The sequence below is a fragment of the Ureibacillus sp. 179-F W5.1 NHS genome (assembly GCF_045369345.1).
GTDB lineage: Bacteria > Bacillota > Bacilli > Bacillales_A > Planococcaceae > Ureibacillus > Ureibacillus halotolerans.
Window position 1 is genome coordinate 1 of record NZ_JBIQFG010000015.1, and the last position, 57,671, is coordinate 57,671.

Sequence of the window (57,671 nt, forward strand, 5' to 3'; positions counted from 1 at the left end):
AGTGTCTTTGTTTTTCTTCTAAAACGAAAAAGGTAGAAGACTGAAAATTCAGTTAAAATTTATGCGACATTAGTGATGATTTTTGAATAAAATCAAGGTATACATTTATACTAAGTAGGATTTAAAATTCTCTGTTGTAAAAGAGAAAGAAGGGCAAATTATTATGGATACCTTTATTTACTTTTTGCTTTCTATTGCTTTCATCTTTTTATTTATAATAGGTATCTTTTTAGCTAAACAGAATGGCTGGATAGACGTAAGTAATGTTCTATTACTCGTTATCGTAGCTTTGCTCTATGATAACGGAATTCTAGTTTTAGGAAAATTTATAGGGGAAGGCGATTTACTGAAAGCTTTAAATGAACTACGTTATTGGTTGCATGCTTTTGTTACGCCTCTACTTGTACTTTTTGCATGGCATACATTAGTTAATGCCAATATTAAATGGGCATCGAAAAAAATAGTACAGTTTCCCACTCTATTTCTTACACTTTTTTTCATTATCTACGAACTACTCTCACTAGTACCTAACCTCTCTTTAGAGCCTACTTGGAAGAATGGGGTTTTAAGTTATACAAAGAATGAAGAAGGCATTCCTGTTATGATCATTGGCGTATCCACAACATTATTAATCACTTCTATTTTCATTTGGTGGAAACAAAGATGGCCATGGTACTTTGTAGGCATTCTTTCTATGGGAATTGTCCCTATTTTAAATTTCCTTTTGCAAATCGATGCTCCGCATAATATATCTGAATTTCTTTTAATAGTTGCCCTGATTGCAACAAAGGCTTACCAACAAAAAATAGCACTAATACATGAAAAACCCCACCTTTCTTAAAAGGTGGGATTTAAAAATTTATTACTTATTCATTTTATTAAGAAAATCTCCTAATAAACTGTCGAGATCATTTTCCATGTTCGTCCGCTCTTCTTCCACCGCTATCGATTGATGTTGTGTTGCTTTGTCCCAATCAAAGGAGTCCAAATCATCCATCATTTCTACGTGCCCGTCAGTGGATGTTCCTTTAATAGAGTGTATATCGTCATCACCATATGACGTTTCCGTAATGGGCGACTCTTCATATGTCCCTTCTTGTAAATACAAAGCTTCATCTATATCTAAGGAGTTACTATTTAAAGATGATAACAAAGCAGTGGCACGAACAGGATCCATTAAAAGTTGATAAAGTATCGTTCCTAATAGCGCCTCTGAATGCTCATGTTTTAGCCAATCTCGTTGGGATTTGCTTAAGCTATGGGGAAGAGGAATCGTAATCGTTTCCCGTTCCTTCGAAAAGGATTGACCAACCCCTCGCAGGACAAATTCGGCAATTTTACTTGAAAAATTTCGTCTTTCAACTTCCTTTAGCTTTTGTAAATGTTTCAGCAGATGGTCAGGTGTATCAGAAGGGATACGAAAGGAAATGGCTTGTCCCCTTTTTATCTCATTAGAATTTGAGCTTTTCATATGATCACCCTAATTAATTTTTCACAGGCTCTTGAGGTGATTTAGGCTTTTCCATCTTTCGAACAAAATCAGTAATTAGTTTATAATAAGCATTGGCCATCATCCAAATGCTCTCTTTTTCATCTTCAAAAAATTCAATATTATATCCATCTAAATTGTTATTTAAGGTTTTAATATATTCTTTTAATACATTAGCTCCTCCACCAACAAAATAGCAGATTTCTGTTTGAGAATTTTTTTGCCATACATTTCTTAATAAACGATATTGCTTTTTAGCTAGTTCGAGTAAAATTCGGTCTGTAATATCATGGACACTTGTCCGGCTTCCCTTCACCATAATATGGTTCCGATCATTTTTTCTCGTAATAATTTCCACTACATCGCGACGGCTATCTAATTCAATACCATGTTTTGAGCGAATTTCTTCTCTAATTGCCTCTAAAGATTCGGATACACCGAGATTAAACCCTTGTGCTTTATCATCATCCACGTTTCGGTTTTTAATAACAGCAATATCCGTTGATAATCCGCCAATATCTTGGATAATAATTCTTTTATCGATTAAATCTTTATTAATAATTTTTAGTTGATTGTCCATTACTAGATTAATGTAAGCGGCAAATCCTTCTGGGTATATCTTTACTTCATTGAATTTAATATTTACCTTGAATCCTTGATATTTTGGTGTGACAAGAAACTCTACTTGGTGGACAGAACCAACTAGTTTAGAGCGATATCCTGCATCCTTTCCTTCCTTCACTTCACGTAAAGGTAGACCAGTTCCTAGGGTATAGTTTGCATCAATTACATTTTTTGTACGAGGAAAATGGCTAGTATTTTTTTCATTAACTGCATCTAATGCTAACGTTGCAAAAAGCATGACTAATGTTTGATCCTCTTCAGATTTTGCACTTCCTGGATCTAATTCTGTAGCATTGCCACTTTTCGTTGCCAAATGACCAACACGATAGATCGCATTATTTTCTTTCAATGCAGGGGAATGCACTTTAATATGAATTCCTTCCAAAGGATTTTTATTATCTAATTCTTCAATTCCAATTACCGGACGATCTTCCGTGTCAATTGCCATAATATTAGGAATATTCAACTCATACTCTAGCTCTCCAAAAATAGCTTTAATGGAATCATTACCAACATCAACAGCTGCAATTCGAGTGTTCATCATTTAATCATTCCTTTTCATTAGTTTAGTAAAACCTTACTTCTAACTTAAAGGTTATAGGAGATTTCTAAATTCTGCAATTGGCATCACCTAAAAGATATATAACTGTAAACATCTTGTAAACTGTTGTGATTTGTACACATTTCGGTAATCTTTAGTAACAAATTTGTTTACATCCCGCTGTTATCACATGTATACGAGTTTGTTTACATGTATACATAATTGCATACAAATAGTTTACTATTTGTAAACTTGAAAACATTTTTGTAGACGAAACGAATATTGGTATTTTTTTCAAAATAAAAACAACTATCCTTAAGATCAAAAATAAAAACTCAACAATTAGTATCGACTAATTGTTGAGTTTGGCTATTAATTTTGTAAATACTATTTTAAAGGTACCGTAATAGGTTCCATCTTAAATGGTTCTCCTATACGTTCTAATTTGCCGCCATTGCCCGCTTTTTTATTCACATGGACTATTGGCGTAATTGTTATGGAAGTAGCTTGTTCATCAAAGACATTCGTTGTAATACGCGATTTGCTCCATAAAGAATCAAAGTCAGTATTATGACCACCACCTCTATAATGCACAAAGTTATAATTACGTCCCAAATCATCGGATATCACATAGTCGATAGATACACTACGCCATTCTTCCCTCTCTTTAGTAAACAATTCTTCATCAACTTTTTCAGCAAAATAAAGTGTGGTTGAAACCGATGTTTCCGTCAGCTTTGTCACTGAAACCTCTATACCTTCAGCTTCTGTTTTTAAATGCTCTTTTGCAAGATTGAAAGTCTCCCTTTCAAGAGTATTTAACTTAAAATGGAAAGACCAGTTACCTTTCACTGATTGACTTGTATTACTTAAATCAACAATTTCATCTGATTGAAGAGTTATATGCACTTCCTCTGGTCTTGGTCCACGAATCAATTCGTAAATAAATAAAACCGCATACTCATGATCATTTACTTTTTCAACTATATAATTTTCTGAGAACCCGCCATATTTATGCGCATTTTTAAACTCTTCAGCGATAAAATCCCCAAATAAAACAGGCCTTTCCCCTAAATTTTGATTACTCTTTAGCGTGTATGCTACCGTAATATTTTCTCCATCATAAACTGCATCTGTTAATGTAACTTCTACTCCATTACTTTCTTGAGTAATGCCTAATTTTGAAGAAAATTCATCATACTTTTCGAATATATATTCCTCGTCATCATAAAACAGCTCAAAAACGTTCCCGACGATTGGAATGTTTGATGCAAAAGTAGGAAATGAAAAGCCAATTGTAATACTTGAAGCAATTAAAAAGGTAGCTGCAGCGACAAAATTTCTTGTTAAATGCTTTTTTCTTTTTACTTTCAAAACACTCCGTTTAATTCTCTCTTTTTCCAATTCACTCACTTCCATCGGCTCAACATCTATTTCGAAATTTAAACGATTCAATTGCTTATAAAGCTTTTTCATGTCAAAATCCCCCTTAAATAAATCTGTTGTAATCGTTTTTTCCCACGATATAAACGATTATCTATAGCAGCTTTTGACAAACCATGATGTTGGGCTATTTCTTCGTTCTTCATATTTAGAAAATATTTCATCGTTAAAATATCTTGGTCTAACTGATCTAACTTACTAATCATTTTTAGTAATTCCTCAGAAGATGTTTTCATTAAAAATTCTTCTTCTGCTGATTTTACGGAATCGATTGTTTCATCTATCTCGTATAATCGCGGCACTTTATATAACTTTCTTTGTTTATCAATCGCTTTATATTTAGCGATAGTACAAATCCATTTTCTAAAATCCTCCTCATTCCCCTTAAATTGTTTCGCATTCTCAAAGGCCCCTAAAAACGTATCGCTTGTACATTCTTCGATTATTTGAGGATCGTTATAGGATTTTAAAGTGTTATAGATAACCGCTTTTACGATTCCTATATAATTGTCTATTACATAATCTAGTGCTTCTTCGCGCTTTTTCTTTAGATGTTTTATAAAGTTTTCACTTGTCACTTTCATACAAACACCCCTTCTTAAACTATAAGGCCCTACATTTAAAACATCGTTCAAAGCCAAATTTATTCTCAACAATTATTTAAAAGTTTAAAAGAACAGCATGAAAATCCATTAACTATGTATAAAAAGTTATTAAGTTCAAGTTTATATTAAAAAAGGGAATAAAAGTAAAAAAATAGGCTAAATCCTTATCGATTTAGCCTGCTAAATTATATTAAATTGCCGCGCACTACTTTAAATGTTCATTTAAAACATTCTCTTCTAGAACAGCAAATTTATCACCATATATTTTTGTTATATGATTTTCTCCCCAAGAACAAAGGGCATCCAAAATTCCCTTTAAACTCCACCCATACTCACTTAATTCATATTCTACTTTTGGTGGTACTTGATTATATACGATTCGATTAATAACACCATCTTCTTCTAATTCCCGCAATTGTTGTGTTAACATCTTTTGTGTTATGTTCGGCATGAGACGTTTTAATTCATTTGTACGTTTCTTTCCGTGGGTTAAATGACATAAAATAACGCATTTCCACTTCCCACCAATCACTTCTAAAGTAGCTTCTACAGATATATTGTACTTCTTTTGTTGCATACGAAATCCTCCTTATAGGTACTTTAAAGTACCTATAGTACTTTTTTGTTCCTATATCACTTTAAAGTACGTACTTCTCTTTTAAATCTTTTTATCCCATAATAGCATCTGCGGGTTGAAAAGAACATATTCACTTCAGCGCTAAGTGAATCGGGCAACCGTTTTATTAAAATAATTGGGAGGAAAAAATATGTCGTCTATAGATAATAAGCGAAGTACTTTCGCCTTATTAGCCCTTGCAGTAAGTGCATTCGCCATAGGCACTACAGAGTTTATTAGTGTCGGGTTATTGCCTTTAATTGCTGAGGATTTAAATATATCTGTTACTACAGCGGGTTTAACTGTTTCTTTATACGCATTAGGAGTAACATTTGGAGCACCTATTTTAACTTCGGTTACTTCTAGAGTGCCCCGTAAAACTTTATTAATTTGGATTATGATTATATTTATTTTAGGGAATAGTATCGCAGCAGTTGCGACTAACATCGGGGTATTACTAACAGCTCGAGTGATTTCTGCCTTTTCCCATGGAGTTTTCATGTCTATCGGCTCAACAATAGCAGCTGATTTAGTACCAGAAAATAAAAGAGCTAGTGCCATTTCCATTATGTTTACCGGACTGACAGTAGCAACTGTTACAGGAGTTCCTTTTGGGACATTTATCGGCCAACAAATGGGTTGGAGAATCGCCTTTCTCGTTATTGTAGCAATTGGAGTCATTGCCCTTATCGCGAATAGTATTCTCGTGCCATCTGATTTACGAAAAGGGAAGCTTACTAAAATGAAAGACCAATTGAAATTAATTACAAATGGTCGTTTATTACTCATCTTTATTATTACTGCTTTAGGTTATGGAGGAACTTTTGTAGTCTTTACTTATTTAGCTCCATTATTACAAAATGTCACTGGGTTAAAAGAAGATACCGTTGCCGTTATTTTACTTATTTATGGTATAGCCATTGCGATTGGGAATATGGTTGGAGGAAAACTGTCGAACCAAAATCCTATTAAAGCATTATTTTACATGTTTATAATCCAGTCCATTATTCTATTCATTTTGTATTTTACAATCCCTTATAAAGTAGTTGGATTAATTACAATTTTCCTTATGGGACTAATGGCTTTTATGAATGTACCCGGATTACAAGTATATGTCGTCATGCTGGCAGAACGATATGTTCCTTCAGCAGTAGATGTAGCATCAGCTATTAATATTGCTGCATTTAATGCCGGAATCGCACTTGGTTCCTTCTTAGGAGGCCTTGTGACGAACTCTATAGGAATCATTCATACGACTTGGATAGGAGCTCTTATGGTTTTAGCAGCTGTAATGTTAACAGGATATAGCCGTTCACTTGAAAAAAAGACTCCTGGCTGTAATTAAGGTAGCACTTTAAAGTAAAATAAGGAGGTGATATGTAATTCAATTTTATTACATGTTTCATTGAAAATAAAAAAATGGAGGTATATATCATGGTAAAAAATTTACAAGACACAACAACATTGCATAACGGGGTTAAAATGCCTTGGTTTGGACTTGGCGTTTTTAAAGTAGAAGAAGGACCTGAATTAGTAAATGCCGTTAAATACGCTATAAAACACGGTTATCGCAGCATTGATACTGCTGCAATTTATCAAAATGAAGCGGGAGTAGGACAAGCAATCCGTGAAGGAATAGAAGAAGCAGGTATCTCTAGAGAAGACTTATTTATTACTTCTAAAGTATGGAACTCTGATTTAGGATACGAATCTACCCTTGCAGCTTATGAAACAAGTTTAAACAAGCTGGGTCTTGATTATTTAGATTTATACTTAATTCATTGGCCAGTAGAAGGTAAATACAAAGATGCTTGGAGAGCGTTGGAAACTCTTTATAAAGAAGGAAAAGTAAGAGCAATCGGCGTTAGTAACTTCCAAGTGCATCACCTTGAAGATTTACTAAAAGATGCAGAAATTAAACCAATGATTAACCAAGTGGAATATCACCCACGTTTAACACAACTGGAAGTTAAAACGTTCTGCCAAGACAATGGCATTCAATTAGAAGCTTGGTCTCCATTAATGCAAGGTCAATTATTAGATCAACCAGTTTTAAAAGATATAGCGAATAAATATAATAAAACTGTGCCACAAGTCATCTTAAGATGGGACTTACAAAATGGAGTTGTGACAATTCCAAAATCCACAAAAGAGCACCGAATTGTGGAAAATGCTAACATTTTCGACTTTGAACTTACAAATGAGGATATGGAGCTTATTAATAGCTTAAATCAAAATTTACGAGTAGGTCCAGACCCTGATAATTTCGATTTTTAATTCAATTTTTCATTAAAAAAAATGCGCCCGGTTTAAAATACCGAGCGCATTTTTTAATTAGAAAAAATTATGCTATTGAAACAATATTCATTGTATAGACAAACAATCTAACGAATTCACCCTAGTTTTCTTCGAGGAATTTCTGCATATCCTCATCTAAATAAACCCAGCCTTTCCAACCTATATGAATCGTATCACGCATAAAATAAGGATCGTATTCATGGTCGGAATAATCAGCGTAAGTAAATCCGCTCTCACTAATCTGCTGTTTTATACGATTGTAGTAGTCTTGCCGTCCTTTTTGAGGGAAGCCTGTGTAATCATAATACGCTCCATTTACAGGGATAATCACAAAGAGCGGTTTAGCACCAGCTTCTTTAAGAATATCAAGCATTAACTGGAAATCATCGTACTCAAGTGATTCTGCATAGGAATGATCTTTATTCTTTCCTTCCATGCTCTTAATGTAGTGCTTCTTATGATTATACACTTTGTCATCAATATAAAATTCGGAATGTTGTGTCCGTTTCTCGCCATAAGCATCGGCTAGTGCCCTCAGTTCTTCCCATGTTTTGTCCTTTACTTGATCTGACTGATGGCGATTAGTCGGTTTATCTTTCAGAAGAGTGAAATACAAATCCTTTTTCTCAAGCATGGATATATAAGCCTTTGCAGGAACTGATAAAGTATTAAACATTGCTTTTTTATCATTTAAGTAAGCATCATAAAGTTTATAAAGTATCGGGTCGTTCTTAATTGCATTATACGTCATTAGGCGTTCCATTAACTTTCTTTTTACCTGCTCATCCACATCCTTATTGAAAGGAAGCTGGTACGCTTGCAGGGAAGAATAGTTTGGTGCAAAATGCTGTTCATCTGTACCATGCTTTACAAACCATTGCGGCGATACGATGATGACCATCTGCTTGTTCTCCAATTGATCCGCATGCGTTGCAAAGTTTAAATCATGGATAATTGAGGTCATTCCGCCTTTCCCTATTAAATAAGGTGTAAATGCAGCTTCATTCGTTTCAAAATAATTCGATGGATGGAACGGATCCCAACGCGACATTTCAGAAGAACCATAAATTGGAACATACTTTGAATTTTTAAGCATTTCACTTTGTAAATATGTCCCTTGGAACATATTTGGCTCCAAACTAATAGCCGATTCCTCCAAACGATCTGCTGGAATGATGTTAACCAGCCATGATACGGGTACAAATACGACCCCGGCAAACAGGACCAATGCAAGAATGATTGGTCCAAACAAGTACCTCTTCTTCATTATTTCAACTCATTTAAACGATCAACGATAGCATTTGGCGTATTCCATGTATCTCGATCGAACTCCGTAATTGGTACATTGATATTAAGTTGCTCTTGGAATTGAACAAGTAATTCTACTGTCGCAAATGAATCAATCAGTCCTGCTTCGAATATATCCAAATCATGATCTTCTTTCACAACATCATCTTCACAAACTTCTGCAATCACTTGTAGTACTTTCTCTTTAAAATTCATATGTAGATTCTCCTTTTATTGAAATGGTCTGCCAGAAAACAGATAAAAACCGAAACAAACGACATGAAAAGTAATCACAATAGATACTATTGTCATGGCTCTTCCTGTTGGCCAACGTTTATGTTTTTTATTCCAGGTTTCAAAGAAATTAAATCCAGTCATCATTAAAGCATGATATGCTCCATAAATAATGTACTGAATGGCTAATCCATGCCATACACCCATGAGCAAGAACAGCAGGATATAACCTAGATTCGAAACGAGCATTTTATTCTTTATCCATTTTTTCTTCTTCATTAGAAAGACGAAGCGCATGAACACATAATCACGGAACCAGAACGATAGTGACATATGCCATCGGTTCCAGAAATCCTTAATGTTGCGACTTAAAAATGGCTTATTAAAGTTCTCCGGTGACCGAATTCCCATGATATAACTAACTCCGACAGCAAACGCCGTATAGCCGGCAAAATCGAAGAATAGGTACAAGCTATAGCTGTACATATACAATAAATGATAGCTAAATTTACCATCTGCTATATGCTCTAGATTCATAATGAAGTATGAATTGATACTATAGCCGATTATAAATTTATACAAAAAACCTAGGAAAATCTTGTTGATTCCTTTATAAAGCAGTTCTTTGTATTCCTCAGGTGTCCATTGTTTTTCTTCATCCTTCTGGAATCGACGGAAGCGATCAATCGGACCTGATGAAATTGTTGGGTAAAACAACATAAAATGAACAAGCTGGAAAATCGAGAGCTGCTCTTTTATTAATCCATCTCTTGTTTCAATAATGATTTGAACAGCTCGGAATGTCAGGTAGGATATACCTAAAAAGCTCGCCCAGTTATCCACTGCCAAAATCGGCAACACTTTGGATAAAACCAAAGGCAGGATCGACAGTAAACTTACTATATAAAATACGAGGCTGCTATTTTTTGTCTGTCGATAAGAAATATAGCCTTTAATTAGTATTAGCTGAAGGATGGTGAAGGCTAGTAACGAGAAAAAGCCTGAGCCCCCTTCTGAAAATATAATAGCCAATACAACAATGGAGACAAACACATTGTAATACCGGAAGCGCTTGCCCATTGTGCCGAGAATCATCGTCGGCAGCAGTAAGATACCTAAAATGATAAAGAAGAGGAAAGAGCTATACGGAGTCATACAAATACCTCTTCCTTCATTTTCTTACGATCTGCTTTTCCATTGTTCGTCATAGGAAGAGCAGCATAATACATAAACTTACGAGGGATCATATATGCTGGCAATCGCATAGCAAGATCTTTTCGAATAGCAGCTGTTAACATATACTCCTTCTCAAAGTCATGATCCGCTGGTACCACTGCCGCAATTAAATATTCAATTTCCCCGTTTGGTGCATAAGGGATAATAATGGCAGCTTGAATATAATCTGATTGATTAAGGTGGAACTCAATTTCTTCCAGCTCCATTCGATAGCCATGCAGCTTAATTTGATAATCCAGTCTACCTTGGCAGTACACCAACCCGTCTTGAATAAAGCCGACGTCTCCAGTGCGATAGGCGTGCAATCCATCCATAATACCGAATGCTTTTTCTGTAAGTAGTGGCTCACCAAAATAACCTTTTGACACACTTGGCCCCGCAAGGATTAGCTCTCCCTTTTCACCTTCAGGAAGTGGATTTCCTAATTCGTCCACAACAGCAATCCGCATATCGGGTTTTGGATAACCAACCGGCAGTGCTTTCTCTTTTGCAAGCCATTCTTCCGTAATTTCAACAGACGTCACAGCAACAGTTGCTTCTGTAGGCCCATAAGTATTAAAAATCCTCGCTCTTGGGAAGCGTTCTTTCAGTTCTTTCGCTACAGCTAGCGGCAATACTTCTCCACAGAAAAGGAATATCTCAAGCTCAGGAAGCATCTTTTGATTAAAGTCCGGATTTGGAAAACACATTTGCACGAAGGATGGCGTCGATGTCCATATTTGCAAAGCAGAACGACTCAAGTTTTCAAACAAAAGCTTCGGTTTATTGATTACTTCTTTCTCCAAAGCATGAATGGAACCCCCGCTCTGCAGCGCTGGATACAAGTCCATTACAGACAAATCAAATGAAAAAGGTGCTTGATTTAAGAAAACCTTTCCTTGACCTAATGGAAAGTCACCTGTCATCCAATCTGTAAAAGATTGCAAATTTGCTGCAGTTATTTGAACACCCTTTGGATTTCCAGTACTGCCGGATGTATAAATGATATAAAAGACTTCATCAGGCTTGACCCAGTGCTCATTACTAATAAGCTCTTGTTGTTCCAAATCAAGTCCCGACATATGTAAAACAGTAACATTATCAAAATCTAGTTTATTATCTGTTGTATTAATAACCAATCCTGCACTAGATTTTTCTACGATTAGACGTACCCGTTCCATTGGAATGGATGTATCTACGGGTATATAAGGATGGCCAGCCTGTACACAGGCGAGGAACGATACAGGCATATCAATACCCATATGACCATATACAACAACTGGTTTCTGCCGCTCGAGCTGCATAGTATGTATTAAACTTGCTAGTCTGCTGGATCTATCCCAAAGCAGTCTATAATTCAGAACATGGTCCTCTGTACGAAATGCTGTCCGTTCCGGGTTTCTGGCCGCATGCTGTGCAATACGAGTTAAAAGTTTCATTGTATTATCTTCTCCATTTAAAAATCGTTATAAATATAGTTGCCTGTATTTGCCGTATGGAAGCCGTACATCAAGAACAAGGTAACAAGAATTGCTAAATAAAAAAACGTATGCAATGCAAAACGGACACCAGTGTTCGTATATATCTGTTTGATCTTATTCATCTTCTCTCTTCCTTTATTCAAATTTATAGCCGGTTCCAATCACAGTCCGGATATGATGCGATTCACAGCCTAATTTAGCTCTCAGCTTTTTAATATGTGTATCTACAACTCGAATATCACCATCGAAGTCCAAACCCCATACGTGATTTAAAATAGTTTCACGTGATAGGACGTTATTTTTATGCTGAAGCAGGAATACCAGCAATTCATATTCCTTTGGCGTCAATTCTACTTGTTGACCATCAAGCTGAAGCTGATGGGACTTCGTATTAACGATTGCTTCACCGAAGCTGATGATATGACCGGTCGGCAAGTAATGTTCCGTTGCTCGTTTCATTAAAGAATTAGCACGGGCAACTAATACTTTTGGACTGAATGGTTTAGTAACATAATCATCGGCTCCCAGTTCAAACCCATGAATTTTATCATCGTCACTAGATTTTGCTGTCAGCAGAATAATTGGTACACCAGACCCCATTCGAATCTGCTTAGTGACAGCGAATCCATCCATTTGTGGCATCATAATATCGAGAATGACTAAATCCGGAAAAATGGCGTCAAACCAGTCAATTGCACTGCTCCCATTATCCGTCTCATACACTTCCCAGCCGTCCTTTTTGAAATAATCGGCTACAACTTCTCGAATTCTCACTTCATCCTCGACAAGCAATACTTTCTTCCCCATCGTGAATCTTCCTTCCAATTTCTATATATTAACAAGGTTATATGTCTTTCATGTGTCCTTTTAGGCATTTAATCCTATTATTTGAAACGAAAATAGAACCGTACGCCATCCGGCATATTTTCCGCTCCGTAATGGAATCCATGCAAATCAAGAATTTGCTGGACAATTGCCAATCCCAATCCGGTACCGCCGGTCATTCTGCTTCGTGATGATTCAGTCCGATAGAAACGTTTCCAAATCTTATCCAACTGCTCTTCTGGTATTTGCATGCCTTTGTTTTCGATTATAAATACACTGTCACCTTTTTCCTGATCCAATTCGATGCGAATCGCAATAACAGAATTAGGCTCACTGTGCCGAACCGCATTGATAAGGAAATTTTTCATTACTCGTTCCATCCACTCATAATCCGCCAAAATAGGCTGCTCATTCTTCGGCATTATTTCAATGGAGACATTTTTCTCTTTCGCTATACAGAATAATTTATCTGCCAAACCCTCAATCATTTCACTGAGTAGAAAAGATACTTTTCTTAGTTTAATTGCACCGTTCTCCAACTTAGCTAAATCGAGCATATCTTTAATCAGCACTTCCATCTTGTCTGCTTCCTCAATGATTACTTCTATATAATGGTCTTGCTTATCCGGACTGACACCATCCTGAAGCCCTTCAGCGAAGCTTTTGACAATGCTAAGCGGTGTTTTCAATTCATGTGATGCATACTCGAAAAACTCTCGCTGCTCTTTTTCCATCTGCTCACGTTTTTCCATGTCCTCTTTTAGCTTTCCATTGGCTTGTTTCAAATCATTTAATGCAACATTCAAATTTTGCGCCATTATAAGCATATTGTTTGAAAGGCTTCCTAGCTCATCCTTCTGCTTAATCGGCTTCGCCGATGAGAAGTCTAAATGCACCATTTTTTTTGCCATTTCATTTAGCTTAATCAATGGTCTACTAACAAGACGGGAGTAGAATATTGACAGTAACAGAATAAGAAAGATGCCTGCTATTCCGATATAGATATAAAATATTCGTAGCGCTTCATTAGTATCTTTAATTTCCTGAAGAGATGTAACAGAGAACATATATTGAATTTCTCCGTCTTTCTTAAATGGTTCAATTAAAACTAAATTATGTTTTCCACTCCATGGCTCTACCCAGTCACGCTGCATACTTTCTCCATTAGAAAGCTGTTTTATTTGAGCTTCGTCAAGGGGGAACCATTCTAGCAGTGCATCATAGAGAAGTCCTAGTCCCCTATTCGTCACCCCATTCTTTGGTAGAGAAGTGCTTTTTACTTTTCCTTCGATTGTCACTTCATTCTCGCCCGAAGCTTCACCTATGCTAGACGTATCCTTCGTAATAACAGAGGGGTAAATGACCGAAGGAACCATAGCATCTGGCTCTCCTTGTACTATCAATGTATCTCCCTTTGTAATATTCAATGCACGTATCTGTTTTCCGTAATTGATGACGAGTAGGGAAAGCGATACTTCTACAACATTGCCATCTTCTTTTTCCAGCATGATGTTAAAGGGATCCTGGACCAATTGATAACCATCCGCGTCCACAATCGTTAACGGACTTTTAGTCTCTCTCATGTAAGAAAGTGTTTGTTTTGTCAATTCATCTTCGCTCCAGGAATTTTTCTCATACCCTTCTGCTAACTGATGGATGTGCTTTGCTACTTCTTTCGTTTTATAATGTTGATAAAAACGGTCAAAGAATAATAGCTGAAATATCATAATCATGGCATAAAACACCATAAAGAATAAAGCTGTTACAGCGAATAATTTAACCGTGATACCGCGTTTTCTCATGTTATACCCCTTTATTTCATACGAGAGTTTATTAATAACTTAAGCTATAAGTATGTTTTTTGTGTGTCCAAATCCAACCCTTCATATAGTAATCATTTTTTTCAAGTTGTGAAACCTTTTTTTGTACCTAAGCTAAGATTACCCCTGACCAAGAATACCTTGTGTTCAACACAACCAAAGCATTTTGCTAGATGTGTGTACACGAAAACAAAAAAAAGACCGTCTAATAAACGGCCTCCTTTAATATAAATTTAGTTTTAAAATCTTATACTTCCGTCACTATCCCTTAATAAGAAATTCATTCCCGTCCTCATCAACGAAAAGTGCATAACTTCCCCATTGCATTTCATTTAACTCTTCCTTAAATTCAACGCCATTTGCCTTTATTTTTTCATACGTATCCTTAACATTGTCGCAATCAAATACAATTGATGCTTGTTTATTTTCATATCCTTTCATCATGGACTTAGGATAAAGAACGAGGCGACTTTTTGTGTTAGGTGGAGCCACTTCAAGCCACGATGCTTTAGGTCCCATTGGATGTTCTGCAACGACTTCAAACCCTACCTTTTTCGTCCAAAATTCCTTTGCTCTTTCTTGGTCATCCACATATACTGCAACAGTTGCGATATTTGTTATCATTACTTTTCCTCCTTCATAATGTCCCTCTTTATTCTACTAGAAAAAAGCAATTATTCATCTTGTAAAAAATATCTACTGAACTTCTCTAAGCTACTGCTTTTCATTTCTACAAGTATAAAAACAGCACGATTATGTGCTGTTTTTATAGTAAATATATTTAATTCTTTTTTTCATATATCCATGTTTCTGCGAACTCTGGAAAATCAATAAATGGATTCCGGTTTCCTTGTAAATCATAAATAGCAAGGTTTCGGTGTTTTTCATATAAAGACACTGGAAATTTTTGATGCCACTCAAGTAAAACCTTCAGATTCACCAAATGATTGTTAATCGTTCCAGGGTAACGAGCCAAAAAATAGAAGGTAGCCCTTGCAACAATTCCCTTTCCATATTCAGGTTCGAATTTCCCTTCATCTGCCTTCCCGCAGCCTTCCTCAATACCTAATATATGCCCTTCCGGAACATAGTCTGGAAAATCATAATAAGGGCTGTTCCCACGACGGCTGTTACATGTGGGATCACAAGCAAATAAATGATGCAAATCCCCTCTCATTGGCTGACTCTTATCAAACCAAGATTGAGGTACTACATGTTCACAATTTAATGTCACCTCATCGGATAAATGAGTAATAGTCCCACCTGTAGCTTCTAAAATACGTATATCCGCCTCTATAACAGTGAGCGGATCCATCTCTTCCCCCGAATATACGCTTTTAAGTTTCCCATTCTCTTGAAGGTCTACCCATGGATAGACATAACGATGGGGGGAGTAACCTAACTTATTTTGATGTGTTTTTTCTAGTAATTCATGAATATTCTTCCTATCAAATGAGATATTTTTATAGTACGTTTGTTTAATCTCCTTATCCCTATCTTCCTCATAATAAGTCTGGTTATTGCTATACTCTAAATAGACTGCCTTTGCTATGTCCAGTTCTTGTGCCAACATTTCTTTGTTGCTAATTTTCGAATCCTGCGTCAATTCGTTTTCGTTAAACTGTTCTACTACTTGATATGGAATCAAATTCATTTTACGCTCCATTTTTCTCCCTCCCTATAGGATTAAATTGAAGCCAATTCATGATGTTATTAATAGTTTAACAATTCTGTATATTATTTCATAGTAACTTTTGGAGTGTTTCTATCTAGTAGAAAATAGCGATAAAAATAGACTACTAATTGGTTACATGAATATTAACAACCATCCATATAATTAAAGTTCCATTTATAAATTCAAAAAAACAGCACCTCTTCATCATTAAAGAGTGCTGTTATATTTCCATTACATTTGGTTTTAAAGAAGAGCGCTACACACCTCTTTTATTTCCCCAGATGAGTGTATGTAGCTGCGGTAGTACTTTTACGTTCTTTAATTCTTCATCCATCATTACTTGATTAATTAGCATTTGATATTTCTCTAATAAATGGCTAACTAATCGCGTATTGTCTATCGAGGTGATGTCATCATTTCCAACCTGAAGATAAAAAGGAATGGTCGGATATCGGCGATGAACTTCTTTAGCATAATCATAATCCTCTTGGTTAAATATAACGACTTTAAGTGATATATGTTGATTGCTATTTCTACCTCTTAGTCTCTCTAAAATAGTAGAGAGCATAGAGAAATCTGTCATCATTTTAGAACTAGGAGGCTTTGGTGAAATGGTTAGTTCATCGATATCATACAACCAATCTTGCCATTTACTTCCCTGTGTCTCCACGCCAATCTTTATATTATTCTCTTTTAAAAGGGCAATAAGTGCATCCAAATTACGAAGAAGCGCAGGATTTCCTCCTGAAATGGTGACGAATGAAAACCCATTTCCTCCAAGGCGTTTCAACTCAGCCCAAACTTCTTGCGCTGTCATTTGAACGATAAGATGCTTGCCAGTGCCATCCCATGTAAATGCTGAATCGCACCAAGAACAAGAATAATCACAGCCAGCAGTGCGTACAAACATCGTCTTCTGGCCAACTACCATCCCTTCACCTTGAATCGTGGGACCAAAAATCTCTATAATAGGTAATTTACTCAAACTCCATCCACTCCCTTCTTGCCTCAGCATAGCTTGTAGGAGTTTCATACAGCCTGATAAATTCCACACGTGCACCATGATATCGTTGTTCATCGAGCAAGGCTTCCTTCAACTTTTCGTAGATCCAAACGACGATATTCTCTGCAGTCGTATTCATCGGTGGCAATGTCTCGTTTAAATAGTGATGATCTAAATAAATTTCAATTTTTTGTTTCCAAATGTCCTTAATATCCCCAAAATCAATCATGAGACCACGTTCGTCAGTAAACCCACTTAATCCTAAAACAGCACGATACGTATGGCCATGTAAATTTTTACACTTTCCCTCATAATCATGTAAGTGATGTGCAGCATCGAAAGTAAACTCTTTGCATACAAGCACACGTTTCGAATGGTATTTTAATTGACTTCTTTGAATATCTTCATCCATTTTTTGTAGCTTATCAACAATTCTAAAATTAGGCATGTTTTCAAAATTCCCTCCCTGAAAATATTCCCGAAATTTTTCAAGAGAGGCGCTAACAATCTTTCTATTAAAACGTATGCATTCAACAAAAAAAGCCACGTCCTTTATGGACATGGCGAATTGTCATGTTTCCATAGTTTTTTATAGAGGGTATAAGCTATGAACCTCTCCCGTTCAAATCCGGGCATTCTTTTATGAATATAGTATATAAAATTGACAGTAATTTTCAAATAAAAATCCCATATATTTTTTGAACAGGACTTTTAAATTTATTTAGCAATAGAACCCGAACTTACTTGTGATACGGTTCCCCTTTAATTATTCTAAAGCTACGATAAATTTGTTCAACTAATACTAGTTTCATTAGTTGATGGGGAAGGGTCATTTTTCCAAAGCTTAATTTTTCATCCGCGCGTTGTAACACATCTTCATGTAAACCTAGGGAACCACCGATTACGAAGGCGACCTTACTTGTTCCGTATGTCATGAGAGCTTCTAAATCCTTTGCCATTTCTTCTGAAGATTTCATTTTCCCGTTAATCGCTAAGGCAATGACATGCATACCGTCATTGATTTTGGCCAAAATACGCTCGCCTTCTTTTCGTTTCACGATTTCCATTTCGGCGTCGCTTAATTGTTCTGGGGCCTTCTCGTCTGCCACTTCAACTAGTTCCACTTTGGCGTAAGCACCTAATCGTTTCACATATTCTTCAATACCCATCTTCAAATACTTTTCTTTTAACTTTCCGACCGAAATGATCGTGATATTCACAGCTTATCCACCTTTACAAAACATTCATAATCTTATTTCCCAACAATGAGCTTTTTAGTAACCCAGTTCCCTTTATTAGCATTAGACCAGAAAATAAGAGCATTTTCGCTTAAGCTATTATTAGAAAATTTAAATATAAACAATTTATCCACGTTAATATTTCATTTACAAACAACTTATCCACAAAAGTTATGCACATATCCACAAGCTCATTCTACATATTGTGTAAAGTTATTTACTTGATACAACATATGTTGCTTGCTCTTCACAGTAAGAACACTTTGTGGATAACTTTTCATCTTCTGAAAGTTGCTCCATAATCGGAAACTCTTTTGTCTCTGCTACAAGCATATCTAAAGCGTGATTTATATGGGTTTCACAGCTATATGTTTTCATTATTTCATGCCTCCTTAATTTCTGAAATTTCCACAAACTTATTCACAATTTGTTCTATGTTATCCACAAACCATTGTATCAAACAAAAAACGAGTAGGAAAGAAAAGGCTTTTCTTCCACTACTCGTTGTGTAAAACTTTTGTTTGTATTATTTAGTTATCCACAAGTTTTGTTATAAACGATTCAATATTATACACTTGTTCCTTCAGTTAACTTTAATTTTAAATCCACTAATTTTCCTTGACGATATACTTTTAATAATAATGTATCTCCAATGTCCGTTTCATTGTATAAGTGTTGACGAAGATCGATGGAGTTTTCAATTTTTTGACCGTCCATTTCAACGATAACATCATACTGTTCGATGCCTGCATTATCTGCAGCTGAACCTTGCACTACTTCTGAAACAACGACTCCTGTTGTTACTTCAGCAGGTAATTTTAATGTTTGTTGTTGATAGAATGCTGGTACATCTGTTAAATCTAATAAACCAATACCCATTGTAGGACGTTTTACTTCACCATTACGTTCTAATTCTTCAATAATTGGAATAACTGTATTAATTGGAATAGAGAAGCCTAGTCCCTCAACAGAGGATTCAGCAATTTTCATGGAGTTAATTCCAACTAGTTCTCCAGCTATATTAATTAAGGCACCACCACTGTTACCTGGATTAATCGCTGCATCCGTTTGTAAAACTTCTGTTTCCCAATCTTCATATCCATCTGAGTTTAAATCAACAGGAACGGAACGATCTTTACCAGAAATAACACCCGTTGTGACTGAACCATAAAAATCTAAACCTAATGGGTTCCCAATTGCAATAACAGTTTCCCCTTGTTTTAATACATCTGAGTCACCGAATTTAGCTACTGTTTTTACGTTTTTATTGGAAATTGAAACAACTGCTAAATCTGTCCAAATATCACTACCTACTAACGTTGCCTTCTCTTTTGTACCATCAGCTAACGTTACTTCAAGCTGTTTTGCTCCTTCTACTACGTGGTAATTCGTAATGACATATGCTTTATCACCTTCTGATTTATAGATGACACCCGAACCACTACCAGCTTCTTGTTCTGTCGCTTTTTGATTCCAGAAATCAGTTACTTCTTGAATATTTGTTATTCCTACAACTGCATCAGAAACAGATTCTACTGCCGATGTTATATCTGTTGTTACCTCTGTTGCAGTTTGAGTAACAGTTGATTCTGAAGTAGTTTGGTTGTTGTTTTCGTTCCCTGGAAGTTGATCTGCCATGGACGGCACAAGTAACCAAATAAGTAATGCACCGACGATAATCCCCGCCAGTCCGCTAATAAAATAACCTGCTTTGCTACCAGCCTTTTTATTTGCTCTTCTTCTATTTTCCTCTTCCTGTTCTCTTTTGAGTCGTTCTTGAAGGGGTGAGTAATTTAAATCATTTTGTTCTTGTTGATTTTTTTCTTCATCATTATTGTAGTTCATTCATTCTCAATCCTTTCGTTCTCTTGTTGTCATTATGATACAATTCAAACATTAAAATTACATGAAAATGAAATAAAACAAAATTAAAAAAGAAGATACGACTTTTTTGTCATACCTTCCTGATGAAAAAGATTATACAGTCACAAGCAATGTCGGTTCTTCTGCATCTGTATCATGTAAATGTACATATTCGCCAGCAATAATACCACACGATTGCAATGTTTGTGTAACGCTCATTCGCGCTAAATCTTTCATATTATTATCTTTACTTAAATGGGATAAATAAATTTGTGTCGGTTTTTCAAAAACGACTTCACTCATAGCAACGGCAGCATCTTCATTCGATACATGTCCAACATCGCTTAAAATTCGACGTTTTATAGACCAAGGATAACGTCCCATTTGAAGCATTCCAATGTCATGGTTACTTTCAAACACAAAGGAATCCGCCCCTCTTATAATCCCTTTCATCCGATCACTGACATAACCTGTATCTGTGATTAACACTAGTTTTCGATTATTTTCATGAAAAACATAAAACATCGGATCTGCAGCATCGTGGGAAACTGCAAAGGATTCTATATCGATTGAACCAAAGGATTTAACCGTTTCCATATCGAACACAAATCGTTGATCAAGTGGAATTGTACCTACATGCCCATCCATCGCTTGCCATGTTTTTTCATTAGCATAAATCGGTACGTTATATTTTCGAGCTACAACTCCTAAACCTTTAATATGGTCGCTGTGTTCATGTGTTACTAAAATACCCGATAAATTTTTCATATCACGATCAATTTTAGCAAACAGTTGCTCCATCTTTTTGCCACTTAAACCGGCATCGACTAAAAATGCATGTTCATCATTTTCAACATAAATTGCATTTCCAGTACTCCCACTTGCCAAAACACTAAACCGCATATGATAATTACTCCCTACTTTTTTCTATATCTGTTGTTTCATTTCCTAGCTTTGATTCATTTGTAACACCCTCGTCAATCGTATCTTCTACTTCTCCTACTTTTGAAGCGTCGAGCTTTACTTCGATGCCATCTACGGCATTAACAAAATATTTTTCTTCTTCATTATCGGAAGTTTGCACTCGAACTTCCCATGTCGGAACAAATACTTGCTTTTGAGTAAGGGGAACTAATGTAGAATATCCTAACCTCATTTCTGTAATAGTAGAATTAGCATTTATAAGACCTTGAGCGTAAAGGGTATAGATTGCTTGTATTGGTTTTAAAATTTTCTTTTCTTCATCATAAGCTTCTATTGTTTCTAATAAAGTTTGTTCATACATGATGACTTCATTATTTTCATTCCAATAAACCGTAACTAATCCACTCTCATTATAGATCGTTCGATTATTAACTTGTTGATAGAAGGTAGCCTTGTTATTCTCATAATCTATATCCCATAACCTATAGGAAGATCCTTCGTAAACATTCAATTTTAAAAAATCATTAAAAGCAACTTCATTTTCTAAATTTGAAATTTTAACTGGCTCTTTTAATGTTACTACGAGCTTGTTTTTATCTTCAAATGAAATGTTTTCAGCATTTTGAATATCAACATTATCTTCTTCAAAATCTTTTACTTTACCCGAAATATAACTAGCACTTTCAATGTTATTAGGCAATACCCTATATGTTATATTATCATCTTTTAGACGGGCTTCAATATCGTTCTCTACTAATCCTCCTAATGCTTCCATTTGTTGTTTTTCCGCATGTCGGTTTAAGTAAAGGGAATATAATAAGACATCTAAAATAAGAAATACGACGATGAATATAGATTTTGATTTACTCCAATCCATATTCAGCCCCTCCCATTGTTTCCATCGTTAAACGTGTCCAACTACCATCTTTGTTGATTGTAAACCAACTAGGTATAAGCGTATAGACAAAGTTATAGTTTTTCTCTTCCTGTGATAAATAGTAACCTAAAACAATTTCATTAATATCTTCTATACTTGGAAGTGCTTCTGCTACTTCCACTCCAGAAGGTAATTGTTGATTCGATATATCAAATGGCGTATCCAGTATAAAAGAAGGTCTTTTATACTGGAATATTTGATTATCTCCCCAAGTAGTTACAATTCGAGTGGAAGTTACTTGACTAAATACAGGAAGATCGTGGGCGAACAGCTGGTACTCTGTTACATGCTTTAGAACATTGCTATAAACATATCGGTAGTCCCCTGTTAAACCTCCATGGTCATTAACAAAATCAAAACTATTTTGGAATAAAACAGATGGTTTCATTTCACCAATACTTTCTGAAGCCGGATAAACGAAATTAATCGTTCTTGTGCTAGCATCAGAAGTCATAGCAGCCATACCGTCCGTATATTTAGTTGATGTGTTACTTTCTATATTTTTTTGAACAATGTTCGAGTCTTTAAATAATATATTTTTAAATTTATCAGGAGACACTTGATTGATAGAATAAGTAAATTTCGGTATTTCTACTTTTTCCGTTGGTACGTATAAAGAGAAATTATTCGTTCTTTCTATTTCCGAATATGGCTCCGTATAATTCACTACTTCCATAAAAGTATTCTCGAAATTATTCTTACTAAGTGCCACATCAGTTCTATAAAGCGTACGGTTTTCTTCACTTATAAATAAAAATTGAATTGAATTCGTTTGACTAAATTCACTCCAATCTATTATTAAATGACTGAAAGTAGTTTCAGGTAAATCATTTTGAGAAAACTCTAAAACGGAAAGAAATGTTTCCATTGGCACTTCATAAGAGAAGAAAAGGGTCATACGATTATCCGTATGAATTGCCGAATTAATCTCCTCTTCAGACAAATTACTTTGCATGAAAATTAAATTCGATGCACTTAAATCAGTCAACGTATTCATGATCCGATCGATTTGAGTAGACTGGATAGTACCGAGTAATTTCCCGTTATCATGAGCTAAAATACGATAAGGTTTAAGTACTTCATGAAGCTCCTTTTGTTGGCCTACAGTAATTTGCTCAACTTGTGAGTCTTTAATGGGTTGATAATCTGGTGTATACGTCCAAATGGAAAAGGTTAATATGAGACTTAAAATGACTAGGAGGAACAAGACAAATGATTTAATTTGTTCTATATGTTTCACTCCCAATCACCCTCCTCATCTAATTCAAATGGCAACGTGAAGAAAATCGTCGTACCTACGCCTTCCTCACTTTCTGCCCAAATTTTACCCCCATGGGCTTCAATCATTTCCTTGGCAATAGCTAATCCTAAACCAGTTCCCCCCATTGCACGGGATCGGGCCCGGTCTACTCGATAGAATCGTTCGAAAATTTTCGTTACATTTTCTTTCGGAATCCCCATACCATCATCCGAGATCATCACTTTTAACATATTTTCTTGGACGGTAAATCCGAATCGAATATTTCCACCATCTGGTGAATATTTCAATGCATTCGAAATAATATTATCAATTACTTGAGTTAATTTATCTGTGTCAATTTCAACAAAATAGGACGTTTCAGGAATGTAACGAAGGAACTTTACATTTTGGGATTTTGACATTTCAAAACGATCAATAATTCGATTGAAGAACTTATTAAATTCCACAAATTCTTTATTTAGTTTATAATCACGGCTATCCATTTTGGATAGATTTAGCAGATCATTTACTAAACGAATCATTCGTTCTGTTTCAGTTTGGGTTACGTTTAAGAAAGTAGGAGCAATATTTTCATCTCTCCATGCACCGTCAGCAAGTGCCTCTAAATAGCTTCGCATTGTCGTTAATGGCGTACGCAACTCGTGGGAAACGTTCGCAACAAACTCTCTTCGTTCCATTTCAATTTTCTCTTGCTCTGTATTATCATGGATAACTGTAATTAATCCGTTCACAAAGCCCGTTTCTTTTTGTATAACGGAGAAATTTGCTCTAAGAATAAATGGTTTTTCTTCCGTACTATAATCTAAATTAATCGATTCCTTCATATGAATTAAATCTTCAAAGCTATATTCTTGGTCGATACCAAGTACAGAAGCAATAGGACGATTTAAAGTTGTTTCACGTGTAACATTTAAAAATTTTAAGGCTGGTTCATTAATTAAAATAACCTTTCCTTTTCGATCTGTTGCAATAACACCATCCGTCATATTCGTTAAAACGGAGGCTAACTTTCTTCGCTCAGCTTCTGTTGTCGATTGGGCTTCTTGCAATCGATTCGTTAAATGGTTAAAGGCAATGGCAAGTTGCCCAATTTCATCGTCCCCATAGACACGAACTTTTCTTGAGTAATTTCCTCTAGACATGGCTAAAGCTTGTCTACGCATATCTAAAATTGGTTTCGTAATCGTTTTTGCGAAGAAAATACCTAATATGACAGTAATTACAAGGGACATGGCTGTACCGACAGCAAAAATTCGATTAATATCACTCATTTGTTCAAATACTTTTTCAATATTTGACTCAATATAAATGGCACCCATCACTTCGCCATCGGGACCAATTGTATTTAATATAGGAGTTGCTAAAACCCAAACCCTTTTTCTTGTCTCTTCATCAAGGGCAATTTCATCTAAATATGTCTCAGCAGAAATTGATTTTGTTACTGTATCCGCATTAAAGCGTTGCCCAACAATCGATTGATTATCAGCATCCGAAGTAGCAAGTACTTTATTACGATTGTCCATAATGATAATTTCGTTAATATCATTCGTTTTAAACTCTTGTAATATGGCATTGAGACTTTGTTCCTTTGTTAAAGTTGTATCATCCCGTTCCCTTAACAACTCTTCACGGATGCTGTATTGAACTAAATCAATTCTTTGTTTAATAGATTCTTGAAAATTCGTTTTCAAATTATCTTCCAATTCTGTTGAAAAATAAATTCCTATAATTTGTAATGCAATAATAATAAGTAATACGTAGATTAAAACGACTTTTACGTGAATCGACTTAAAAAAGCTTACTTTGTGCATCGTATTTACTCCTGCTCAGGATTTCGTAAATAATAACCTACACCACGTCGTGTAACGATCCAGTTTGGATGACTAGGGTTATCCTCTATCTTTTCACGTAAGCGACGTATTGTAACGTCAACAGTTCGAACATCTCCAAAATAATCATATCCCCATACAGTTTGAAGTAAATGTTCCCGTGTCATAACTTGACCGATATGTTTTGCTAAATAATGTAACAGTTCAAATTCACGATGGGTTAATTCGATTGCTTCTCCTCGTTTTAATACAAGGTAAGCATCTGGTTGGATAATTAAAGCACCGACAGTAATATCATTCGTTTCTTCTTTTGATTCCTCTACTTGAGAAGATACTTTTAAACGACGCATATTTGCTTTAACACGGGCAATTAATTCACGCGTACTAAAAGGTTTTGTTACATAATCGTCAGCACCCATTTCCAGACCTAACACTTTATCAATTTCAGAACCTTTTGCTGTTAACATAATAATGGGGAAATCATATTTTTTACGTACTTCTCGACAAACTTCCATTCCATCTCTTTTCGGAAGCATAATATCCAGTAACATTAAATCTGGTTGAGATTCTTCTATTTTCTCTAACGCCTCATCGCCATCGTAGGCGCAAATTACTTGGTATCCTTCTTTAACTAAATTAAATTGCAAAATATCCGCAATCGGTTTTTCATCATCAACAACTAAAATTGTCTTGGTCATTTCATTCTCTCCTTTTCATATATCTATCTATCGTTTTAGTAAATTAAGTTCAAATTTATATTGCATTTATCATCATAAAATTCCTACTAGTCATTACAAAATTAAAATGAAGGAATCGTTATAAGCCCACTTCATATTAACTCACTAGCCTTATGAAAGGTTTCACAACTAGTATAGGTTTTCGGTTTTCTTGTACAGTTTTCCCCGAATAATAAAAATTCAACTTTATATTATTTACTCTATCATGCATTCGTATCAAATGCATAAAGTTATTATACCAAATAAACTGTCATAACGAGTATTAGAAGTATAATTGCGATAAGAAGATATTCTTTAACTTTTAACATCTTTATTTTCCGGGAAATAATTTTCGACAAAATTTGCCTACTGTTTTAAAAAAAAAGACAGTCCTTATAAAGAGGACTGTCTAAAAATAAATGTTAGTTTAAATAATCAAGTGGGTTAACTAGAGATCCATTTTTGTGTACTTCAAAGTGTAAATGAGTACCTGTTGATCTACCTGTTGAACCCATAATTCCAATTACAGAACCTTGGGGAACAACTTGTCCTTCACTTACTTTAATTTCAGATAAGTGTGCATATATTGTTTCATAACCATTATTATGGTCAATGACAACTTTTTGACCGTACGTTCCATCCCAACCAGTAAATGTTACGACACCGTTATCCGATGCAAGGATATTATAGTTTGATGGTCGTGCAATATCGATTCCTCTATGGTAACTTCCCCAACGAGATCCCATCTTACTTGAAATATACCCACCTACTGCTGGCCATTTAAATTCACCTGTACCACGAGAAGAAACAACCTTTGTTCCTTTTATCGTAATACTATCAACAGGTTCAGATAAAACGGTTTCTTTCGTAACGGTTTCCTCCGTTACTTTTCCATTAAGGTGTTTGATTTGATAAGAAACTTCCTTCTCACCATTTTTTCCTTCTTGTTTTACTTCTGTTTCACCTTTAAACATGGATTTGTCTTCTTCAACGACTTCTTTAAACGGAATCTTTTCCACATTTAATTTTTCAATGGTAATTTGCACATTTACTAACGGCTTTTCAACAGTTACGTTAATTCCCTGTCCGATTTGTAATAATACATCCTCTGTTAGACCTGGGTTTAACTCTAGTAATTGAGCCGTTGTTAAATTATGCTTGTTAGCAATCGTACCGATTACGTCACCTTCTTGAACTTTATATACTTCTTTTTCTTTTGAACCAGTTTTTAAATATTCAACTGCTTTTTCAGGAGTTAAAATTTCTGCTGGGTTTACTTCCGTTGCTTCGCCAGAAAGATCTTCTGCTATCGTAATTTCTTTTACCCGTGTTTCATTTTGTTTTAATGCGGGTAATGTATCAAGAGCAGCATTTGCTTCATATTGTTTTAATTGCTCTTCTGTAATATATTCTAGTTTTAATAAGCGAAGAGTTTCTTCATAATCTGCTTGGTCTTTTAAATAAACGACTGGTTGGCCATTTACTTTAAGAGCATAACTCTCTGCTTCAACAATTTGTTCTTCGTTTAGTTTTGATAGAGTAGTAGAATCTTCCGTATCATATGAAAATACTTGTTCAGGTACTAGCGTAACATTAGAACTTATTTCTAAAACAGGATCTTTATAAAGTTCTTTTGCTTCTTGTTTCTTTGTTTCGATCACTTTTTGTACGGATTCTTCATTAGAAACTGCACCAATATATGTATCTCCTACATAAACGTGATAGATTTTTTTCAATGAATCATTATCATTAGCGAAAGCTATATTGAATGAAACGGCTGAAAATAACGCAGTAGCTACCACAACTTTTTTAAATAATTTATTTTTACTAGATTTAAGACTTAGTCTGTGTTGCTTTGTAAAGTCTCTTTTGATGTTCTTATTCGAACTCATAATTAAGCCCCTTCCAAAGACTCCCTCGAAAAAATAGGAGGGTTAATTTTCCACATTAAAATTTTGCACTTCCTTACGATAACATAATCTTTTTTTCGTTTGAACAATTTGAGCCTTTTGTAATGAAAATGTATTATTTGCTCAATTATTGTCATAAAATGAGAAAATTTAACTAATTTAAAAAATAATCATAATAGAACAATTGCATTTTCGTTATTTTTTCTCGAAAAATAATGGATTTTTCTATCTATTATTACTTTTTTCTGTAAACAAGAGACATTTTCCCTTAACCTACCCTAATGTAATTGATAGACAATTTCGAAGTTAATCTACTTATTTCGACATTTAATACTAGTCCATTTATAAAAAACATAGGCAAATATCCTCTTTTGTGTGAAGGTATTTTGTAACAAAAAAAGAACTATGAATGACATACAGCCATTCATAGTTCTTTTTAATTTTTCTATTTAGTCCCAAATAGGATTTACGACATTCGTTTGTTCACGAGCAGGTCCAACTGAAAACGTCATTAAGTTAATTCCTGTTAACTCCACAATACGTTCTACATATTTACGAGCGTTTTCTGGAAGTTCCTCTAACGTACGAACACCTGTAATATCTTCTGTCCAACCTGGAAGTTCTTCATAAACCGGTTCACAAGCTTCAATGACATGTAAACTTGCAGGATACTCAGTAATCACTTCACCGTTATATTTATAAGCAGTACAAATTTTTACCGTTTCTAATCCTGTTAATACATCGATAGAGTTTAATGCTAGATCCGTAATACCACTTACACGACGAGAATGGCGTACTACAACCGAGTCGAACCAACCTACACGGCGAGGTCGGCCAGTAGTTGTACCATATTCACGTCCAACTTCACGGATATGATGTCCCACTTCATCAAATAATTCAGTTGGGAATGGTCCGTCACCTACACGGGAAGTGTACGCTTTACTTACACCAACAACGCGAGAGATATGAGAAGGGCCAATACCAGTACCAGTCGTTACTCCCCCTGCAACAGGATTGGAAGACGTAACAAATGGATATGTTCCATGGTCAACGTCTAACATAACGCCTTGGGCACCTTCAAATAAAATACGGCCACCTTCATCGATTACGTCGTTTAAAACTTTTGAAGTATCTGTTACGTATTTCGCGATTTCTTGTCCGTAGCCATAATACTCTTCGAAAATTTCCTCGAATTTTAAACCTTCCACTTCGTAAAATTTTTCGAACAGACGGTTTTTTAATTCCAAGTTTTCTCTTAGTTTTTGTTCAAAAACTTCACGATCTAGTAAATCCGCGATACGGATCCCAATGCGGGCAATTTTGTCTTGATAACAAGGTCCAATCCCTTTACAAGTCGTTCCGATTTTGTTGTCACCACGAGACGCTTCATCCACTTTATCTTGATAAATGTGGTATGGAAGAATCACTTGAGCACGATTTGAAATACGTAAGTTTGATGTATCAATTCCGCGCTCTTCTAAACCTTTTAATTCAGTTACTAAAGATTTAGGGTTAATAACCATCCCGTTACCCATAACTGAAGTTTTTTCTTTATAAAAAATACCTGATGGAATTAAATGTAATTTATAAGTTTCATCGCCAATTTTGATTGTATGACCTGCGTTATCTCCACCCGAAAAACGAGCAATAATATCTGCTTTCTTAGATAGGAAGTCAGTAATTTTCCCTTTACCTTCATCTCCCCATTGAGTCCCTACAACTACAACTGATGTCATAACCAGCACCTCCGCTAGACGCGAGTGCGTCTTTTCTCCTCTTAACGTGGTTTATAAATATTTTACCCACTATTAAAAATTTCATTTTATCAAACAGAACCATTGTAACAGTGACAACTAGTAGAAGTCAATGGAGAATAAGAAAAAACACGAACAAATAGTAAATTAAATTTACTAATTGTTCGTGTTCTGAAATAGATTGATAGATTTTTGATTAAGCATTAACAGGCATAGGATGTTGGGACCAGTCAATGTTAATAAATTTATTAAACTCTTTTTTAAATGCAAGGGTAACAGTACCGGTAGGACCATTACGTTGTTTTGCAATAATAATTTCAATCATATTTTTGTTTTCGGATTCTTTATCATAATAATCATCACGATACAAGAATGCCACGATATCGGCATCTTGCTCAATACTTCCTGATTCACGAATATCACTCATCATTGGGCGTTTATCTTGACGTTGTTCAACACCACGTGATAACTGAGATAGGGCAATTACAGGAACTTTTAATTCACGAGCAAGAGCTTTTAATGAACGAGATATTTCGGAAACTTCTTGTTGACGGTTTTCGCCACTTCGGCCGCTCCCTTGGATTAATTGTAAGTAATCAATTAAGATCATTCCTAATCCATGTTCTTGAGCAAGTCGACGACATTTTGCACGGATTTCATTAATACGTAAACCAGGTGTATCATCAATATAAATACCAGAGTTCGATAAACTACCCATAGCCATCGTTAATTTGCTCCAGTCATCTGCAGTAAGAGCACCGGTACGTAAAGTTTGTGCATCAATATTTCCTTCTGCACAAAGCAAACGCATCACAAGCTGTTCGGCACCCATCTCCAGTGAGAAGATAGCTACGTTCTCACGGGCTTTGATGGCAACATTTTGAGCAATATTTAATGCAAAGGCTGTTTTACCAACGGATGGACGTGCAGCTACGATAATTAAATCATTTCGTTGGAATCCAGCTGTCATACGGTCTAAATCATTAAAGCCGGTAGGAATACCCGTTACATCTCCGTCACGGAATTGTAGCTGTTCGATATTGTCATAGGTTTGAACAAGCACGTCTTTTACATGCTTAAAGTCACCTGCATTTTTACGATTGGCTACTTCCATAACTTTCTTTTCAGCATCTGCTAAAAGGGCCTCTACTTCATCTTCCCGTGTATAACCATCTTCTACGATTTTTGTAGCAACACGAATTAATCGACGTAAGAGCGCCTTTTCTTCTACAATTTTTGCATAGTAGGCAATGTTTGCAGCAGTTGGAACGGCGTTAGCAAGCTCTGTTAAGTAAGAGAGCCCACCTACATCTTCCAGTTCCTTTTTTACTGAAAGTTCTTCTGTAACTGTAACAACATCTATCGCTTTTCCTTGATCACTTAAATCCAACATCGTTTGGAAGATTTTTTTATGGGCAATACGATAAAAATCATCCGGAATTAAAATTTCCGATGCGGTAATTAAGCTTTGTGGTTCAAGAAATATCGCACCGATAACCGATTGTTCAGCTTCATGGTTATGCGGTGGAACGCGGTCCAAAACGGAATCGTTCATAGACATCTCTCCTTATGCCTCTTCAACCACGTGCACTTTTAATGTTGCTTTTACTTCGTGATGTAGTTTAACTGGTACATTTGTATAACCTAATGAACGAATTCCTTCGCTCTCCATTTTACGTTTATCAATTTTAATACCGTGCGTTTTTTGAAGTGCTTCCGCAATTTGTTTTGTTGAAATGGAACCAAAAAGTCTTCCGCCTTCTCCAGCTTTTGCTTTAATTTCAACTTCCATTTTTTCTAGTTGTTCTTTTAAATTTTTTGCCGCTTCTAATTCAGCTGCAGCATTTTTTTCTTCTAGTTTCTTTTGTCCTTCCAATTGGCTCATTGCTTGTTTAGTCGCTTCTACAGCATAGCCATTTTTAATTAAGAAGTTGTGTGCATATCCATCTGCAACGTTTTTTACTTCCCCTTTTTTCCCTTTACCTTTAACGTCTTTTAGAAATACTACTTTCATTCTTCATTACTCCCTTCCAATGTCTCTATAATTGCATTCCTTAATAGCATGACTGCTTCATCGATCGTTTCTGCATCAATTTGACAAGCGGCATTTGTTAAATGACCGCCACCGCCGAGGTTTTCCATCACTAGCTGAACGTTAATATCGCCTAGCGAGCGCGCGCTAATGCCAATTAAACCATCTGAACGATGGGCAATAACAAAGGATGCCGATACATCTTTCATTGTTAATAAAATATCTGCCGTTTGCGCAATTAAAACCGAATCGTATTGTTTATTTCTTTCTCCGCATGCTACTGCAACACCTGGATGTATAAATTCTACTGTCTGTATAATTTTTGAACGTTCAATATACGTATCGATATCTTCTTTCAATAATTGTTGAACAAGAATCGTGTCTGCACCATATGTTCTTAAATAAGATGCTGCTTCAAAGGTACGAGCTCCTGTACGTAATGTGAAACTTTTTGTATCAACAATAATTCCTGACAAAAGGGAAGTAGCTTCAAGTTTTGTCAGTTTTTCGTCTTCAGGTTGGTACTCTAATAACTCGGTTACTAATTCAGCTGTAGAGGAAGCATATGGTTCCATATATACTAACGTTGGATTTTGAATAAATTCTTCCCCTCGTCTATGGTGATCGATGACAACAACTTTTTCCGAGTTATTTAATAAACGATCATCAATGACGAGACTCGGTTTATGAGTATCTACAACAATGACTAACGATTTCTCTGTCATGGTAGAAAGGGCTTCATCCGGTGTGATGAAATACTTATATAAATCAGAGTTTTCCTCGATTTCATCCATCAAACGGCTAACGCTCCCATTAAGCTCATCGAAATCAAGTACGACAAAACCATCTACTTTATTTTTTTGAGCCATTTTTCGAACACCGATTGCCGCTCCGATTGCATCCATATCAGGATTTTTATGTCCCATCACGAACACTTGATCACTTTCAATGATTAAGTCTTGTAACGCATGGGATATTACGCGTGCCCGCACTCTAGTTCGTTTCTCTACGGGGTTTGTTTTTCCGCCGTAAAATTTAAGTTTTCCGTTAGGATGTTTAATAGCAACTTGGTCACCACCACGACCTAACACTAAATCTAAACTGGATTGAGCTAATTCTCCAAGTTTAATAAGGGACGAGGAGCCAGCTCCAACCCCGATACTTAACGTAAGAGATAAGTTTTTCTGTGCTGTCTTTTCGCGAATGTCATCTAAAATAGAGAACTTTTTCTTCTCTAATTCACTTAAAATCGATTCATTTAAAACAGCTAAAAAACGGTCCGATGATATACGTCTTGCAAATATACCGTGTTCAAAAGCCCAATCATTAATAATCGATGTGACAACCGTATTCGTTAAACTACGTGATTGGTCATCCATTCCTTGCGTTATTTCATCATAATTATCTATAAAAAGAATCGCGATTACTGTGCGATCTGCATAATATTGAGATTGGATCTCTAATTGCTCAGTTACGTCAAAGAAATATAGCAGTCTTTCTTCTTGTTTGTAAACTACTTTATATTTCCGATCTTCAATCGTTACTGTCTGTTCACGTTTTTCATCTGATTTTGTAAGATTGTATAAATCATCGGAGAGAACAAACATCTCTTCGCCGATTAACGTACCATCGTCTACAATTTCAGACATATAAGGGTTCGCCCATTCAATGATAAACTTTTCGTTCACAAGCAATATCCCGATTGGCATTTCAAGAAGGGCTTCCGAACCTACTTTTTTCATTCGGAACGACAGAGATTCTATATGCTTTTCTGTATGCTCAAAGGTAATTTTTTCAAATCGCCACGCATATATTAACCCGATGGTTGTAACTAGTGCATAGACTATTCCTGCCCAAACATGCCAAAAGAGCAATAGAATAGCACCTAATAAGCCAATCATCGTTAGATACATAAGAGGATGTCGAATAATTCGCTTCCTATAAGTATCCATTTTATCAGCTCCCTACTTCTGAATCTTACCTTTGACAAATGACCGAATGTCAAAACCTAAATCGACAATTCCGATTAATACGAAGTAAGAATACAACGGAATTGCCATGATTGTAATTAACACTTTTAAAAAGCTCGGAGAACCGTATGCATCCAAGCAAAAGTGTACAAATGAAATACCTTGTAATGTTAATAGTATCCATAACACTATTGAAAAATTTAAACAAATCACAAAAAGTGCTGTACCTGGTTCAGGCGAAAGGAATAGGTTAATCGATAGTACGATTAAGTAATACCATAATACAGCCCTCGGCAAACGCATATCTTTAAATGCACTAAATTTCGGTACATTCACTCCAAAACGTTTTAACAACGGTAAGTTAATCGTTATAATAATAAAGGCAAAAAGAAAGACACCTAATGTAATCGAAGCAGGGATGACTGTTTCCATCGTTTCAAACATGACATTCATCTTTTCAGCAGTTATTGCTGATTGTTTCCCATTTAAACTTTCAGAAAGGGTCATCGCTTGGGAATAATTTTCCCGCATAAATTCCATGAACCTTTTGATAAAGTCTGTTTCTAACATTTTTATTGAAATAAGATATTCTATAGCAAAAATAATTAGTATTGTTACTCCAGTGGACATCAATAAAAATACTTTACTTCTCTTTAAGCGTAGTGCATCACCCATTACAACGCCAATAGCTGCAAAGATGAGTGAAAAGGGTAAAGCTAATAACCCTCCAAAAAAGAATGGAATTATACATCCTAATACCGCTACTAAAACGGAGGAACTTCGGTCGTATTTTGCACTATACCAAGCTAGTGGAAGTGGTGCGAAAAGCATAGCAATGAGATTAAGAACTGGTACATATATGGCTATTGCAATTAAAATTGTAAATAGCGCGATCATCATTGCTCCATGTGCGAGCCTTTTAGTTTGATTATTCGGCATTTATAACCTTCCTTTTATGAAATCAAATAATCCTGTTCATTCGTATATTGTATCATCTTTTTAGCTATTGGACAAAAATGCAGAAAGACGTTAAAAGTCTTAATATACTAAATTATTCAATAGGCGTCTAACAATTGCCAAATTCATCATATTAATAAAAATTACATATATTCATTACAAAAAAAGTCGACAAAACCAAATTACGATTTTGTCGACTTTTTTGATTATCATCCATTCTTACCTTTGTAAGAATTAAATTTAATCTTATTTATCTTCAGCTACGAATGGAAGAAGTGCCATAATACGAGCACGTTTAATAGCTGATGTTAATTTACGTTGGTATTTTGCACTTGTACCTGTTACGCGACGTGGAAGAATTTTACCACGTTCAGAAATGAACTTTTTAAGTAGATCTACATCTTTGTAGTCGATGTGCGTAATATTGTTAGAAGTGAAGTAACAAACTTTACGGCGTTTGCGGCCTCCGCGACGTTGTGCCATTTCGATATTCCTCCTTTTTTAGTTTTTTGTCTCTATTAGAACGGTAAATCGTCTTCAGAAACTTCAATTGGACCTTTGCTCGACGCAAATGGATCCTCATCTACACGTGTATAATTTTGCTGATTCCCAGAAGGTTGAGCTTGTGGGTATGAAGCAAATGGATCTTGCTCCGCGCTTCCAAATTGTTGATTTGGTTGGCTTGTACTATATGCAGGTTGGTTCCCTCCATATTGTGGTCGCCCTCCGTACTGTTGATTTGGCATACCAGCTCCACCACCAGTGTTTCGCGGTTCTAAAAATTGTACCGAATCCGCTACAACATCTGTTGTGTAAACACGTTTTCCATCTTGACCTTCGAAGCTACCTGTTTGAATACGACCTTCAACACCAATCAAACTTCCTTTTTTCATGAAGTTTGCTAAGTTTTCGGCCTGTTTTCGCCAAGCAATACATCCGATAAAGTCTGCTTCACGTTCACCTTGTTGGTTCGAAAATGTTCTATTTACAGCGATTGTAAAACGAGTCATTGGAACGCCACTCGGTGTGTAGCGAAGCTCTGGATCTTTCGTTAGTCTTCCAACTAATACGACACGGTTTATCACAATTTCAACCTCCTTTTCAGCATTTTAGTTAAAGTTAAATGTTAAAATTATTCTTCTTCACGAACAGCCATGTGACGAATAATGTCTTCGCTAATGTTCGCTAAACGAGTGAACTCGTTAATAGCTTCTGAACCAGCGTTCGCTTTTACGATTTGGTAGTAACCTTCACGGAAGTCGTTGATTTCATAAGCTAAGCGGCGTTTGCCCCACTCTTTAGACTCGATGATTTCAGCGCCATTTGAAGTTAAAACTTCGTTGAAGCGTTCTACTAATGCTTTTTTCGCTTCGTCTTCAATGTTCGGACGAACGATGTACATTATTTCATACTTTTTCATTATTTTGCACCTCCTTATGGACTTGGGCTCTCCTTTATGAAGAGAGCAAGGAGTAAGTATTATATACTCACATCTGAGAATTGTACCACACTTCAAGTGTTCATGCAACAAATATAAATACTTCCAAATTAAGATTTGAACCATTTATAATGGTAGCTAGAGAGGAGAGGTGACATGTCTGAACCAAAAATAATCGAGCTTGATATGAAAGCGATAACGAAAATGAATTTATGGTTAACGATCCTTTTGTGTATCTTATTTTTTATTGGAAATAGTTATATTCATCAACAATTTGAATTTACTTTTACCTTTTTTGACTTTTTTCTTTTTATAATTTACTACATTGCCCTTATTGTCCTTCATGAAATTTTTCATTTGATAGGATTTATGATTTTTGGGAAAGTCCCATTTAAACAGCTAGATTATGGTGTTAATTTAAAACTTGGCATCGCCTATGCTACAACGTCTATTCCTTTGAAAAATAATGCAATGAAAAAAGCGTTATTGTTACCTTTTTGGACAACAGGTGTCATTCCTACACTAATCGGTTTTTACTTTAACTCTTCTATGTTTGTTCTACTAGGAGCTATACTCATAGCTGGGGCAGTAGGTGATTTTTATATGTATAAGGAATTACGTAACTTCCCAAAGGATGCTTTAATAAAAGATGATCCAAAACTTCCAAGACTTTATGTATATAAAGATTAATTAGAGGTGAACTATGTCAAATAATATAAAAATCGTTTCATTAAATGAACAAAAAATTATGAAACATACAATCATTTTAACGGTTATTCTAAGTATTTTATTTGTAGTTTTAAATTATGTAATACATAAAGACTTTTCTCCGAGCATACTAGGTTTTATCCTTGGAGTAGTAATCTATCTTGTCGTTTCTCTACTTTTAGTTGTCATCAATGAAATTCTAAATCTATTAGGCTATCGATATCGTTGTAAAGTTGCACCTGAGTCATTATCTTTATCGATTCATCCTGAGAAAGGATTAGTTTATTCGAAAACAACAGAAAAAATTAAAAATGCCCAGTACCAGTCGATATTTCTAACTTCCTTCTCTTTTACTGGGATTATTCCATTGGCTATTGGATTTGCAATTGGGAGCTATCCACTATTACTTGCCAGTGCTTCTTTTATAGCAGGAGGATTAGCTAATTTTGTTGGTATTTATAAATTACGACATTTCCCAGATGATGCATTAGTAAAAGATGAACCTGATCAATTTAGTGTTTATGTTTATTTAGAAGACGAAAAACAGGAGTCCTAATTTGGACTCCTGTTTTCTATTGAAACTCTAATGTGATTATACGTTAAAACGGAATAGCATAACATCGCCATCTTGTACGACGTAATCTTTACCTTCTAAACGTACTTTTCCAGCTTCTTTTGCCGCTGCCATTGAACCAGCTGCCACTAAATCCTCGTAAGCTACTGTTTCCGCACGAATAAATCCGCGCTCAAAGTCTGAATGGATGATACCTGCACATTGTGGAGCTTTCATTCCTTTACGGAAAGTCCATGCACGTACTTCTTGCACTCCTGCAGTAAAGTATGTTGCTAACCCTAATAAATCATAGGAAGCACGAATTAATTGATCTAAACCAGACTCTTCAATTCCTAATTCTTCTAGGAACATTGCCTTTTCTTCATCATCCAACTCTGAAATTTCTTCTTCGATCTTAGCACAAATGGTAATAACTTGCGCCCCTTCAGCGTTTGCAAACTCACGTACTTGTTGCACGTATTGGTTATTTGCTGCATCTGCTACTTCATCTTCTGATACATTGGCTACATAAAGCATTGGTTTAATCGTTAAAAGGTGAAGTCCTTTTATAATTTTTAATTCATCGTCCGTTAAATCAACAGAACGTGCTGGTTTTTCCTTTTCTAACGCTTCTTTAATTTTAGTTAAAACGGGTTCTTCAATTAAAGCTTCCTTATCTTTTTGCTTCGCCATTTTACTAACCCGTTGTAGACGTTTTTCTACCGATTCCATATCAGCTAAAATTAATTCTAAATTAATGACTTCAATGTCATCAATCGGATTTACTGATCCAGAAACGTGTGTAATATTTTCATCTTCAAAACAACGGACAACTTGGCAAATTGCATCTACTTCACGGATGTGGGATAAAAACTTATTTCCTAACCCTTCTCCTTTGGATGCTCCTTTTACAATTCCTGCAATGTCCGTAAATTCAAATGCAGTCGGAACGGTTTTTTTCGGTTCTACTAGCTCCGTTAATTTATCTAAACGGGCATCAGGCACTTCTACTACTCCTACGTTTGGATCGATAGTTGCGAATGGATAGTTTGCTGCTAAAGCACCCGCTTTTGTAATTGCGTTAAATAATGTAGATTTCCCTACGTTCGGTAAACCTACGATACCAGCTGTTAAAGACATTCGGTTGACACGACCTTTCTTATATCAATTATTTCAATTTACTGTTCTTCGTTTTTGAAACCAAAGTTTATTATATGGATAAGTAGTGAAAAAGTCTATTTCGCTAAAAATTACTCTTCACTTGCTTTCTCTAATATTTTTTTCATTTTCTTGCTAAAGTCACGGCGAGGAATCATTACACTATGGCCACAACCTTGGCATTTGATTCGTATATCTGCCCCCATACGAATGACTTTCCATGCATTTGTTCCGCATGGATGTTGCTTCTTCATTTCTACAATATCATGCAGTCCAAATTCTTTTGTCTCCATTATTCCTCATCTCCTTCTGACGACTCTTTATACCAACGATCATAAAGCATCATTTTCGGATATGCCATTGGAATTCCATTTTTCTCTAAAATTTCTTTTACATCCCGGCGAATGACACGGGCAATTGTATAGTGTTGTAAAGGCTTAGTTTCTGCAATAATACGAATCGTCACTTCCGTACCTACCACATTTTGAACACCTAAAAATGATGGAACATCCACTAATTCTTCAAATTTTGAAGGCAACGTTTCTAAATAAGCTGTTAATAATTTTTCTACTTTCTCTATATCTGCATCTATAGCAACTTGCATATCAATAATCGCTTTCGAATTATTTACAGAGTAGTTAACAACATCTAAAATTTGACCGTTAGGGATGATAAATAGCTCACCCGTAATACCTAAAATTTTCGTTGTTCTTAACCCTATCTCGGTTACTGTACCTTCTGAATTGTTTAATCGGATATAATCTCCTACACCAAACTGATCTTCAAGAATAATGAAGAACCCTGTAATAACATCCTTTACTAAACTTTGAGCGCCAAAACCAATGGCTAAGCCTGCAATCCCTGCCCCAGCCAGTAACCCCCCAATATTAATGTTAACTGCTGATAAAATTGCTATCATTGCCGAGAAATACACTAAATAAGACAATGTACTATGCAATAATTTTATAATCGTTTGTTGACGTCTTTCAGTCTGGTTAATCGGTGTTTTCAGTTTTAAAGTAAAAATACGCGTTATAATTTTTTTTCCTATAAAAATGACTATATAAGATATTACAAGAATCATGACAATTTTTATAGAGGCACTTACTATAAAATCCCACAATTCATCACTTGTAAAATAATCCCAAGTTTTTTCCGCCATTTTAGCTAATCCTTTTGCTTCTTTTTCAATTGCATCTGCAGCCATTTTTCCACTCCTTGTATAACTAACTAAAAATTTGAATATACTTCAATACAATATAGGAAAATTTCTACCATTAAGGTAAATGATTATTAATTCAAAAGAAAGCGAGAATTGCTTATGCAAAAAATGCTAAATGATCCGTTAAAATCATTCGTCCATCATGAACAAACTGGTGCACTATGGCAATTAAGTGACTTATTTTTAAATTATATCCCATTCGATCAAGAACAAATAATTTTTTGTTGTATCGGTACAGACCGGTCAACTGGGGATGCTTTAGGTCCATTAACTGGTAGTTTTCTATCCAGTTTTCATTCATTTCCCTTTGAAGTCATTGGCACCTTGGAAAATCCGTTACATGCAATCAATTTAGCATCAACAATGGAAGAAATAAAACAAAAACCCTCAACACCATTCATTGTGGCAATTGATGCTTGTTTAGGTAACGAACAAAACATTGGCCATATTATCGTCCATGAAGGGCCGTTATTTCCGGGGAAAGCAGTAAAGAAAGAATTACCTCCAATTGGAGACATCTCGATTAAAGGGATCGTTAATGTTGGAGGATTTATGGAAATGCTCGTTTTACAAAATACTCGATTAAATACTACGTATGCAATGAGCAATAAAATTGCACGTGCAATATTGCTTGCATATCAGCGTCATCTATTGAAAAAGAAACATGATCGTAACGACCAAGCCGACTATAACGATTCCCGGCAGCAAATTGGCTACTCGAACCTTCGTTAGACCAGCTATATTTAATCCGATTGCCATAATCATTACACCGCCAGTTGCTGTCATTTCTTGAATAAACAGGTTTAACGCTGCTTCTGGTATATACTCACTTATAAATTTCGCAAAAAATGTAATGATACCTTCATAAAAAAGGACAGGGATTGCAGAGATTAATACCCCTATCCCTAGGGTAGAAGATAATACAATTGCAGTAAAGCCATCAATAATCCCTTTCGTTATAAGGACCGAATGATCATTTCTTATCCCACTATCTAATGCACCTAATATACCCATTGATCCAATGATAAAAATCAACGTAGCATTTACAAATCCTTCGGCAATCCCTTTTTCTGATGATTTATTGCCGATTTTATTTTCCATCCATTTTCCTAAATGGAATAGCTTTTTATCTAAATCAATCCATTCTCCGATGACGGCACCAATGACAAGACTAATAATCACGATGATAAAATTACTCGTTTTAAATCCCATTTGGATTCCTAATAACGTAACCGCTAAGCCTATACCCATTAAAACAGTGCTTTTCATATTATCAGAAATGTTTTTAAAAAATCGGCCGATAATTGAGCCGACTACTATTAATAGTACATTGATGAATGTCCCTAGAAGTACCATTGACTAACCTCTTCTCAGAAAAAAGAGCGCCGGAAATTTGGCGCTCACAACTTTTCCTATTCCTGTTCTAGTTGTAAAATTTCTAAAATACGCTCTAAATCATCTTCAGAATAAAATTCAATTTCGATTTTCCCTTTATTCTTTGATTTTCTAATTTGTACATTCGTTCCAAAATATTCTCGTAACTGAGTTTCCGTTGCTTGAACGAAAATATCCTTTTTCTTAGGCTTTTCTGTTTCACGTGAAACTTCTTCATTAAGTTGTTTAATATAAACTTCTAATTGACGTACATTTAAAGCTTGTTTAATAACTTTGTTTGCCACTTCAGGAATTCTTCTTTTATTTTTTAAACCGAGTAATGTCCGTCCGTGTCCCATTGATAATTGACCGTTATTTACTAACTCTCTTACCTCTTCTGGTAATTGCAATAAGCGTAAATGGTTCGTAATGTATGGTCGACTTTTCCCTAAACGTTTCGCAAGTTCTTCTTGAGTAAAGTTTAGTTTTTTAATTAAACTTTCGTATGCCTCAGCCTCTTCAATAGGTGTTAAGTCTTCCCGTTGAAGATTTTCTAAAATGGCTAGTTCCATCATTTGTTCTTCCGTAAGGTCTTTTACGATGGCTGGAATTTCCTCTAAGTTAGCTAATTTCGCAGCACGGAAGCGTCTTTCACCGACAACAATTTCATATTTTTTTCCCTTTTTCCGAACAACAATCGGTTGAATTATCCCATGTTCACTAATCGATTGAGCTAATTCTTCAATAGCTTCATCATCAAATAGTTTACGAGGTTGAAAAGGGTTAACGACAAGTTTCTGTAATGCGATCTTTTCAATTTGCTCTTCGTTTGGTTGTAAATGTTCTAATGTTTCAGTAGGAAATAACGCACCAATTCCTTTTCCTAATCCTCTAGCCATTTTTAATCACTTCCCTTGCTAACTCTAAATAGACTTCAGCACCTCTTGATTTTGAATCGTAATTAATAATCGGTTCTCCATGGCTTGGTGCCTCACTTAAACGAACGTTTCGGGGAATAATTGTTTTATACACTTTATCTTGGAAGTATTTCTTTACTTCTTCGATAACTTGTATACCTAAATTTGTACGAGCATCTAACATCGTTAAAAGAACACCATCAATATATAACTGTTGATTTAAATGTTTTTGAACGAGACGTACTGTTGATAGTAATTGACTCAACCCTTCTAGGGCGTAATATTCACATTGAACCGGAATAATAACGGCATCAGATGCGGTTAAAGCATTAATTGTCAACAAACCTAATGAAGGTGGACAATCGATAATAATATAATCGTATTGCTCTTTTACATTTTGTAAGGCATGTTTTAATCTTACCTCACGAGAAATAGTTGAAACGAGTTCAATTTCAGCCCCTGCAAGGGAAATAGTTGCTGGAACGACATATAAATTTTCAACTTTTGATTGTTGGACGACGTTAACGACTTCTTCATCATCGATTAATACATCATAGATACAGCTTTGAATTTCACCTTTATTTATACCAACTCCACTTGTAGCATTACCTTGTGGATCAATGTCTATTAAAAGTACCTTTTTCCCTAAATAAGCAAGACAAGCGCTCAAATTTACAGATGTTGTAGTTTTTCCTACACCACCCTTTTGGTTCGTAATGGCAATAATTCTTCCCAAGCCTTTTGCACCTGCTTTCATCAATCAATTTATTAAAAAATCAACTACACTTAAGCGTCCTCAAACGCATGAAATTAAAATAAGATAAATAGGTATTTCTATTTTATCAAATTTATATAATAGATGTATGACATTCTAAAAACATATTGTATAAATTTTATAGAAAAAGGGGCATCTCAAAAATGAGATACCTCCTTTAATGTTAAATATGAAGTAATGACATATCACTATAACCTAAATTGGGAAGCCAAAAATGATCTATTGAAATACTTGAAACTTATTTTTTCTTTGGTATTTTCACAGTAATTTGGTAGTACTCTTCTGTATCTTCCTCTTCCGTTTTCACATTAATACCACTTTTCGTTACCATCGAAAGAGATTGTTTAATCGTATTTAAGGCAATTCGAATATCTTTACTTATCGCTTTTCGTTTCGGTTTTTCTTTTTTTACTTCTTCTTTTGGTTGACTAAGTTGCTGAATATATTCTTCTAATTGGCGTACATTCCAATCATTTTCTTTTATCAAAGTAACTAATTCAGATTGCAATTCTTCTTCTTTAATGGAGATCATAGCCCGGGCATGTCTTTCCGTTATCTCTCTCTTTAAAATTGCTTCTTGTACAAATTGGGGTAGTTTTAATAAACGTAATTTATTAGCGACCGTTGATTGACCTTTCCCTAAACGTTGAGCAAGTGCTTCTTGAGTTAGTGAATGAAGTTCGAGCAATTGCTGATAAGCTAATGCTTCTTCAATTGCTGTTAGTTCTTCTCGTTGAAGATTCTCAATTAAAGCAATAGAAGCGGTTTCTTTATCACTTAAATTACGAACAATTGCAGGTACTTCAGTCCAATTTAGTTTTTTCATTGCTCGGTAACGACGTTCACCCGCAATAATTTCATAGCGATCGTCTTCATAACTTCGTACAACGATCGGTTGAATTACACCGTGGGTATGGATTGTTCTTGATAATTCTTCAATTTTTTCTTCATCAAAAACCGTACGAGGTTGGAACCGATTTGGAATAATCTTATCAATTGGGATTTTTACTACTTCTTCTGCAGCCTTATTCTTATCATCTTGTGCTACTACTTGTTCTACTTCATTTTTTTCTTCAGAAACAGTTTTTTCGCCGCCTCCGAAAAAACGTGAAAAAGGACTTTTCATTCAATAGGCACCACCTTTTAGAAACTATCTTGCTCGATACTCATTATAAATATTATTTATTATTATTTATAAAATGTACAGAGTCTGATAGATGTAAAAATCTATTAAATTAACATAAATATAAAATATGTATGCTTCAAGATGCAAAATTATATCTAAAAATTTGTGACAAATAAAAGTTTTCTAATAAAAGAAAGAAAAAAACACATACAAAATCTATTATTATCCATAAAGACTAAATGTTTCATGTGGAACATTTGTTAAATTAATAGAAACACAACTCTTTTATTCTACTAAAAATTTTCATACTTATAAAATTAAATTGCCTATTAGCCGCTTATACATAACTTCCAATAGATCGCGGCTAATAAAACAAATTTTTTATACGATTGGTGTTTTATTTGGAACGCCCGGTTTACGAGGGTATTTTTTAGGTGTCTGCTTCACTTTATCAAACACATATAAAGTCCGTTCACTCTCTTCAATCGGTAAAGTATAGGCAAATTCTTCTTTTAAAGATCCACCCAATGTAGTAATTGCCTTTTTCGCATCTTTCAGCTCTTCAGGTCCTGCCGCAGCCTTTAATGCAACAAAATAACCTCCCTGTTTAACAAGCGGGAAGCAAAGTTCGGATAATACAGCTAGTCTCGCTACAGCACGAGCTGTTATGACCTCAAACTTTTCACGGTATGATGCATTTTGTCCAAATTCTTCAGCACGAGCATGCACGAACTCCACATGATCTAATTGTAATTGTTCACTTAAATGATTTAAAAATGTAATACGTTTATTTAAAGAATCAACAATTGTTACATGTAAATGAGGGAAACATATTTTGATTGGTAAGCTTGGAAAGCCCGCACCTGCACCTACATCACAAACAGATTGTACTTTCGTAAAATCAAAGTAAAAACTTGCACTAATGGAATCATAGAAATGCTTTAAATAGACGCCTTCAACATCTGTGATTGCCGTTAAATTCATTTTTTCATTCCACTCAACGAGTAGTTCAAAATATTTATTAAACTGAGCGATTTGTTGATCACTAAGTTCAATCCCCTTATTTTTTAATGCTTCAATAAATTGTTGTTCGTTCATATGGATCTCCTTTATTTGAGAATGGATGCTTATTTACAAAAGAAGGAGCGTCCGAGAAAAGTTGGTACTCGAACGCTCATTGAACAATTATTCGTTACTTACTCGCGCAATCTTCCCTTGTTCAATATAAACAAGCAAAATTGAAATATCTGCAGGATTAACACCTGAAATACGAGAAGCTTGTGCAATTGATAATGGACGTACTTCTTTTAATTTTTCCCGTGCTTCTGTAGCTAAACTAGAAATATCATCATAATCAATATCTTCTGGTATTTTTTTACCTTCCATTTTATGGAGTTTTTCAACTTGATTTAACGCTTTTTGAATATATCCTTCATATTTCAATTGAACTTCAATTTGTTCTTTTACTTCTTCACTTAATTCAAGACCAGATGGAGTTAATGAAGCGACTAAATCGTATGTCATTTCAGTTCGTTTCACTAAATCCGAAGCCCGAATCCCATCTTTTAATTCTGTTCCACCAACAGAGCGGATGACAGCTTGTGTTGTTTCATTTGGTTTAATAATAACTTCACGAAGGCGAGCAATCTCTGTTTCGATTTGTTCTTTTTTCTTCGTAAATTTCGCAAAACGTTCTTCTGAAATTAAGCCTAATTTATATCCAAGTTCAGTTAAACGTAAATCCGCATTATCATGACGAAGTAATAAACGATATTCTGCTCGAGATGTTAATAAACGATACGGTTCATTTGTTCCTTTTGTTACTAAATCATCAATTAAAACACCGATGTAAGCATCTGAACGTTTTAAAATAACTTCTTCTTTTCCTAAAACTTTAGCAGCGGCATTAATACCTGCCATTAACCCTTGACCAGCAGCTTCTTCATATCCACTAGTACCGTTAATTTGACCAGCTGTATAAAGATTTTTAATGCGTTTTGTTTCTAATGTTGGCCATAATTGCGTTGGTACAATCGCATCGTATTCAATTGCATAACCAGCACGCATCATTTCTGCTTTTTCTAACCCAGGAATTGTTTGTAACATTTTCCGTTGAATATGTTCTGGTAAACTTGTTGACAAACCTTGTACGTAAACTTCTTGAGTATCACGGCCCTCTGGTTCTAAAAAGAGTTGATGACGCGGTTTATCGTTAAAGCGAACAATTTTCGTTTCAATTGATGGGCAATAACGTGGTCCTGTACCTGTAATCGCACCAGTATACATTGGTGCTTTGTCAAGGTTATCATTAATAATTTGATGTGTTTCAGGACTTGTATACGTTAACCAACAAGGAATTTGATCCATGATGAATTCAGTTGTTTCAAAACTAAATGCACGTGGCACATCATCCCCAGGTTGAATTTCGGTTTTACTATAATCAATCGTTTTACTGTCTACACGTGGTGGTGTACCCGTTTTAAAACGAACCATTTCAAAGCCAAGGTCGCGCAAATTATCCGCTAATTTTATAGATGGTTGTTGATTGTTTGGCCCACTTGAATATTTTAAGTCCCCAATAATAATTTCACCGCGCAAATACGTACCTGTTGTGACAATAACTGCTTTTGCTCGGTAAATTCCACCTGTCTGTGTAATGACACCGCGAACGACACCATCTTCAACGATTAATTCATCAACAATTGATTGATGAATTGTTAAATTTTCTTCTTCCTCTAATAAACGTTTCATTTCACGTTGGTAAAGAACTTTATCTGCTTGTGCACGTAAAGCACGAACTGCAGGTCCTTTCCCAGTATTTAGCATACGCATTTGGATATGAGTTTTATCAATTACTTTCCCCATCACACCGCCTAATGCGTCTATTTCACGCACAACGATTCCTTTTGCTGGTCCACCAACAGATGGATTACATGGCATAAAGGCAATCATGTCTAAATTAATTGTCACCATGAGTGTTTTCGCACCCATTTTTGCTGCAGCATATGCTGATTCTACACCAGCATGACCTGCACCGATGACAATGACATCATATTGCCCAGCTTCATATGTTGTTGTCATGCCGTCTCTCCCTTTCTTATTTTAAATTTATTTTCCTAAACAGAATTGTGAGAATAGCTGATTAATCAAGCTTTCTTGCACTGTGTCACCGACTATTTCCCCTAATAGTTCCCATGTTTTCGTTACATCAATTTGAATCATGTCAACTGGAACACCGGTATGGGCTGCATCGATTGCATCTTCGATAGTTGATTTTGCTTGATGAAGTAAAGCAATATGGCGCGCATTGGAAACATAAGTTAAATCATTTGCTTCCACTTGCCCTTCAAAGAAAGTCTTGGCAATTGCTTCTTCTAGCTCAATGATTCCTTGTTCTTGTAAAATGGACGTTGTCACAACAGGACGACCGTTGGACAATGCCTTTACTTTTTCCAAATCAATTTGTTGCGGTAAATCTGTTTTATTAACAACGACAATAAAGTCCATATTTTGAATGGTTTCAAACAGACGTTCATCTTCTTCAGATAATGGTTCCGCCGAATTTAAAACAAGTAAAATTAAATCTGCTTCCTTTAATACTTGTCGAGATTTTTCTACCCCTATTCTTTCGACGATATCTTCCGTTTCACGAATCCCTGCAGTATCAACTAGACGCAAAGGTACGCCGCGCACATTGACATACTCTTCTATAATATCACGAGTTGTACCTGCAACATCAGTAACAATTGCTTTATTCTCGTGAATTAAACTATTTAATAATGAAGATTTCCCTACATTAGGTCTACCGAGAATAACCGTAGAAAGCCCTTCACGTAATATTTTCCCCTGAGAAGAAGTTTGTAATAACTTAGCGATTTCATCCCTTACCCATGTACATTTTTCTAAAAGTACTGGAATGGTCATCTCTTCTACATCATCATACTCAGGATAATCTATATTAACCTCTACATGAGCTAATGTCTCAATTAATGCTTGACGTAATTGGCCAATTAATCTTGAAAGTTTACCTTCCATTTGTCCTAAAGCTACATTCATCGCACGATCTGTTTTCGCTCGGATTAAATCCATAACGGCCTCAGCCTGAGATAAATCAATACGTCCATTTAAGAAGGCACGTTTTGTAAATTCACCCGGTTCCGCTAATCTTGCCCCATTTTGTAAAACGAGCTGCAACACACGATTTACCGAAACAATTCCACCATGACAGTTAATTTCAACTACATCCTCACGGGTAAAGGTTTTTGGTGCCCGCATTAACGAAATCATGACTTCTTCTACTACTTCTTCACTTTTTGGTTCAATTAAATAACCATAATGAATCGTATGGGATTTTTCTTCTATTAATTTTTTGCCACTCGGTGACTTGAAAATTTTATCTGCTATTTTAACTGCTTCATCCCCACTTAAACGGACAATAGCAATGGCTCCTTCGCCCATTGGTGTGGATATCGCGGTAATCGTATCATACTCCATTTTAAAATCCTCCTACTAAATCAATTACACTTTTGTGTAATTGATGACCTCACCAAAACGTCATAAGATGAATACTTTTATCTTGTGACAACTATACGAAGTTATCCACATGTGAATAACTGTTACGAACTTCATTTACTAACAATTTAGAGTAACATATTTTATTGAATTACGAAAGTAAAGCAAATTTTCCACATGTGGATAAAAAAGATCGTCATTTATTTAAGCATATAAAAAGGAAATAAAAAACGACCTTTTAAAGGCCGTTTTTGTTATTCTAATATGTTTTCATTACTTAACTGGTTCTATTACTAAATGACGATTCGGTTCAGTACCTTCAGAATATGTTTCAATATCAATTCGATTCGCTAATGCATTATGAATGACTTTTCTTTCATAGGAAGGCATCGGCTCTAAAGAAACCTTTTTTCCTGTGCGGATTGCCTTATCAGCCATTCGCTCAGCTAATTGCTCTAAAGCAATTTGACGTCGTTCGCGGTAATTTTCCACATCAAGTTTTACCATTAAGAAAGATTTTGTACTTTTATTTACTACTAATTGGGTTAATTGTTGTAATGCATTTAATGTAGCACCACGTTTTCCAATTAAAAGTGCCGCCTTTTCACTTTCTAATTTAAATAAAATGTTTTTACCTTGAACTTTTCCATCGATCGATAAATCATCAATACCCATTTCAATCGCTATATTTTGTATATATTCTTTCGCAATATCAATTGGGCTTTCTTTTTCACTTTCTACTTCTAATAGCTCTTCTGTTCCAACCGATTGATCCTGCTCCTGTTGTATAACTTCTACTGGAGATTGGGCTTCAACAATTGGTTCTGAATATACTTCATTAACAGTCACACGAACTTCAGCTTTCCGTGCACCAAAACCTAAAAATCCTTTTTTACCTTCTTGTAAAACCTCAACTTCTACTTGATCACGAGTAGTATTAAGTTGTTGTAACGCTAATGAGATCGCTTCTTCTACTGTTGCGCCTAATTGCGTAATTTGTTTCACTTTTTCGCCCCTCCTGTTGTAGCAGGTTCTATTTTCTTTCTATTCCAAGGCTTATAAATAACAAGGTTTTGAATTACTGAGATGATGTTTCCGACAACCCAATATAATGATAATGCAGCTGGTAATACAGCACCAAATATCATAATCATAACTGGCATAATATACATCAACACTTTCATTTGAGGGTTGTCCATAGCAGGTCCAGTCATCAATACGACAAATTGGATTAAACCAGCTAAAATCGCTAATACAATACTTGGATCTGCGAGCGGGAAAATAAGAAATGTCCCTAAATCAAAGGCTGGTGTTGCATTCATACGACTAATTGCATGATAGAAACCAATCAAAATAGGCATTTGAATTAACATTGGTAAACATCCTGCCGCAGGATTCACGCCAGAATTTTGCATTAATGCCATCATTTCTTGCTGATACTTTTGTTGAGTAACAGCATCTTTTGAAGCATACTTCCTTTGTAATTCTTTCATTTTTGGTTGGATTTCTTGCATTTTTTTCGAGCTTTTTACTTGTTTAATCGTTAATGGAAGGATGACTAATCGGATTATTATTGTAACAGCAATAATCCCAAGAGCATACGTACCTAATAAATCTGCGAAATACTTAATAACTGATACTAATGGCCAAACGATAAATTCATTCCAAAAGCCTTCGCTTTCAGATGAAATTGGCTGATCAAATTCTGTACAACCAGAAAGCAACAATGCTACTGAAACTAGCGACAGAATCATCCAATGACTTTTCTTCAACCTTCTTCCTCCTAGAATACTATTCAACTTTTTAGCTATTTTACCACGTGTAGCCGCTTACACTCTACAAATTGTTTTAATTCCCTCTATAAATATTGACAATAATTATTTAGTTTTGAAAATTTTATTAATATTTTAAGAGACATTTGTAGAGTTACTTATTTCTTCTTTAATACTTTTGCAATTTTTAGCACATGTTCAATACTCTTTTTTGTTTCATGAAAATCTAATGTGGCCGCCGGGTTTCTGGCGATAATAACATAATCCATATCTTGTCTTATTTCATCTTTTAATTCTAAAAATACTTGTCGAATATATCGTTTAATTTGAACTCTCGTTACAGCTTTCCCAACTTTTTTTCCAACGGATAAACCAATACGAAATTCTGTTTGATCCTCATTCGGCAAACAATAAACAACGAATTGACGATTGGCAAAGGACTTTCCCTTTTTAAATACTTTTTGAAAGTCTTCATTTTTTTTAATTCGCTGGCGCTTTTTCATTTCTTCACCTACTATCGTGATTACTTTCTTTTATTCTTTATTAAAATGAAGAAAAAAAAAGCCACTGAATAGGCTCAGTGGACTTATGCTGATAATACTTTTCTTCCTTTACGACGACGAGCAGCTAATACTTTACGTCCGTTTTTTGTGCTCATACGTGCGCGGAATCCGTGTACTTTACTATGTTTACGTTTTTTTGGTTGATATGTGCGTTTCATTATATATTACACCTCCAAATGAAAGTTTAAGTTTCTATCCTACATACAGACCATAACATTATATATATAAAAGAATTAGATTGTCAATTAAATATTTGACCGACTAGCCTTTAGCAGTTTCTTCTCTAAATAAAAATATCCACAACGAGAGATGATTATTATAAACACTCGTTGTGGATATTTTTTTATTTTAAAATTTTATCCACAATACTTATCGACAAGTTTTTCACAAATTCTATGCTTGTGGATAATACGATGGTGAATAAAATTTAACTGTGTGGATAAGTTTCACCAGCTATTGAAATGACAATCTTTTTTTGTTACGATAAATGTGTTTTCTTTTGTGGACATTTAATTTGGGAAATATTTTATCCACAGATGTTAATAACTTGTGGACAAACTTTAACACAGCTTTTGGATAATAGTTATCCACATGCTGTGATTATGTGTTTAATAGATTTTCTATTATCATATATAAATCTAGTTTATTTATTTGAAATGGAAAATATACATGAAAAGGAGTTAAAAGCTTGGAACATTTAGAAGAATTATGGATGAATGTCCTGGCTCAAGTTGAACAAAAAATTTCAAAACCAAGCTTTGAGACGTGGCTTAAATCGACGAAATTACTTTCTTATAAAGGAAGCAATGTAACTATTGCCGCCCCTAACTCATTTACTCGTGATTGGCTTGAAAATCATTACCTTCATCTAATCGCGGGTATTTTATCTGAACTTACAGGTAAAGACTTGCTAATTAAATTTGTTGTTCAAAAGGATCAGGACGATTATGACAGCCTTGATTTACCTGCTCCGGTAATACAGGCAAATAATAACGATGACCATTCTGAAATGACACCAGGAATGCTCAATCCAAAATATACATTTGATACATTCGTTATTGGCTCGGGGAATCGGTTTGCCCACGCAGCATCTTTAGCCGTTGCAGAAGCACCTGCAAAGGCCTATAACCCGTTCTTTATTTATGGAGGAGTAGGATTAGGCAAAACCCATTTAATGCATGCCATTGGCCACTATGTATTGGAACATAATCCAAATGCGAAGGTCGTTTATTTATCATCAGAAAAATTTACAAATGAATTTATTAACTCGATTCGTGATAACAAAGCAGTAGATTTCCGAAACAAATACCGTAATGTCGATGTATTACTGATTGACGATATTCAATTTTTAGCTGGGAAAGAATCCACTCAAGAAGAGTTTTTCCACACATTCAACACGTTGCATACAGAATCTAAGCAAATTGTTATTTCTAGTGATCGACCGCCAAAAGAAATTCCAACATTAGAAGATCGTCTTCGTTCACGTTTTGAATGGGGGCTTATTACGGATATTACACCGCCAGATTTGGAAACACGTATTGCGATTCTTCGTAAAAAGGCGAAAGCAGACGGACTAGATATACCAAATGAAGTAATGCATTATATTGCAAATCAAATTGATACAAATATTCGGGAGCTGGAAGGTGCACTTATTCGAGTAGTTGCATATTCTTCTTTAGTTAATAAAGATATTTCAACAGAGCTTGCTGCCGAAGCATTGAAAGATATTATTCCAAATTCAAAGCCACGTATGATTTCTATTTTAGATATTCAAACTGCTGTTGGAGAGCACTTCCATATTAAATTAGAGGACTTCTCAGCAAAGAGACGTACAAAATCTATCGCCTTTCCAAGACAGATTGCTATGTATTTATCTCGTGAGTTAACCGATTTTTCTTTGCCAAAAATAGGAGAGGAATTTGGAGGACGGGATCATACAACCGTCATTCATGCTCACGAAAAAATTGCATCTTTATTAAAAGAAGATCAACAACTTCAGCAAGATATTAAACAAATTCGTAGTATGTTAGGGAAATAATAATGTGGATAACATGATGAAGTTCTCACAACTTTATTCACAATTTATTAACATGTGGATAATTTGATTTCATGCATGTTTGAATGAGTTATACACAAATCCACAGGGCCTATTACTATATCTATTAATATCTTTTAAAAATAATATAATTAATTAAGAGAGGGTCTAATGATGAAATTTGATATAATGCGAGATCATTTACTAGATGGATTAAATGACGTAATGAAAGCCGTAAGTTCCAAAACGACAATTCCGATTTTAACGGGGATTAAATTGGATGTAACAAACGAAGGGTTAACATTAACGGGTAGTGATGCAGATATAACTATCCAAACATTTATTCCGATTGAAGAAAACGGAGATCAATTAATCAATGTGACTGAAACAGGCTCCATTGTTTTACAAGCAAGAATGTTTAATGAGATTGTTCGAAAATTACCAACAAATGATGTTGAAATCGAAGTATCTAACGGTTTACAAACTCATATTCGTTCTGGGAAATCTGAATTCCATCTTATCGGATTAGACGCTTCAGAGTATCCATTATTACCTGAAGTTTCAACTGATAGACAATTTTCAATACCGGCTGATTTATTAAAATCTATTATTCGAGAAACAGTTTTTGCAGTAGCAGCATCTGAAAGCCGTCCTGTATTAACAGGGGTGAATTGGCAAATTCATGGTAATGAATTAATTTGTATTGCAACAGATAGTCACCGTTTAGCTAGAAGAAAAACAATATTAGAAAATTTACCTACAGATGTAAACTCTGTCGTTATACCAGGTAAAAGCTTAAATGAACTAAATAAAATTTTAGGAGATTCGACAAATCCTGTTCAAATCGTTATTACAAACCAACAAGTTTTATTTAAAACAGAAAATGTTTTATTCTTCTCTCGTCTATTAGAAGGGAATTACCCAGAAACATCCCGTTTAATACCAGAAGAATTTAAAACAAACATTACAATTAACGGGAAATCCTTATTACAAGCAATCGATCGTGCTTCTTTATTAGCTCGAGAAGATCGTAATAATGTTGTACGTTTTGAAACATTCGACGGAAATATTGTTGAAATTTCATCTAACTCTCCTGAAATCGGAAAAGTAGAAGAGCAAATTCCTGTGGAAACATTAGAAGGGGAAAATTTAAAAATTTCCTTCAGTGCAAAATATATGATGGAAGCGTTAAAAGCAATTGATGGACAAGATGTAGTCATTCAATTTACAGGTGCAATGAGACCATTTACATTACGTTCTATACATGATGATGCAATTTTACAATTGATCTTACCAGTAAGAACTTATTAATCAAACATTATGGATAAATGAGATAGTCATTCGTGGCTATCTTTTTTATTTCTTTCGGTTACAAAAATTTCCTGACAACGCCCTTATCCTACTTTCCTTGGATTTTTTCCTTAATTTTAGGTATGATATAAGGATAGATGTACGTAATCGGAGGATGAATTTAATTTGGATGAAATTATAATTGATACAGAATTTATAACCCTTGGTCAAGCTTTAAAAGTTACAGATGCAATTAGCTCTGGTGGCATGTCTAAATGGTTCCTTCAAGAAAATGATGTATTTGTTAACGGTGAAATCGACAAAAGACGTGGCCGTAAACTACGACATGGCGATGTCATTAATATTCCTGGCTGTGGTAGATTTGTCATCGTCAATAAGAACGGAGAAAATTAAATGTTCATCGAGCATTTACAGCTTACAAATTATCGTAACTATGAATCATTAACATTAGATTTTTCACCCAAAATTAATGTGTTTATTGGGGAGAACGCTCAAGGTAAAACAAATGTAATGGAATCTATCTATGTTTTAGCCATGGCAAAATCCCATCGAACAAGTAATGATAAAGAATTAATCCGTTGGCAAGCAGACTATGGTAAAATAGATGGTGTTGTCCAAAATCGTTACGGTAGTTTTCCAATGGAATTGTCTGTTACGAAAAAAGGCAAAAAGGGCAAAATAAACCATTTAGAACAAACGAAGTTAAGCAATTATATTGGTCAAATGAACGTGGTGATGTTTGCTCCTGAAGATTTAAACGTCGTAAAAGGTAGCCCGCAAATAAGAAGGCGGTTTATCGACATGGAAATAGGTCAAATATCGCCAGTGTATTTACATGAATTGCTTACATTTCAGAAATTATTAAAACAGCGCAATCATTTGCTGAAAATAAATCAAGGGAAACAGCAAATCGATGACGTTTTATTTGCTATTTATACTGAGCAATATATTCAGTCAGCTGTCCAAATTATTCGTAAAAGACTTCAATTTATACAACTTTTACAAGATTGGGCTGAAAAAATCCATTCTGGCATCTCACGTGGTCTTGAAAAGTTAACGATTCAATATCGAGCTACTTCTGGACTTAATCCAGAATGGAATGATGATGAAATGGCTACATACTTGGAAAAGAAGTTAGCAGAAGTAAGAAAGCGTGAGCTTGAAAGAGGGATTACATTAGTTGGTCCACATCGAGATGATTTACAGTTTTTGGTAAATGATTATGATGTTCAAACTTATGGATCACAAGGTCAACAACGTACAACAGCCTTATCTTTGAAACTAGCTGAAATAGAATTAATTAAGCAAGAGACGAAAGAGGCACCTATTTTACTTTTAGATGACGTATTGTCCGAATTAGATGATTATCGCCAATCACATTTATTAAACACCATTCAAGGTGAAGTGCAAACGTTTGTCACGACAACAAGTGTTGATGGGATTCATCATGAAACAATACAACATGCGAAAATGTTTCACGTGAAACAAGGTGTAATAGAAACTCAATAAATAAACAAATTAATTTAATTTTTTAATCTAAGCGAATTGTACTGTAGCCTTAAATTTTATGGCATTGGGAATAACAGTTAAAAAATTCGCTTAAGTTTTCATTTAGAAAGTTTTAGAAATTTTGATAAAGCTTTTTAATTTTGACACATACTGAGGTAATGAAAGAGTAGGTGAACATGGTGGCTTTAGAAGAGAAACAAGTTCAACAAGCTTATGATGCGGATCAAATTCAAGTTTTAGAAGGGTTAGAAGCTGTTCGTAAGCGTCCAGGGATGTATATTGGCTCCACAAGCTCTAAAGGGCTTCACCATTTAGTTTGGGAAATCGTGGATAACAGTATTGACGAAGCATTAGCAGGTTATTGTACAGAAATTACGGTTGCAATTGAAAAAGACAACTGGATTCGTGTAGAAGATAATGGTCGTGGTATACCAGTCAATATTCAAGAAAAAATGGGAATGCCAGCAGTTGAAGTTATTATGACAGTTCTACATGCTGGTGGTAAATTCGGCGGTGGCGGATATAAAGTATCAGGTGGTCTTCACGGTGTAGGTGCATCTGTAGTGAATGCTTTATCTGTTGCAACGGAAGTATATGTAAAACGTGATGGTCATATTCATTCCATCAAATTCGAACGAGGTAAAACTGTTCAACCAGTAAAAATTATTGGTGATACTGAGGAGACAGGTACAACAACTCGTTTTAAAGCGGATCCAGAAATTTTCAAAGAAACAACTGTTTACGAATATGATATTTTAGCAACTCGTATACGAGAACTTGCTTATTTAAACCGTGGTATTCGCATTACTATTGTGGATGAACGAGAAGAAGAAAAGCGCATAAACACATATCACTTTGAAGGTGGTATTCGTGAGTATGTAGAGCATTTAAATAAAACAAAAGAACCGATTCATGACCCAATTGATATCATGGGTGAAAAAGATGGTATTTCGGTTGAAATTGCAATGCAGTATAATGCTGGATTCTCTTCTAACATTTATTCATTTGCTAACAATATTAATACTTATGAGGGCGGTACTCATGAATCAGGTTTTAAAACAGCCCTTACACGAGTAATTAATGACTATGCACGTAAAGGAAATTTATTAAAAGATACTGAAGGAAATTTAACTGGTGAGGATGTAAGGGAAGGATTGACGGCAATTATATCTGTCAAACACCCTGATCCACAATTTGAAGGACAAACGAAAACAAAATTAGGAAATTCAGAAGTAAGTTCCATTACAAACTCTTTATTTTCTGATGGTTTCGAACGTTTCATGTTAGAAAATCCTTCTGTAGCACGAAAAATCGTAGAAAAAGGATTAATGGCTGCTCGTGCCCGTGTTGCAGCGAAAAAAGCACGTGAATTTACACGCCGTAAATCTGCTTTAGAAGTATCCAGCCTTCCAGGAAAACTTGCAGACTGTTCTTCTACTAATCCTGCTGAGTCAGAAATTTATATTGTAGAAGGTGATTCCGCAGGCGGTTCTGCTAAATCAGGTCGTGATCGTTACTTCCAAGCGATCTTACCGTTGCGCGGAAAGATTTTAAACGTTGAAAAGGCAAATATTAATCGAATTTTGTCGAATGCTGAAATTCGTGCGATGATTACAGCGTTTGGTACAGGTATTGGAGAAGAATTTGATTTAGAAAAAGCACGTTATCATAAAATCGTTATTATGACAGATGCCGATGTTGATGGTGCTCATATTCGTATTCTTTTATTAACATTCTTCTTCCGCTTTATGCGTCCGCTAATTGAAGCTGGTTATGTATATGCGGCTCAACCACCTTTATATCAAGTGAAACAAGGTAAACATGTTGAGTATTGTTATTCAGATGAAGAACTACAAGCGATATTAGAACGCTTACCAAGCATGCCGAAACCAGTCGTCCAACGTTATAAAGGTCTAGGTGAAATGAATGCTGAACAACTTTGGGATACAACGATGGATCCAGAGCATCGCACGCTTCTTCAAGTTGAATTAGATGATGCAATGAAAGCAGATCAAATCTTCCAAGAATTAATGGGGGATGAAGTCGAGCCTCGTCGAAAATTCATTGAAGATAATGCGGTATATGTACAAAACTTAGACATTTAACTTGGTTCTGAAGGGAGGTCTTTCATATGTCTGAAAATCAACATGA

59 protein-coding genes and 1 riboswitch (1 of these 60 running past the window's edge) are annotated in these 57,671 nt (G+C 35.2%); of the genes, 12 read left to right on the top strand and 47 right to left on the bottom strand.

Going from position 1 to position 57,671, the window contains the following annotated elements:
- The first annotated feature begins 163 nt into the window (after nt 1-163).
- Nucleotides 164-841 carry a hypothetical protein gene (locus ACH0B5_RS08845; protein ID WP_122972094.1) on the top strand — a complete coding sequence of 226 codons (678 nt, stop codon included), beginning with the start codon at nt 164-166 and terminating at the stop codon, nt 839-841.
- Between the two features lie 21 nt (nt 842-862).
- Here the strand turns inward: ACH0B5_RS08845 and ACH0B5_RS08850 are convergent, their stop codons facing one another.
- The 5 genes from ACH0B5_RS08850 to ACH0B5_RS08870 form a co-directional block, all read right to left on the bottom strand.
- On the bottom strand, nt 863-1,471 hold the full coding sequence (locus tag ACH0B5_RS08850) for a hypothetical protein (RefSeq protein ID WP_122972093.1): 609 nt from the start codon (nt 1,469-1,471) through the stop codon (nt 863-865).
- Between the two features lie 13 nt (nt 1,472-1,484).
- On the bottom strand, nt 1,485-2,657 hold the full coding sequence (locus ACH0B5_RS08855; RefSeq protein WP_122972092.1) for a ParM/StbA family protein: 1,173 nt from the start codon (nt 2,655-2,657) through the stop codon (nt 1,485-1,487).
- Nucleotides 2,658-3,041: 384 nt separating this feature from the next.
- Nucleotides 3,042-4,130 carry a DUF4179 domain-containing protein gene (locus ACH0B5_RS08860; protein WP_122972091.1) on the bottom strand — a complete coding sequence of 363 codons (1,089 nt, stop codon included), beginning with the start codon at nt 4,128-4,130 and terminating at the stop codon, nt 3,042-3,044.
- Nucleotides 4,127-4,681, bottom strand: a complete 555-nt coding sequence (locus tag ACH0B5_RS08865) for a sigma-70 family RNA polymerase sigma factor (RefSeq protein ID WP_122972090.1) — start codon at nt 4,679-4,681, stop codon at nt 4,127-4,129. Before ACH0B5_RS08865 ends, ACH0B5_RS08860 begins: the two co-directional genes overlap by 4 nt.
- 226 nt (nt 4,682-4,907) lie before the next feature.
- Nucleotides 4,908-5,279 carry a winged helix-turn-helix transcriptional regulator gene (locus ACH0B5_RS08870; RefSeq protein ID WP_122972089.1) on the bottom strand — a complete coding sequence of 124 codons (372 nt, stop codon included), beginning with the start codon at nt 5,277-5,279 and terminating at the stop codon, nt 4,908-4,910.
- Between the two features lie 190 nt (nt 5,280-5,469).
- Between ACH0B5_RS08870 and ACH0B5_RS08875 the strand changes: the two genes are divergently transcribed.
- Entirely contained in the window at nt 5,470-6,663 is a 1,194-nt protein-coding gene (locus ACH0B5_RS08875; protein ID WP_122972088.1) for an MFS transporter, read from the top strand.
- Nucleotides 6,664-6,752: 89 nt separating this feature from the next.
- Entirely contained in the window at nt 6,753-7,595 is an 843-nt protein-coding gene (locus ACH0B5_RS08880) for an aldo/keto reductase (protein ID WP_122972087.1), read from the top strand.
- Nucleotides 7,596-7,716: 121 nt separating this feature from the next.
- Here the strand turns inward: ACH0B5_RS08880 and dltD are convergent, their stop codons facing one another.
- The 28 genes from dltD to rpsF form a co-directional block, all read right to left on the bottom strand.
- Entirely contained in the window at nt 7,717-8,883 is a 1,167-nt protein-coding gene (gene dltD, locus ACH0B5_RS08885; RefSeq protein WP_122972086.1) for a D-alanyl-lipoteichoic acid biosynthesis protein DltD, read from the bottom strand.
- On the bottom strand, nt 8,883-9,119 hold the full coding sequence (gene dltC / locus ACH0B5_RS08890) for a D-alanine--poly(phosphoribitol) ligase subunit DltC (protein WP_122972085.1): 237 nt from the start codon (nt 9,117-9,119) through the stop codon (nt 8,883-8,885). Before dltC ends, dltD begins: the two co-directional genes overlap by 1 nt.
- A 15-nt stretch (nt 9,120-9,134) precedes the next feature.
- The gene (dltB, locus tag ACH0B5_RS08895; protein WP_122972084.1) at nt 9,135-10,292 is read right to left on the bottom strand and encodes a D-alanyl-lipoteichoic acid biosynthesis protein DltB; all 1,158 of its coding nucleotides are present in this window, start codon (nt 10,290-10,292) and stop codon (nt 9,135-9,137) included.
- Complete coding sequence (gene dltA, locus ACH0B5_RS08900) at nt 10,289-11,791, bottom strand: D-alanine--poly(phosphoribitol) ligase subunit DltA (RefSeq protein WP_122972083.1); 1,503 nt, start codon at nt 11,789-11,791, stop codon at nt 10,289-10,291. Before dltA ends, dltB begins: the two co-directional genes overlap by 4 nt.
- Nucleotides 11,792-11,808: 17 nt before the next feature.
- A complete protein-coding gene (locus tag ACH0B5_RS08905; protein WP_122972082.1) occupies nt 11,809-11,955 on the bottom strand; it encodes a teichoic acid D-Ala incorporation-associated protein DltX in 147 nt (48 codons plus the stop codon).
- A 13-nt stretch (nt 11,956-11,968) separates the two neighbouring features.
- Nucleotides 11,969-12,640, bottom strand: coding sequence for a response regulator transcription factor (locus ACH0B5_RS08910; RefSeq protein ID WP_122972081.1), 672 nt, complete (start codon nt 12,638-12,640; stop codon nt 11,969-11,971).
- A 77-nt stretch (nt 12,641-12,717) separates the two neighbouring features.
- Nucleotides 12,718-14,460, bottom strand: coding sequence for a sensor histidine kinase (locus tag ACH0B5_RS08915; protein WP_122972080.1), 1,743 nt, complete (start codon nt 14,458-14,460; stop codon nt 12,718-12,720).
- Nucleotides 14,461-14,739: 279 nt separating this feature from the next.
- The gene (locus ACH0B5_RS08920) at nt 14,740-15,102 is read right to left on the bottom strand and encodes a VOC family protein (protein ID WP_122972079.1); all 363 of its coding nucleotides are present in this window, start codon (nt 15,100-15,102) and stop codon (nt 14,740-14,742) included.
- A gap of 157 nt (nt 15,103-15,259) precedes the next feature.
- Nucleotides 15,260-16,051 carry an endonuclease I family protein gene (locus tag ACH0B5_RS08925; RefSeq protein WP_174232678.1) on the bottom strand — a complete coding sequence of 264 codons (792 nt, stop codon included), beginning with the start codon at nt 16,049-16,051 and terminating at the stop codon, nt 15,260-15,262.
- A 358-nt stretch (nt 16,052-16,409) separates the two neighbouring features.
- Nucleotides 16,410-17,138 carry a 7-carboxy-7-deazaguanine synthase QueE gene (gene queE / locus ACH0B5_RS08930; protein ID WP_406927736.1) on the bottom strand — a complete coding sequence of 243 codons (729 nt, stop codon included), beginning with the start codon at nt 17,136-17,138 and terminating at the stop codon, nt 16,410-16,412.
- The gene (queD, locus tag ACH0B5_RS08935) at nt 17,131-17,604 is read right to left on the bottom strand and encodes a 6-carboxytetrahydropterin synthase QueD (protein ID WP_406927737.1); all 474 of its coding nucleotides are present in this window, start codon (nt 17,602-17,604) and stop codon (nt 17,131-17,133) included. The genes queE and queD overlap by 8 nt, the downstream gene beginning before the upstream one ends.
- A gap of 127 nt (nt 17,605-17,731) precedes the next feature.
- Nucleotides 17,732-17,778: riboswitch (PreQ1 riboswitch) on the bottom strand.
- A gap of 118 nt (nt 17,779-17,896) precedes the next feature.
- A complete protein-coding gene (gene rlmH / locus ACH0B5_RS08940) occupies nt 17,897-18,376 on the bottom strand; it encodes a 23S rRNA (pseudouridine(1915)-N(3))-methyltransferase RlmH (protein ID WP_122972076.1) in 480 nt (159 codons plus the stop codon).
- A 231-nt stretch (nt 18,377-18,607) separates the two neighbouring features.
- Nucleotides 18,608-18,772 (bottom strand): CxxH/CxxC protein, encoded by a 165-nt coding sequence (locus ACH0B5_RS08945; protein WP_122972075.1) that lies wholly within the window; start codon nt 18,770-18,772, stop codon nt 18,608-18,610.
- Nucleotides 18,773-18,961: 189 nt separating this feature from the next.
- Nucleotides 18,962-20,239, bottom strand: a complete 1,278-nt coding sequence (locus ACH0B5_RS08950; protein WP_406927738.1) for a S1C family serine protease — start codon at nt 20,237-20,239, stop codon at nt 18,962-18,964.
- A 132-nt stretch (nt 20,240-20,371) separates the two neighbouring features.
- A complete protein-coding gene (locus ACH0B5_RS08955; RefSeq protein WP_122972073.1) occupies nt 20,372-21,160 on the bottom strand; it encodes an MBL fold metallo-hydrolase in 789 nt (262 codons plus the stop codon).
- 7 nt (nt 21,161-21,167) lie between these two features.
- On the bottom strand, nt 21,168-22,058 hold the full coding sequence (locus ACH0B5_RS08960; protein ID WP_122972072.1) for a two-component system regulatory protein YycI: 891 nt from the start codon (nt 22,056-22,058) through the stop codon (nt 21,168-21,170).
- Nucleotides 22,045-23,358 (bottom strand): YycH family regulatory protein, encoded by a 1,314-nt coding sequence (locus ACH0B5_RS08965; RefSeq protein WP_406927739.1) that lies wholly within the window; start codon nt 23,356-23,358, stop codon nt 22,045-22,047. The genes ACH0B5_RS08960 and ACH0B5_RS08965 overlap by 14 nt, the downstream gene beginning before the upstream one ends.
- Nucleotides 23,355-25,190 carry a cell wall metabolism sensor histidine kinase WalK gene (walK, locus tag ACH0B5_RS08970; protein ID WP_341362902.1) on the bottom strand — a complete coding sequence of 612 codons (1,836 nt, stop codon included), beginning with the start codon at nt 25,188-25,190 and terminating at the stop codon, nt 23,355-23,357. Before walK ends, ACH0B5_RS08965 begins: the two co-directional genes overlap by 4 nt.
- 5 nt (nt 25,191-25,195) lie before the next feature.
- Nucleotides 25,196-25,906, bottom strand: a complete 711-nt coding sequence (yycF, locus tag ACH0B5_RS08975) for a response regulator YycF (RefSeq protein ID WP_122972069.1) — start codon at nt 25,904-25,906, stop codon at nt 25,196-25,198.
- 440 nt (nt 25,907-26,346) lie between these two features.
- Nucleotides 26,347-27,816 (bottom strand): peptidoglycan DD-metalloendopeptidase family protein, encoded by a 1,470-nt coding sequence (locus ACH0B5_RS08980; RefSeq protein WP_406927740.1) that lies wholly within the window; start codon nt 27,814-27,816, stop codon nt 26,347-26,349.
- A gap of 467 nt (nt 27,817-28,283) precedes the next feature.
- On the bottom strand, nt 28,284-29,570 hold the full coding sequence (locus ACH0B5_RS08985) for an adenylosuccinate synthase (RefSeq protein WP_122972067.1): 1,287 nt from the start codon (nt 29,568-29,570) through the stop codon (nt 28,284-28,286).
- A 214-nt stretch (nt 29,571-29,784) separates the two neighbouring features.
- Entirely contained in the window at nt 29,785-31,143 is a 1,359-nt protein-coding gene (dnaB, locus tag ACH0B5_RS08990) for a replicative DNA helicase (RefSeq protein ID WP_122972066.1), read from the bottom strand.
- Between the two features lie 12 nt (nt 31,144-31,155).
- Complete coding sequence (gene rplI / locus ACH0B5_RS08995) at nt 31,156-31,602, bottom strand: 50S ribosomal protein L9 (protein ID WP_122972065.1); 447 nt, start codon at nt 31,600-31,602, stop codon at nt 31,156-31,158.
- Nucleotides 31,599-33,572: a DHH family phosphoesterase gene (locus tag ACH0B5_RS09000; protein WP_406927741.1), complete on the bottom strand. Its 1,974-nt coding sequence runs from the start codon at nt 33,570-33,572 to the stop codon at nt 31,599-31,601. Before ACH0B5_RS09000 ends, rplI begins: the two co-directional genes overlap by 4 nt.
- 12 nt (nt 33,573-33,584) lie before the next feature.
- On the bottom strand, nt 33,585-34,529 hold the full coding sequence (locus tag ACH0B5_RS09005) for a YybS family protein (protein ID WP_406927742.1): 945 nt from the start codon (nt 34,527-34,529) through the stop codon (nt 33,585-33,587).
- A gap of 264 nt (nt 34,530-34,793) precedes the next feature.
- A complete protein-coding gene (gene rpsR, locus ACH0B5_RS09010) occupies nt 34,794-35,030 on the bottom strand; it encodes a 30S ribosomal protein S18 (protein WP_122972062.1) in 237 nt (78 codons plus the stop codon).
- A gap of 35 nt (nt 35,031-35,065) precedes the next feature.
- Entirely contained in the window at nt 35,066-35,632 is a 567-nt protein-coding gene (gene ssb / locus ACH0B5_RS09015) for a single-stranded DNA-binding protein (RefSeq protein ID WP_122972061.1), read from the bottom strand.
- A gap of 47 nt (nt 35,633-35,679) precedes the next feature.
- Nucleotides 35,680-35,967, bottom strand: coding sequence for a 30S ribosomal protein S6 (gene rpsF / locus ACH0B5_RS09020; protein ID WP_122972060.1), 288 nt, complete (start codon nt 35,965-35,967; stop codon nt 35,680-35,682).
- Nucleotides 35,968-36,141: 174 nt separating this feature from the next.
- On the opposite strand from rpsF, the gene ACH0B5_RS09025 reads away from it, so the two are divergent.
- Entirely contained in the window at nt 36,142-36,675 is a 534-nt protein-coding gene (locus ACH0B5_RS09025) for a DUF3267 domain-containing protein (protein WP_406927743.1), read from the top strand.
- A 13-nt stretch (nt 36,676-36,688) separates the two neighbouring features.
- A complete protein-coding gene (locus ACH0B5_RS09030) occupies nt 36,689-37,249 on the top strand; it encodes a metalloprotease family protein (protein ID WP_122972058.1) in 561 nt (186 codons plus the stop codon).
- Nucleotides 37,250-37,285: 36 nt separating this feature from the next.
- On the opposite strand, the gene ychF is transcribed toward ACH0B5_RS09030, so the two are convergent.
- The 3 genes from ychF to ACH0B5_RS09045 all read right to left on the bottom strand — a co-directional run bounded on the left by ychF (nt 37,286) and on the right by ACH0B5_RS09045 (nt 39,611).
- Nucleotides 37,286-38,386, bottom strand: coding sequence for a redox-regulated ATPase YchF (gene ychF / locus ACH0B5_RS09035; RefSeq protein WP_122972057.1), 1,101 nt, complete (start codon nt 38,384-38,386; stop codon nt 37,286-37,288).
- A gap of 110 nt (nt 38,387-38,496) precedes the next feature.
- Complete coding sequence (locus ACH0B5_RS09040) at nt 38,497-38,697, bottom strand: DUF951 domain-containing protein (RefSeq protein WP_122972056.1); 201 nt, start codon at nt 38,695-38,697, stop codon at nt 38,497-38,499.
- Complete coding sequence (locus tag ACH0B5_RS09045) at nt 38,697-39,611, bottom strand: mechanosensitive ion channel family protein (RefSeq protein ID WP_406927744.1); 915 nt, start codon at nt 39,609-39,611, stop codon at nt 38,697-38,699. Before ACH0B5_RS09045 ends, ACH0B5_RS09040 begins: the two co-directional genes overlap by 1 nt.
- 114 nt (nt 39,612-39,725) lie before the next feature.
- Here ACH0B5_RS09045 and yyaC point away from each other — a divergent pair, with 114 nt between their 5' ends.
- A complete protein-coding gene (gene yyaC / locus ACH0B5_RS09050; protein WP_122972054.1) occupies nt 39,726-40,358 on the top strand; it encodes a spore protease YyaC in 633 nt (210 codons plus the stop codon).
- On the opposite strand, the gene ACH0B5_RS09055 is transcribed toward yyaC, so the two are convergent.
- The 11 genes from ACH0B5_RS09055 to rpmH form a co-directional block, all read right to left on the bottom strand.
- A complete protein-coding gene (locus tag ACH0B5_RS09055) occupies nt 40,275-40,982 on the bottom strand; it encodes a DUF554 domain-containing protein (protein ID WP_406927745.1) in 708 nt (235 codons plus the stop codon). The two genes, yyaC and ACH0B5_RS09055, sit on opposite strands and share 84 nt — an antisense overlap.
- 56 nt (nt 40,983-41,038) lie before the next feature.
- Nucleotides 41,039-41,899, bottom strand: coding sequence for a ParB/RepB/Spo0J family partition protein (locus tag ACH0B5_RS09060; protein ID WP_122972052.1), 861 nt, complete (start codon nt 41,897-41,899; stop codon nt 41,039-41,041).
- The gene (locus ACH0B5_RS09065; RefSeq protein ID WP_406927746.1) at nt 41,892-42,653 is read right to left on the bottom strand and encodes a ParA family protein; all 762 of its coding nucleotides are present in this window, start codon (nt 42,651-42,653) and stop codon (nt 41,892-41,894) included. The genes ACH0B5_RS09060 and ACH0B5_RS09065 overlap by 8 nt, the downstream gene beginning before the upstream one ends.
- A 277-nt stretch (nt 42,654-42,930) precedes the next feature.
- Nucleotides 42,931-43,818, bottom strand: a complete 888-nt coding sequence (noc, locus tag ACH0B5_RS09070) for a nucleoid occlusion protein (protein WP_406927747.1) — start codon at nt 43,816-43,818, stop codon at nt 42,931-42,933.
- Between the two features lie 381 nt (nt 43,819-44,199).
- Nucleotides 44,200-44,916: a 16S rRNA (guanine(527)-N(7))-methyltransferase RsmG gene (gene rsmG, locus ACH0B5_RS09075; protein ID WP_406927748.1), complete on the bottom strand. Its 717-nt coding sequence runs from the start codon at nt 44,914-44,916 to the stop codon at nt 44,200-44,202.
- Nucleotides 44,917-45,003: 87 nt separating this feature from the next.
- Nucleotides 45,004-46,899 carry a tRNA uridine-5-carboxymethylaminomethyl(34) synthesis enzyme MnmG gene (mnmG, locus tag ACH0B5_RS09080; protein ID WP_122972049.1) on the bottom strand — a complete coding sequence of 632 codons (1,896 nt, stop codon included), beginning with the start codon at nt 46,897-46,899 and terminating at the stop codon, nt 45,004-45,006.
- Nucleotides 46,900-46,926: 27 nt separating this feature from the next.
- Entirely contained in the window at nt 46,927-48,312 is a 1,386-nt protein-coding gene (mnmE, locus tag ACH0B5_RS09085; protein ID WP_122972048.1) for a tRNA uridine-5-carboxymethylaminomethyl(34) synthesis GTPase MnmE, read from the bottom strand.
- Nucleotides 48,313-48,603: 291 nt separating this feature from the next.
- Nucleotides 48,604-49,335: an RNA-binding cell elongation regulator Jag/EloR gene (gene jag, locus ACH0B5_RS09090; protein WP_122972047.1), complete on the bottom strand. Its 732-nt coding sequence runs from the start codon at nt 49,333-49,335 to the stop codon at nt 48,604-48,606.
- A complete protein-coding gene (gene yidC / locus ACH0B5_RS09095; RefSeq protein WP_122972046.1) occupies nt 49,332-50,102 on the bottom strand; it encodes a membrane protein insertase YidC in 771 nt (256 codons plus the stop codon). Before yidC ends, jag begins: the two co-directional genes overlap by 4 nt.
- A gap of 158 nt (nt 50,103-50,260) precedes the next feature.
- On the bottom strand, nt 50,261-50,605 hold the full coding sequence (gene rnpA, locus ACH0B5_RS09100) for a ribonuclease P protein component (RefSeq protein WP_122972045.1): 345 nt from the start codon (nt 50,603-50,605) through the stop codon (nt 50,261-50,263).
- An 83-nt stretch (nt 50,606-50,688) separates the two neighbouring features.
- On the bottom strand, nt 50,689-50,823 hold the full coding sequence (gene rpmH, locus ACH0B5_RS09105) for a 50S ribosomal protein L34 (protein WP_004233310.1): 135 nt from the start codon (nt 50,821-50,823) through the stop codon (nt 50,689-50,691).
- Nucleotides 50,824-51,353: 530 nt separating this feature from the next.
- Here rpmH and dnaA point away from each other — a divergent pair.
- The 6 genes from dnaA to gyrA form a co-directional block, all read left to right on the top strand.
- Nucleotides 51,354-52,703, top strand: a complete 1,350-nt coding sequence (gene dnaA, locus ACH0B5_RS09110; RefSeq protein WP_122972044.1) for a chromosomal replication initiator protein DnaA — start codon at nt 51,354-51,356, stop codon at nt 52,701-52,703.
- Between the two features lie 171 nt (nt 52,704-52,874).
- Entirely contained in the window at nt 52,875-54,011 is a 1,137-nt protein-coding gene (gene dnaN, locus ACH0B5_RS09115) for a DNA polymerase III subunit beta (protein WP_122972043.1), read from the top strand.
- 165 nt (nt 54,012-54,176) lie between these two features.
- The gene (gene yaaA / locus ACH0B5_RS09120; RefSeq protein ID WP_122972042.1) at nt 54,177-54,404 is read left to right on the top strand and encodes a S4 domain-containing protein YaaA; all 228 of its coding nucleotides are present in this window, start codon (nt 54,177-54,179) and stop codon (nt 54,402-54,404) included.
- Nucleotides 54,405-55,520 carry a DNA replication/repair protein RecF gene (recF, locus tag ACH0B5_RS09125; protein WP_122972041.1) on the top strand — a complete coding sequence of 372 codons (1,116 nt, stop codon included), beginning with the start codon at nt 54,405-54,407 and terminating at the stop codon, nt 55,518-55,520. It begins immediately after the preceding gene.
- A 176-nt stretch (nt 55,521-55,696) separates the two neighbouring features.
- Nucleotides 55,697-57,625: a DNA topoisomerase (ATP-hydrolyzing) subunit B gene (gyrB, locus tag ACH0B5_RS09130; RefSeq protein ID WP_174232677.1), complete on the top strand. Its 1,929-nt coding sequence runs from the start codon at nt 55,697-55,699 to the stop codon at nt 57,623-57,625.
- 26 nt (nt 57,626-57,651) lie between these two features.
- Nucleotides 57,652-57,671 carry the 5' portion of a DNA gyrase subunit A gene (gene gyrA / locus ACH0B5_RS09135; protein ID WP_406927749.1) on the top strand. The gene runs 2,512 nt beyond the window's last position, so the window shows 20 of its 2,532 coding nt (coding positions 1-20); its start codon is at nt 57,652-57,654; its stop codon lies beyond the right edge, outside the window.

Coding starts and splice junctions, on each gene's coding strand:
- ACH0B5_RS08915 (WP_122972080.1), bottom strand. CDS start 14,460: ATGAGAAAACGCGGTATCACGGTTAAATTATTCGCTGTAACAGCTTTA.
- yycF (WP_122972069.1), bottom strand. CDS start 25,906: ATGACCAAGACAATTTTAGTTGTTGATGATGAAAAACCGATTGCGGAT.
- ACH0B5_RS08925 (WP_174232678.1), bottom strand. CDS start 16,051: ATGTTGGCACAAGAACTGGACATAGCAAAGGCAGTCTATTTAGAGTAT.
- dnaB (WP_122972066.1), bottom strand. CDS start 31,143: ATGAACGATTCCGTTTTGGACCGCGTTCCACCGCATAACCATGAAGCT.
- ACH0B5_RS08905 (WP_122972082.1), bottom strand. CDS start 11,955: ATGAATAAGATCAAACAGATATATACGAACACTGGTGTCCGTTTTGCA.
- rnpA (WP_122972045.1), bottom strand. CDS start 50,605: ATGAAAAAGCGCCAGCGAATTAAAAAAAATGAAGACTTTCAAAAAGTA.
- rpmH (WP_004233310.1), bottom strand. CDS start 50,823: ATGAAACGCACATATCAACCAAAAAAACGTAAACATAGTAAAGTACAC.
- rsmG (WP_406927748.1), bottom strand. CDS start 44,916: ATGAACGAACAACAATTTATTGAAGCATTAAAAAATAAGGGGATTGAA.
- ACH0B5_RS08855 (WP_122972092.1), bottom strand. CDS start 2,657: ATGATGAACACTCGAATTGCAGCTGTTGATGTTGGTAATGATTCCATT.
- mnmE (WP_122972048.1), bottom strand. CDS start 48,312: ATGGAGTATGATACGATTACCGCGATATCCACACCAATGGGCGAAGGA.
- rpsR (WP_122972062.1), bottom strand. CDS start 35,030: ATGGCACAACGTCGCGGAGGCCGCAAACGCCGTAAAGTTTGTTACTTC.
- dltA (WP_122972083.1), bottom strand. CDS start 11,791: ATGAAACTTTTAACTCGTATTGCACAGCATGCGGCCAGAAACCCGGAA.
- dnaN (WP_122972043.1), top strand. CDS start 52,875: ATGAAATTTGATATAATGCGAGATCATTTACTAGATGGATTAAATGAC.
- ACH0B5_RS08945 (WP_122972075.1), bottom strand. CDS start 18,772: ATGAAAACATATAGCTGTGAAACCCATATAAATCACGCTTTAGATATG.
- ACH0B5_RS08985 (WP_122972067.1), bottom strand. CDS start 29,570: ATGACATCAGTTGTAGTTGTAGGGACTCAATGGGGAGATGAAGGTAAA.
- ACH0B5_RS08850 (WP_122972093.1), bottom strand. CDS start 1,471: ATGAAAAGCTCAAATTCTAATGAGATAAAAAGGGGACAAGCCATTTCC.
- dltB (WP_122972084.1), bottom strand. CDS start 10,292: ATGACTCCGTATAGCTCTTTCCTCTTCTTTATCATTTTAGGTATCTTA.
- ACH0B5_RS09040 (WP_122972056.1), bottom strand. CDS start 38,697: ATGGAGACAAAAGAATTTGGACTGCATGATATTGTAGAAATGAAGAAG.
- ACH0B5_RS08870 (WP_122972089.1), bottom strand. CDS start 5,279: ATGCAACAAAAGAAGTACAATATATCTGTAGAAGCTACTTTAGAAGTG.
- queD (WP_406927737.1), bottom strand. CDS start 17,604: ATGCCTAATTTTAGAATTGTTGATAAGCTACAAAAAATGGATGAAGAT.
- ACH0B5_RS09005 (WP_406927742.1), bottom strand. CDS start 34,529: ATGCCGAATAATCAAACTAAAAGGCTCGCACATGGAGCAATGATGATC.
- ACH0B5_RS09055 (WP_406927745.1), bottom strand. CDS start 40,982: ATGGTACTTCTAGGGACATTCATCAATGTACTATTAATAGTAGTCGGC.
- mnmG (WP_122972049.1), bottom strand. CDS start 46,899: ATGACAACAACATATGAAGCTGGGCAATATGATGTCATTGTCATCGGT.
- ACH0B5_RS08865 (WP_122972090.1), bottom strand. CDS start 4,681: ATGAAAGTGACAAGTGAAAACTTTATAAAACATCTAAAGAAAAAGCGC.
- recF (WP_122972041.1), top strand. CDS start 54,405: ATGTTCATCGAGCATTTACAGCTTACAAATTATCGTAACTATGAATCA.
- ACH0B5_RS08980 (WP_406927740.1), bottom strand. CDS start 27,816: ATGAGTTCGAATAAGAACATCAAAAGAGACTTTACAAAGCAACACAGA.
- rpsF (WP_122972060.1), bottom strand. CDS start 35,967: ATGAAAAAGTATGAAATAATGTACATCGTTCGTCCGAACATTGAAGAC.
- walK (WP_341362902.1), bottom strand. CDS start 25,190: ATGCACAAAGTAAGCTTTTTTAAGTCGATTCACGTAAAAGTCGTTTTA.
- ACH0B5_RS08950 (WP_406927738.1), bottom strand. CDS start 20,239: ATGAACTACAATAATGATGAAGAAAAAAATCAACAAGAACAAAATGAT.
- ACH0B5_RS09025 (WP_406927743.1), top strand. CDS start 36,142: ATGTCTGAACCAAAAATAATCGAGCTTGATATGAAAGCGATAACGAAA.
- ACH0B5_RS08960 (WP_122972072.1), bottom strand. CDS start 22,058: ATGGATTGGAGTAAATCAAAATCTATATTCATCGTCGTATTTCTTATT.
- ychF (WP_122972057.1), bottom strand. CDS start 38,386: ATGTCTTTAACAGCTGGTATCGTAGGTTTACCGAACGTAGGGAAATCT.
- dltD (WP_122972086.1), bottom strand. CDS start 8,883: ATGAAGAAGAGGTACTTGTTTGGACCAATCATTCTTGCATTGGTCCTG.
- noc (WP_406927747.1), bottom strand. CDS start 43,818: ATGAAAAGTCCTTTTTCACGTTTTTTCGGAGGCGGCGAAAAAACTGTT.
- ACH0B5_RS09030 (WP_122972058.1), top strand. CDS start 36,689: ATGTCAAATAATATAAAAATCGTTTCATTAAATGAACAAAAAATTATG.
- ACH0B5_RS08860 (WP_122972091.1), bottom strand. CDS start 4,130: ATGAAAAAGCTTTATAAGCAATTGAATCGTTTAAATTTCGAAATAGAT.
- rplI (WP_122972065.1), bottom strand. CDS start 31,602: ATGAAAGTAGTATTTCTAAAAGACGTTAAAGGTAAAGGGAAAAAAGGG.
- ACH0B5_RS08910 (WP_122972081.1), bottom strand. CDS start 12,640: ATGGGGAAGAAAGTATTGCTTGTCGAGGATGAAGTGAGAATTCGAGAA.
- dltC (WP_122972085.1), bottom strand. CDS start 9,119: ATGAATTTTAAAGAGAAAGTACTACAAGTGATTGCAGAAGTTTGTGAA.
- ACH0B5_RS08920 (WP_122972079.1), bottom strand. CDS start 15,102: ATGATAACAAATATCGCAACTGTTGCAGTATATGTGGATGACCAAGAA.
- ACH0B5_RS08875 (WP_122972088.1), top strand. CDS start 5,470: ATGTCGTCTATAGATAATAAGCGAAGTACTTTCGCCTTATTAGCCCTT.
- ACH0B5_RS08880 (WP_122972087.1), top strand. CDS start 6,753: ATGGTAAAAAATTTACAAGACACAACAACATTGCATAACGGGGTTAAA.
- yyaC (WP_122972054.1), top strand. CDS start 39,726: ATGCAAAAAATGCTAAATGATCCGTTAAAATCATTCGTCCATCATGAA.
- ACH0B5_RS09060 (WP_122972052.1), bottom strand. CDS start 41,899: ATGGCTAGAGGATTAGGAAAAGGAATTGGTGCGTTATTTCCTACTGAA.
- ACH0B5_RS09000 (WP_406927741.1), bottom strand. CDS start 33,572: ATGGATACTTATAGGAAGCGAATTATTCGACATCCTCTTATGTATCTA.
- ACH0B5_RS08845 (WP_122972094.1), top strand. CDS start 164: ATGGATACCTTTATTTACTTTTTGCTTTCTATTGCTTTCATCTTTTTA.
- ACH0B5_RS08955 (WP_122972073.1), bottom strand. CDS start 21,160: ATGCGGTTTAGTGTTTTGGCAAGTGGGAGTACTGGAAATGCAATTTAT.
- gyrB (WP_174232677.1), top strand. CDS start 55,697: ATGGTGGCTTTAGAAGAGAAACAAGTTCAACAAGCTTATGATGCGGAT.
- ACH0B5_RS09045 (WP_406927744.1), bottom strand. CDS start 39,611: ATGGCTGCAGATGCAATTGAAAAAGAAGCAAAAGGATTAGCTAAAATG.